The organism is Helicobacter mesocricetorum, assembly GCF_900198605.1.
Taxonomy (GTDB): Bacteria; Campylobacterota; Campylobacteria; order Campylobacterales; family Helicobacteraceae; genus Helicobacter_D; species Helicobacter_D mesocricetorum.
The window spans coordinates 1-53,284 of record NZ_FZPJ01000002.1 but is presented as its reverse complement, the minus strand read 5'-3'; the positions used below and the strand labels follow the sequence as shown (position 1 = coordinate 53,284).

At 33.0% G+C, this 53,284-nt stretch carries 56 protein-coding genes, 2 tRNA genes and 1 pseudogene; 19 read left to right on the top strand and 40 right to left on the bottom strand.

All coding sequences use genetic code 11. The features are described from left to right. Window positions 1-171: 171 nt before the first annotated feature. The 26 genes from folE to C6H18_RS00505 form a co-directional block, all read right to left on the bottom strand. Entirely contained in the window at window positions 172-711 is a 540-nt protein-coding gene (folE, locus tag C6H18_RS00630) for a GTP cyclohydrolase I FolE (protein ID WP_104721190.1), read from the bottom strand. 21 nt (window positions 712-732) lie between these two features. Beyond that, window positions 733-1,656, bottom strand: coding sequence for a zinc metalloprotease HtpX (gene htpX, locus C6H18_RS00625; protein WP_104721189.1), 924 nt, complete (start codon window positions 1,654-1,656; stop codon window positions 733-735). A 49-nt stretch (window positions 1,657-1,705) separates the two neighbouring features. Continuing rightward, window positions 1,706-2,857 (bottom strand): tRNA pseudouridine(13) synthase TruD, encoded by a 1,152-nt coding sequence (gene truD, locus C6H18_RS00620; protein WP_104721188.1) that lies wholly within the window; start codon window positions 2,855-2,857, stop codon window positions 1,706-1,708. Between the two features lie 25 nt (window positions 2,858-2,882). Further along, window positions 2,883-3,395, bottom strand: coding sequence for an FKBP-type peptidyl-prolyl cis-trans isomerase (locus tag C6H18_RS00615; RefSeq protein ID WP_104721187.1), 513 nt, complete (start codon window positions 3,393-3,395; stop codon window positions 2,883-2,885). A gap of 9 nt (window positions 3,396-3,404) precedes the next feature. Then, the gene (locus C6H18_RS09525; protein WP_199770093.1) at window positions 3,405-4,844 is read right to left on the bottom strand and encodes a hypothetical protein; all 1,440 of its coding nucleotides are present in this window, start codon (window positions 4,842-4,844) and stop codon (window positions 3,405-3,407) included. A gap of 11 nt (window positions 4,845-4,855) precedes the next feature. After that, window positions 4,856-5,386, bottom strand: a complete 531-nt coding sequence (locus C6H18_RS00605) for an OmpA family protein (protein WP_104721186.1) — start codon at window positions 5,384-5,386, stop codon at window positions 4,856-4,858. A 78-nt stretch (window positions 5,387-5,464) separates the two neighbouring features. Beyond that, a complete protein-coding gene (tolB, locus tag C6H18_RS00600; RefSeq protein ID WP_104721185.1) occupies window positions 5,465-6,745 on the bottom strand; it encodes a Tol-Pal system protein TolB in 1,281 nt (426 codons plus the stop codon). A 3-nt stretch (window positions 6,746-6,748) separates the two neighbouring features. Then, a complete protein-coding gene (locus C6H18_RS00595; protein WP_104721184.1) occupies window positions 6,749-7,492 on the bottom strand; it encodes a TonB C-terminal domain-containing protein in 744 nt (247 codons plus the stop codon). Beyond that, window positions 7,485-7,883 (bottom strand): biopolymer transporter ExbD, encoded by a 399-nt coding sequence (locus C6H18_RS00590; RefSeq protein WP_104721183.1) that lies wholly within the window; start codon window positions 7,881-7,883, stop codon window positions 7,485-7,487. Before C6H18_RS00590 ends, C6H18_RS00595 begins: the two co-directional genes overlap by 8 nt. A 12-nt stretch (window positions 7,884-7,895) precedes the next feature. Further along, a complete protein-coding gene (locus tag C6H18_RS00585; protein ID WP_104721182.1) occupies window positions 7,896-8,459 on the bottom strand; it encodes a MotA/TolQ/ExbB proton channel family protein in 564 nt (187 codons plus the stop codon). Continuing rightward, window positions 8,456-8,848, bottom strand: coding sequence for an ATP synthase F1 subunit epsilon (atpC, locus tag C6H18_RS00580; protein WP_104721181.1), 393 nt, complete (start codon window positions 8,846-8,848; stop codon window positions 8,456-8,458). Before atpC ends, C6H18_RS00585 begins: the two co-directional genes overlap by 4 nt. A gap of 10 nt (window positions 8,849-8,858) precedes the next feature. Then, window positions 8,859-10,262: a F0F1 ATP synthase subunit beta gene (atpD, locus tag C6H18_RS00575; RefSeq protein ID WP_104721195.1), complete on the bottom strand. Its 1,404-nt coding sequence runs from the start codon at window positions 10,260-10,262 to the stop codon at window positions 8,859-8,861. 24 nt (window positions 10,263-10,286) lie between these two features. After that, window positions 10,287-11,174, bottom strand: a complete 888-nt coding sequence (atpG, locus tag C6H18_RS00570; protein ID WP_104721180.1) for an ATP synthase F1 subunit gamma — start codon at window positions 11,172-11,174, stop codon at window positions 10,287-10,289. 21 nt (window positions 11,175-11,195) lie between these two features. Beyond that, on the bottom strand, window positions 11,196-12,710 hold the full coding sequence (atpA, locus tag C6H18_RS00565; RefSeq protein ID WP_104721179.1) for a F0F1 ATP synthase subunit alpha: 1,515 nt from the start codon (window positions 12,708-12,710) through the stop codon (window positions 11,196-11,198). Between the two features lie 22 nt (window positions 12,711-12,732). Continuing rightward, window positions 12,733-13,269, bottom strand: coding sequence for a F0F1 ATP synthase subunit delta (locus C6H18_RS00560; protein WP_104721178.1), 537 nt, complete (start codon window positions 13,267-13,269; stop codon window positions 12,733-12,735). Window position 13,270: 1 nt separating this feature from the next. Further along, window positions 13,271-13,780, bottom strand: a complete 510-nt coding sequence (locus C6H18_RS00555) for a F0F1 ATP synthase subunit B (RefSeq protein ID WP_104721177.1) — start codon at window positions 13,778-13,780, stop codon at window positions 13,271-13,273. A gap of 10 nt (window positions 13,781-13,790) precedes the next feature. Further along, window positions 13,791-14,216 (bottom strand): F0F1 ATP synthase subunit B family protein, encoded by a 426-nt coding sequence (locus C6H18_RS00550; RefSeq protein WP_104721176.1) that lies wholly within the window; start codon window positions 14,214-14,216, stop codon window positions 13,791-13,793. A gap of 61 nt (window positions 14,217-14,277) precedes the next feature. Further along, window positions 14,278-15,177: a ParB/RepB/Spo0J family partition protein gene (locus C6H18_RS00545; protein ID WP_104721175.1), complete on the bottom strand. Its 900-nt coding sequence runs from the start codon at window positions 15,175-15,177 to the stop codon at window positions 14,278-14,280. After that, entirely contained in the window at window positions 15,177-15,965 is a 789-nt protein-coding gene (locus tag C6H18_RS00540; protein ID WP_104721174.1) for a ParA family protein, read from the bottom strand. Before C6H18_RS00540 ends, C6H18_RS00545 begins: the two co-directional genes overlap by 1 nt. Before the next feature lie 11 nt (window positions 15,966-15,976). Beyond that, the gene (locus C6H18_RS00535) at window positions 15,977-16,609 is read right to left on the bottom strand and encodes a biotin--[acetyl-CoA-carboxylase] ligase (RefSeq protein WP_104721173.1); all 633 of its coding nucleotides are present in this window, start codon (window positions 16,607-16,609) and stop codon (window positions 15,977-15,979) included. Then, the gene (locus tag C6H18_RS00530) at window positions 16,609-17,505 is read right to left on the bottom strand and encodes a methionyl-tRNA formyltransferase (RefSeq protein ID WP_104721172.1); all 897 of its coding nucleotides are present in this window, start codon (window positions 17,503-17,505) and stop codon (window positions 16,609-16,611) included. The genes C6H18_RS00535 and C6H18_RS00530 overlap by 1 nt, the downstream gene beginning before the upstream one ends. Before the next feature lie 10 nt (window positions 17,506-17,515). Then, the gene (proB, locus tag C6H18_RS00525; RefSeq protein WP_104721171.1) at window positions 17,516-18,298 is read right to left on the bottom strand and encodes a glutamate 5-kinase; all 783 of its coding nucleotides are present in this window, start codon (window positions 18,296-18,298) and stop codon (window positions 17,516-17,518) included. Continuing rightward, the gene (gene obgE / locus C6H18_RS00520) at window positions 18,298-19,365 is read right to left on the bottom strand and encodes a GTPase ObgE (RefSeq protein ID WP_104721170.1); all 1,068 of its coding nucleotides are present in this window, start codon (window positions 19,363-19,365) and stop codon (window positions 18,298-18,300) included. The genes proB and obgE overlap by 1 nt, the downstream gene beginning before the upstream one ends. Window positions 19,366-19,419: 54 nt before the next feature. After that, entirely contained in the window at window positions 19,420-19,677 is a 258-nt protein-coding gene (rpmA, locus tag C6H18_RS00515) for a 50S ribosomal protein L27 (protein ID WP_104721169.1), read from the bottom strand. Between the two features lie 23 nt (window positions 19,678-19,700). Further along, window positions 19,701-20,015, bottom strand: a complete 315-nt coding sequence (gene rplU / locus C6H18_RS00510) for a 50S ribosomal protein L21 (RefSeq protein WP_199770095.1) — start codon at window positions 20,013-20,015, stop codon at window positions 19,701-19,703. 160 nt (window positions 20,016-20,175) lie between these two features. Beyond that, the gene (locus C6H18_RS00505) at window positions 20,176-20,547 is read right to left on the bottom strand and encodes a RidA family protein (RefSeq protein WP_104721167.1); all 372 of its coding nucleotides are present in this window, start codon (window positions 20,545-20,547) and stop codon (window positions 20,176-20,178) included. A gap of 84 nt (window positions 20,548-20,631) precedes the next feature. On the opposite strand from C6H18_RS00505, the gene C6H18_RS00500 reads away from it, so the two are divergent. Genes C6H18_RS00500 through mog form a run of 5 tightly spaced genes read left to right on the top strand, consistent with a single transcriptional unit; the run spans window position 20,632 to window position 22,721 of the window. Next, window positions 20,632-21,012: a hypothetical protein gene (locus tag C6H18_RS00500; protein ID WP_104721166.1), complete on the top strand. Its 381-nt coding sequence runs from the start codon at window positions 20,632-20,634 to the stop codon at window positions 21,010-21,012. Between the two features lie 20 nt (window positions 21,013-21,032). Next, window positions 21,033-21,254, top strand: coding sequence for a MoaD/ThiS family protein (locus C6H18_RS00495; protein ID WP_104721165.1), 222 nt, complete (start codon window positions 21,033-21,035; stop codon window positions 21,252-21,254). Beyond that, complete coding sequence (locus tag C6H18_RS00490; RefSeq protein ID WP_104721164.1) at window positions 21,254-21,709, top strand: molybdopterin synthase catalytic subunit; 456 nt, start codon at window positions 21,254-21,256, stop codon at window positions 21,707-21,709. Before C6H18_RS00495 ends, C6H18_RS00490 begins: the two co-directional genes overlap by 1 nt. Beyond that, window positions 21,706-22,191, top strand: coding sequence for a molybdopterin-guanine dinucleotide biosynthesis protein B (gene mobB, locus C6H18_RS00485; RefSeq protein WP_104721163.1), 486 nt, complete (start codon window positions 21,706-21,708; stop codon window positions 22,189-22,191). The genes C6H18_RS00490 and mobB overlap by 4 nt, the downstream gene beginning before the upstream one ends. Further along, a complete protein-coding gene (gene mog / locus C6H18_RS00480; protein ID WP_104721162.1) occupies window positions 22,191-22,721 on the top strand; it encodes a molybdopterin adenylyltransferase in 531 nt (176 codons plus the stop codon). The genes mobB and mog overlap by 1 nt, the downstream gene beginning before the upstream one ends. A gap of 144 nt (window positions 22,722-22,865) precedes the next feature. On the opposite strand, the gene sppA is transcribed toward mog, so the two are convergent. Further along, window positions 22,866-23,735, bottom strand: coding sequence for a signal peptide peptidase SppA (gene sppA, locus C6H18_RS00475; protein WP_233704008.1), 870 nt, complete (start codon window positions 23,733-23,735; stop codon window positions 22,866-22,868). A gap of 216 nt (window positions 23,736-23,951) precedes the next feature. On the opposite strand from sppA, the gene lepA reads away from it, so the two are divergent. Continuing rightward, complete coding sequence (gene lepA / locus C6H18_RS00470) at window positions 23,952-25,754, top strand: translation elongation factor 4 (RefSeq protein WP_104721161.1); 1,803 nt, start codon at window positions 23,952-23,954, stop codon at window positions 25,752-25,754. A gap of 383 nt (window positions 25,755-26,137) precedes the next feature. Here lepA and alaS read toward each other — a convergent pair whose 3' ends face one another. The 4 genes from alaS to glmM form a co-directional block, all read right to left on the bottom strand. Continuing rightward, entirely contained in the window at window positions 26,138-28,696 is a 2,559-nt protein-coding gene (gene alaS, locus C6H18_RS00465) for an alanine--tRNA ligase (RefSeq protein WP_104721160.1), read from the bottom strand. Window positions 28,697-28,801: 105 nt separating this feature from the next. Then, window positions 28,802-28,877: transfer RNA gene (locus tag C6H18_RS00460), tRNA-Val, on the bottom strand. A 36-nt stretch (window positions 28,878-28,913) separates the two neighbouring features. Beyond that, window positions 28,914-29,369 carry a signal peptidase II gene (lspA, locus tag C6H18_RS00455; RefSeq protein ID WP_104721159.1) on the bottom strand — a complete coding sequence of 152 codons (456 nt, stop codon included), beginning with the start codon at window positions 29,367-29,369 and terminating at the stop codon, window positions 28,914-28,916. Beyond that, entirely contained in the window at window positions 29,366-30,706 is a 1,341-nt protein-coding gene (gene glmM / locus C6H18_RS00450) for a phosphoglucosamine mutase (RefSeq protein ID WP_104721158.1), read from the bottom strand. The genes lspA and glmM overlap by 4 nt, the downstream gene beginning before the upstream one ends. Before the next feature lie 98 nt (window positions 30,707-30,804). On the opposite strand from glmM, the gene rpsT reads away from it, so the two are divergent. From rpsT to C6H18_RS00435, 3 genes are all read left to right on the top strand, one after another. After that, complete coding sequence (rpsT, locus tag C6H18_RS00445; RefSeq protein WP_104721157.1) at window positions 30,805-31,080, top strand: 30S ribosomal protein S20; 276 nt, start codon at window positions 30,805-30,807, stop codon at window positions 31,078-31,080. A gap of 16 nt (window positions 31,081-31,096) precedes the next feature. After that, window positions 31,097-32,167, top strand: coding sequence for a peptide chain release factor 1 (prfA, locus tag C6H18_RS00440; protein WP_104721156.1), 1,071 nt, complete (start codon window positions 31,097-31,099; stop codon window positions 32,165-32,167). Between the two features lie 45 nt (window positions 32,168-32,212). After that, window positions 32,213-32,303, top strand: a tRNA-Ser gene (locus C6H18_RS00435). Between the two features lie 123 nt (window positions 32,304-32,426). On the opposite strand, the gene C6H18_RS00430 is transcribed toward C6H18_RS00435, so the two are convergent. Both C6H18_RS00430 and fliW read right to left on the bottom strand, forming a co-directional pair. Beyond that, window positions 32,427-34,448 (bottom strand): ATP-dependent helicase, encoded by a 2,022-nt coding sequence (locus tag C6H18_RS00430; RefSeq protein WP_104721155.1) that lies wholly within the window; start codon window positions 34,446-34,448, stop codon window positions 32,427-32,429. Between the two features lie 5 nt (window positions 34,449-34,453). Continuing rightward, window positions 34,454-34,849 (bottom strand): flagellar assembly protein FliW, encoded by a 396-nt coding sequence (gene fliW / locus C6H18_RS00425; RefSeq protein WP_233704007.1) that lies wholly within the window; start codon window positions 34,847-34,849, stop codon window positions 34,454-34,456. Between the two features lie 110 nt (window positions 34,850-34,959). Here fliW and C6H18_RS00420 point away from each other — a divergent pair, with 110 nt between their 5' ends. Next, entirely contained in the window at window positions 34,960-37,602 is a 2,643-nt protein-coding gene (locus C6H18_RS00420) for a valine--tRNA ligase (protein ID WP_104721154.1), read from the top strand. On the opposite strand, the gene C6H18_RS00415 is transcribed toward C6H18_RS00420, so the two are convergent. Beyond that, a complete protein-coding gene (locus C6H18_RS00415; RefSeq protein ID WP_104721153.1) occupies window positions 37,599-38,663 on the bottom strand; it encodes an AI-2E family transporter in 1,065 nt (354 codons plus the stop codon). The genes C6H18_RS00420 and C6H18_RS00415 overlap by 4 nt on opposite strands. A gap of 2 nt (window positions 38,664-38,665) precedes the next feature. Beyond that, the gene (gene ccoG, locus C6H18_RS00410) at window positions 38,666-40,039 is read right to left on the bottom strand and encodes a cytochrome c oxidase accessory protein CcoG (RefSeq protein WP_104721152.1); all 1,374 of its coding nucleotides are present in this window, start codon (window positions 40,037-40,039) and stop codon (window positions 38,666-38,668) included. A gap of 137 nt (window positions 40,040-40,176) precedes the next feature. On the opposite strand from ccoG, the gene rpsU reads away from it, so the two are divergent. Continuing rightward, window positions 40,177-40,389, top strand: a complete 213-nt coding sequence (rpsU, locus tag C6H18_RS00405) for a 30S ribosomal protein S21 (RefSeq protein ID WP_006803152.1) — start codon at window positions 40,177-40,179, stop codon at window positions 40,387-40,389. Between the two features lie 21 nt (window positions 40,390-40,410). Here the strand turns inward: rpsU and C6H18_RS00400 are convergent, their stop codons facing one another. The 3 genes from C6H18_RS00400 to hemL are packed head-to-tail and all read right to left on the bottom strand — an operon-like array spanning window position 40,411 to window position 42,506. After that, window positions 40,411-40,908: a hypothetical protein gene (locus C6H18_RS00400; protein WP_104721151.1), complete on the bottom strand. Its 498-nt coding sequence runs from the start codon at window positions 40,906-40,908 to the stop codon at window positions 40,411-40,413. Next, entirely contained in the window at window positions 40,895-41,206 is a 312-nt protein-coding gene (locus C6H18_RS00395; protein WP_104721150.1) for an AtpZ/AtpI family protein, read from the bottom strand. The genes C6H18_RS00400 and C6H18_RS00395 overlap by 14 nt, the downstream gene beginning before the upstream one ends. After that, a complete protein-coding gene (gene hemL, locus C6H18_RS00390) occupies window positions 41,196-42,506 on the bottom strand; it encodes a glutamate-1-semialdehyde 2,1-aminomutase (protein WP_199770094.1) in 1,311 nt (436 codons plus the stop codon). The genes C6H18_RS00395 and hemL overlap by 11 nt, the downstream gene beginning before the upstream one ends. Before the next feature lie 138 nt (window positions 42,507-42,644). Between hemL and C6H18_RS00385 the strand changes: the two genes are divergently transcribed. Next, window positions 42,645-43,574 carry a ribose-phosphate pyrophosphokinase gene (locus C6H18_RS00385; protein WP_104721148.1) on the top strand — a complete coding sequence of 310 codons (930 nt, stop codon included), beginning with the start codon at window positions 42,645-42,647 and terminating at the stop codon, window positions 43,572-43,574. Continuing rightward, on the top strand, window positions 43,546-44,115 hold the full coding sequence (locus C6H18_RS00380; protein ID WP_199770091.1) for a peptidylprolyl isomerase: 570 nt from the start codon (window positions 43,546-43,548) through the stop codon (window positions 44,113-44,115). The genes C6H18_RS00385 and C6H18_RS00380 overlap by 29 nt, the downstream gene beginning before the upstream one ends. 102 nt (window positions 44,116-44,217) lie before the next feature. Here C6H18_RS00380 and C6H18_RS00375 read toward each other — a convergent pair whose 3' ends face one another. Then, window positions 44,218-45,561, bottom strand: coding sequence for a hypothetical protein (locus C6H18_RS00375; protein ID WP_104721147.1), 1,344 nt, complete (start codon window positions 45,559-45,561; stop codon window positions 44,218-44,220). A 154-nt stretch (window positions 45,562-45,715) separates the two neighbouring features. On the opposite strand from C6H18_RS00375, the gene C6H18_RS00370 reads away from it, so the two are divergent. Genes C6H18_RS00370 through C6H18_RS00360 form a run of 3 tightly spaced genes read left to right on the top strand, consistent with a single transcriptional unit; the run spans window position 45,716 to window position 48,262 of the window. After that, window positions 45,716-46,351 (top strand): uracil-DNA glycosylase family protein, encoded by a 636-nt coding sequence (locus C6H18_RS00370; protein WP_104721146.1) that lies wholly within the window; start codon window positions 45,716-45,718, stop codon window positions 46,349-46,351. After that, window positions 46,348-47,580: a hypothetical protein gene (locus tag C6H18_RS00365; protein WP_104721145.1), complete on the top strand. Its 1,233-nt coding sequence runs from the start codon at window positions 46,348-46,350 to the stop codon at window positions 47,578-47,580. Before C6H18_RS00370 ends, C6H18_RS00365 begins: the two co-directional genes overlap by 4 nt. Beyond that, entirely contained in the window at window positions 47,570-48,262 is a 693-nt protein-coding gene (locus tag C6H18_RS00360) for a YgjP-like metallopeptidase domain-containing protein (RefSeq protein WP_233704006.1), read from the top strand. The genes C6H18_RS00365 and C6H18_RS00360 overlap by 11 nt, the downstream gene beginning before the upstream one ends. Here the strand turns inward: C6H18_RS00360 and C6H18_RS00355 are convergent. Then, the gene (locus tag C6H18_RS00355) at window positions 48,259-49,167 is read right to left on the bottom strand and encodes a LysR family transcriptional regulator (protein WP_104721144.1); all 909 of its coding nucleotides are present in this window, start codon (window positions 49,165-49,167) and stop codon (window positions 48,259-48,261) included. The two genes, C6H18_RS00360 and C6H18_RS00355, sit on opposite strands and share 4 nt — an antisense overlap. 150 nt (window positions 49,168-49,317) lie before the next feature. On the opposite strand from C6H18_RS00355, the gene C6H18_RS00350 reads away from it, so the two are divergent. The 3 genes and pseudogenes from C6H18_RS00350 to C6H18_RS00340 all read left to right on the top strand — a co-directional run. Next, on the top strand, window positions 49,318-51,408 hold the full coding sequence (locus C6H18_RS00350; protein WP_104721143.1) for an ATP-dependent helicase: 2,091 nt from the start codon (window positions 49,318-49,320) through the stop codon (window positions 51,406-51,408). Window positions 51,409-51,491: 83 nt separating this feature from the next. Continuing rightward, complete coding sequence (locus C6H18_RS00345; RefSeq protein WP_158654845.1) at window positions 51,492-51,947, top strand: ankyrin repeat domain-containing protein; 456 nt, start codon at window positions 51,492-51,494, stop codon at window positions 51,945-51,947. Between the two features lie 394 nt (window positions 51,948-52,341). Beyond that, a pseudogene (locus C6H18_RS00340) lies at window positions 52,342-53,284 on the top strand (hypothetical protein); the annotation flags it as partial.

Genomic DNA, 53,284 nt, shown 5'->3' with positions numbered 1-53,284 from the left:
CTCTCCTTTTTGCCCCCCCCGCCCGGGTATAAAGTATGGTATTGGTTATTTAATGGAATATATTTCATAAGCTATGCCTCCCTTAATTTGGATTAATTACTATATAAAGCCTCACTTAAAAGTCTGCTAGACTATCTAAATTCTCCTAAAATAAAAATTAATTATTTTAATTTAACGAATATGCCCCATAAATTCTTCTCTTGTTCTAATATCTTTTTTAAAAAGACCCCTAATAGCACTTGTTACCATTATGCTATTTTGTTTTTCTACTCCACGCATTATCATACACATATGCTGTGCCTCCGCTACTACCATAACTCCTTTAGGTTGTAGCACTTCCATTAATGTATCCGCTATTTGCGTTGTCATCTTTTCTTGGATTTGTAATCGCCTTGAATACACTTCAACTAATCGTGCTAACTTTGAGATTCCTACCACTCTTGAATTGGGAATATAACCAATGGAGATTTTGCCAAAAAATGGTAATAAATGATGCTCACATACCGAATAAAACTCTATTGCTTTTAAAATCACCATTTCATTACAAGCCCCATCACTAAAAACGGTGCCTAAAATCTCTTTAGGATCACTTTTGTATCCACTATATAAATGCTTCCAACTTTCAATAACTCGACTAGGAGTATCTAATAATCCCTCTCTTGCTCTGTCTTCTCCAATATAATCAAAAAACTTTTTAATACTCTCTTCCATATCTTACCTGCCCTATTTTATCTACCTATTCATTAAAGCCTTAATCCGATTTTCAATACTTGGGTGTGTGCTAAATATTTCTTTAGTATCAAAAATATAAAGTGCCGCTCTAGTTGGGTTATTATCACTTGCGCTAAAATCTGATTGCGCATAATGATTGCTAATCTTTTGCAAGGCTTTAATCATAGGCTTACTATCGCCCATTAAATAAGCTGCTCCAGAATCTGCCATATATTCTCTACTTCTGCTTAAAAACATCTGCAAAACTATGGTTAAAAGGGGCAAAATAAATTGTAAAGCTATCAATATAACTCTTGCAATATTTGCTCCTCTCTCTCTTGAGCCACCCAAAAACATATAAACTCCATAATTCACAACTAAAAGCATAATATTGCTTAAAACCCCCACCATTAGTGTAAGCCGAATATCTCCGTGCCGAATATGGCTTAACTCGTGTGCTATCACCGCCTTTAACTCCTCTCTTTGGAGGTTTTTAACAAGTGTGGTGGTGAGTGCTATTAGTGCATTATCTTCCCTCCAACCACTTGCAAAAGCGTTCATAAATGGGGCTTCCATTAAATATAATTTGGGTCTATAATGCAATCTTGCTTCTTGGACTAATTCATCTAAGATTCTGCTTAATTCTCTCTCTTGATTACTTAGCTCATAACCATATTGGATTTCTTTATATTCATTACCACTTAATAAAATCCCTTTGAAATTATTAATAACCACTAAAACAATTCCACTTGCTACGAATAAAAGACAAAGGGTAACCACAGGGAATTGCTGGAAAGTTATTAGGACATAAAAGCCAAATGCAAGTGAGGGGGCATTTATACGAACAATATCTACAAGCAATCCAATAAAGACAAAAATAGCAATATATAGCACAATAACGCATTGGGTTTTAAAATGATTTTCTGCAATTACTCTTTCAAACATACTTCTCCTTCAGACATACTTCCTGCGAATATATTTATTCCAAATATATTTATTCCAAATATTTTTCTTCCCTCGCTTCTACTTGCATAACCTCATTATGAGCGATTTCTCGTAAAAGATTTGTCGCATAAGCACCTTTTGGTAAATAAAAGCTAAACTCCCCTTGTGCTTCTTCTTTGTTATAAACAAATTCTAAATCTTCTACAAAAATCCACGCATATCTTCTTTGTCCAACACTTGTTATTCTTTTGTCTATAAAATTTTTTTCAAAAAAACCAGCTAGATCTTGTGTCGTTTGCATTTTTACCCCCCCTAATAACCCCATAATAGAAATATCTTTGTTTAAAAAACGATACGAATCCTCATAAAGACTCGTATCGTTTGTAGTGAAATTTCTACCAAAAGGATAATGGCACATAATATCTCCGCTAAAGAGCTTAAAAAAATGGGGTTGGTTTTTGATTGTTTTGCAATATTGTTTATCTTTGAAACATTCAGGTATCTCTTGCGTATGGAGATAAGCCACCAACACTTCTTTGAAATCTTCTTCAAGCTTTAATAAATGGGATAAATCAATCCTTAAAGAAAGCCATTGGTTAAAAAGAAAGCTTTGATAAGCTCCTATAAAAAAGTTTTTTAGCTTTTTGTTACGCATTTTTTTCTTTCCCTCCACGATAGACTCCCCTAATAAATAATTATCCAAGTCTCTACCAAATCGTTGATAGCTAAAATAATTGGGGATTCCATAAGTTTTTATTTGTGAAATCACTTCGGAGATTTTCGTGCTATTGAGTGGATTTAGTTTTTTTATGCGAATGAAAAATCTATTCCCTTTAAGGTGTCCGATTTTGATTTTATTTGAGTGTTTAGTTGTTTCTAAAATTTTAATGCGATTATCAAAAAAAGATTCTAGTCTTTTTTCATAAAGGCTAGGTAAGCTAATATGCTGGATTGCCAAGGAATCTTTATCCTTAAGTCCGGCATAGCCTATTTCGCTTTCTTTGATACCCAAATGGGAGGAAAAAACTTTTAACATTTCAAAGGTTGTAATATTTTTTTTGCGCAATTTAAGAATCAAATGCCCACCGCTTCCGCTAAAGGGATAAAGCGGAATCTCTTCTACGACAAAATCTCTTGGGGTTTGTTTAAAATAAAAATCAATAGCAGAGTGGGTATAGGCATAAGAAAAAGAAAGGCTCATTTTCTTATCAAACTTTTACTAAAGATTAATGACAGCCACATCCTCCACCGCCACAACATCCTCCACCGCCATTATGATTAGCGTGCAATCCATAACTTAATTCTTTTTCTGTGGCTTCTCTAGCATCTAATAAGGTTACTGCGAAACTCAAAGTTTTACCCGCTAAAGGATGATTGTAATCAACAATCACTACATCATCATTAAAATCTTTAACAATTACCTGAACTGTTTGTCCATTATCCCCTTGCCCAAAGAGAGTCATTCCCGCTTGTAAATCAATCCCTACAAATTGCTCTCTTGGAACTTCTTGGACATAATCTGAAATGTATTCGCCATAAGCATCAACAGGCGCAATAACAATTTCTTGCTTATCGCCTACGGACATTTTAGCAACCGCATTCTCTAATCCTTTAATCACTTCACCTTTACCCATAATAAATTCTAAAGGTTGTCCTCCTATATTAGAATCTAAAATATTCTCTGTGCCATCTTCTTTGACTTGGTATTCAATACTTACAACTTGGTTATTACTAATCATAAACTTCTCCTATAAATTTGATAGAATCTTTTTGGATTCTTCTGCTTCTTTTGCTTCTGGATAAAGCTGTATTAATGTCTCCAAAAAACGTTTTGCATTTTGTTTTTCTTTAATATTAATAAAAGATTTTGCACTATTTAGCATTAGATTTGGCATATAATCTGCTTTATCATAACGCGTCGCACTTACTTTATAATAATAAATAGCGTCTTGATAGTGTTTTTGAGCAAATGCAATTTCTCCTAATAGGTAATTACCCCTTGCTGGTTTATAATGTCCTTTAACTGCAAATTGCAAGTATTCATTAGCTAATTCATATTTCTTAGCTTTTAAATACTCTTCTCCCTCTTTGAACACTAATGCAAGTTCTTTATTTTTAAGCTCTTCTAAAATTTTTTCTCTTTGGGTATCTTGTGTGTCTTTTTTTTCTTTGGGGGATTCTTTTTTGTCTTTTGCCACTAATTTAGAATCATCTTGCATTTTAGGTGCTTTATCAGCATTTGCATTTTTATTATCATCTTGGCTGTTATCTTGTTTGCTATTTAAAGCTATGGTATTTTCTAAATCTTGCTTAGAATCAACACTTGCGATACTTTCGTTGTTTTTGTTCTGTTTTTTGTCTTGTTTTTCGCTTTGTTTTTCGTTTTGTTTATTGCTTTGTTTATCATTTTGAGGAGTTTGTTTATCTGTCTTTTGTGTGGGATTAAAGTCTTTTGTATTGTTTGAGGCTATTGGGTTCTCTTGCTTAGGGTTTTCCTTATTTTCCTTATTTTCCTTATTTTCGCTTTGTTTTTCACTTTGTTTCTCATTTTGAGAGGCTTGTTTGTTAGGACCGGTGTCTTTTGGATTATTGTTTGAAGCTATTAGGTTCTCTTGCTTAAGATTTTCCTTATTTTCGCCATTTTTGCTTTGTTTGTTGTTTTCTTTATCGTTTTGAGGGGCTTGTTTGTCTGTCTTTTGTGTGGGATTAGAGTCTTTTATATTGTTTGAGGTTATTGAGTTTTCTTGCTTAGATGTTTCTTTTGACATTAAATCGTGCATTTCATTTTTTAAGCCCTGAATCTCTTCTTTAAGGTAAGCATTATTTTTGGCTAATAATTCACTCAAAGCGGTAATACTTTTTTTAAGATTCTCAATATTTTCGTTTTGTAGTGCAAAATTTGTATCAACATGGTTGCGTATATCTGTCATCACTGTGTTATTTTCGCTTTGCATTGTATTGATTTTATTAGCAACATCTTGTATTCTCTGTATTTGCCCATCAAAAACACTTTTTAAGCCTTCTTGTGATTCATCAAGGGAATCTATCTTGGCAGAAAGATTAAAAAGTTTTTCATTTATCAATTTTGTTTCACTCTTTTCACTAGCAGAACCACCAGAGTTAAAAGCTGATGGCTCTTGTGAAAGAGCAATACTAAAAATAATGCCTATAAGAAAAATTTTTCGCAATTTATTAAACCTTATGGCAACATTTTAAAAGTTACTTTTCTATTCTCTGCCCAACACTCTCTAGTTTTTGAAGTGCAAGTCGGCTTACTCTCTCCATAACTTACAAGGATTGTTTTATCTTGACTGACACCTTTGGCTACAAGGGAATCCCTAACCGCTACCGCTCTTTTTAAACCTAAAGCATAGTTATATTCATCAGTTCCCCACTCATCGGTGTTACCTTCAATCCTTACAGATAATGTGCCAACTGCAGGGGATAGCAAAATATCTACATTATTATCCACTACCTTTTGCATATCTGGACGAATAGTAAATTGATCAAAATTAAAAAAAACATTTCCTAAATTACTATCTACATAATTTACCCTCTCTTCTAAGGTTGCGAAACTATCTTTACCCGCTACATAGCCCTTGCCATTATTTACACCTTGCCCATACGAACCACTATTATTTGATGAACTTGATTGCACACTTGCTTTTTGACTACAACCAGCTATTAACAAAACAGCCACTAATGAACTTAAAACTAAAAGTCTTTTCATTATCTTTCTCCCTAATTGTTTTTGATTTAAATCTGCGGATTATAACACATTATTCAATAAAATGCTACAAAACTTCTCTTACCAATCCATAGATTGAATCACACTATCTCGCAAAGGAAACAATAAAGTTTTATTATAATTTAAACGTATAATTCCTAATGCACTTTGATTAGCTTCGTGTTTAATATACATAATGGTTTCTCCATCTCGCGAAAAACGCGGTAGTTGATTCACTCCATTGGCGGTTAAACGTCTGATGAAATCACTTTTAGTAGAAACTAAATAGAGATTAAAGGTATTAGGATTAAAAGCCTCATTACTTTCACGGCTTGAATAAACAATATAATCCCCAAAAGCATTAGCGGCATTATTGTTTCTGCCGTGAAACACCATTTGCTCTATCTTCCCTGCTGTTTCTCCTGCAACTGGCATAGCAAATACATTAGGATACCCTAATCTATCAGAAATAAACATCACTCTTTTTTCTTCTTCGATAAAATTTGCACTTACATCAATACCCCTATAATTTGACAATTTCTTTAATTGTGCTGTTGGAATATCGTATAAAAAAACATCCGCTTGTTCGCTAGGAGCCATTGTTAAAAGTATTTTTTGAGCATCTTTACTCACATCGGAAGCCACCAACATACCCTCACTTGTCAAAATCTTAGTATTTTCTCCGGTTTGCAAGTCGTATTTAAAAAGTGTGGGTCTATCTAAATACTTTGTATAATAAAAAGCACTTTGCTCTTCATTAGCCCATTTTGGGAAGACATTTAAACCCCCTGTGATAACCTTAGTTTTATGTGTCAATGTATAATCTGCTAATAAAATCTCACTTTCTCCGGGCTTTGTATAATGCGCTAATACAACCATTCTCTCTAACCAGCTTACATCGGGAGCTTGGGTGTATTGATTAATATCCACTGCCATTTTATGCACCAAAAAAGGATAAGAATCAGGTTTTTTAGTGCTATATTCTTTATTAAGGGCTACATTTCCAGAATTAATATCATAAAGCTGCAAATTAACTTTTAATCCTCCATCTTTTAATGTTTCTGTATAGATTCTTGCGATTAAGTCAATTTTTTGAGAGCGGTATTCATCAAAATTAAAAACCATTCCATTTGTAATAATTTGTTTCTCTTCTTGAATGGTAAAATGCCCAATGACTTTTAAATCAGCAACAAGCATTTTAAAGATTTTTAAACCATATTCTTTCTGATAATAATCTGTTCCTATAGTCTGCACTAAAATATTAGGAAGTCTTCCAAATTTTTTTACCACTTCTAAAGTTGCATCAACATTAGCATAAATTAATTGGCTGCAAAAAATAAGAACAATGTATAGTCCTCTCATATTTCATACCTCTGTTTTAAAAGTTACAATAATATTTGTTTGATTTCCGCCCTCATATCTTGGAAATTTTTGTGTCAGCATTATATCTAAAAACTCTTGTAAAGCTGTATCAAATTCCAGATCTCCAGAAAACTTTACAATGGAATAAGAAAATTTTCCTACACTATCAATACTAATTTGCACTTCTGCTTCATATTGATTCTTATTCCATATAGGATTCCAATTTTTATACAAAATTTCTTGCACTTTTGCATAAAACTCATCATACTCTCCTTTAGGGGGAGCAAAACTCATTGTTTTTTTGACTTCTAAATTGGCTAGTATTTTTTCTAATTCGCTATTGAGATTATCTTCTTTTTGGATACTCTCACGAGATTGCTTTTTTTTAGCGATTTTATCATCTTGACTTTGGGGTTTTAATACCTCTTTTTTAAGCGGTTGTTTAGTCTCCACTTGTTGGAATAAATCATTAATTCCCAGTCCAACATTAGGAGTTTTAGAAGTATTTTTATCTTCTATGGGAATATCTTTAACTTTAGGTTCGGCTTTCTTAATACTTACTTTTGTTTCTATTTTTGGTTTTTGTTCTTCAAGGAAATCTATATGAAATGCTGTTTCTTTAAAAGCTGTATATTTTGCTATTGGTTTGCTAGAATCATTAAAATGCGTAATAAAAAAAAGAATAAGACAAACATAGCCAACAATAGCTATGCCACCGCTTATAAGAAATAAAGTAAATTTACCCATCAGTTACTAATGAAACCCTATTAAAACCTGTTTGTTTGGCTATTTTTAAAATATAAATAACATCATCATATTTCAAATCTTTGTCCGCCCTAATATATACTTGGGTGTTTTTATCATAGGCATTAGCAAAAATATTGAAACCATCAGGAAAGCTATCAAAAGTAAAAACATCGCTATTAAGGTAAATATTTCTTTTTAAATCAATACGAATTTCAATCTTTGAATCTTCTGCGATTTTTGAAGTCTTAGAGCCTTGAGGTAAAACAATCTCTTCTTGATAAGTAATAACAGGTGCAGTTACCATTAAAATTGTCAAAAGCACGAGCATAATATCCACTAAAGGCGTAATATTAAGCTCTGGATTCTCATCCCAGTTAAACTTTTTCAAAATAACTCCAAAGTTTTATTCTTTTGATGCGATTAAAACATTAATTTGTAATTGCAAATAAGTATTTAGTTCAAAAACCTTTCTTTTTAAAAAAAGGTTAAAAGAATAAGCGGGAATAGCTGTCAAAATACCTGCCGCAGTAGCTACTAATGCTTTTGAAATAATAGGAGCAATCGCATCTAAAGTTGCTTTAGAAGTAGCACCTAATTTTGAAAAAGCTTCTAAGATTTCAATAACCGTCCCAAACAAACCAATAAAAGGAGCAGTAGAAGCAACAATGGCTAAAAATGTCAAACCCAAAGTAGCATCTTTCATAGCTTTATCAAGAGAGTATTGCAAAACAGATTCTGTTATTTTCTTATCAATATTATTTAAATTAGAATAAAGTAAGGAACTTCTTGATAAAGCATTCTTGCCATTTAATAGTCCCTCTAAACATTGCTGTTCATTTGCAAGTGTCAAATATAAAGAAATATAGCGATAAAAAAATATCCAAATTACTAAAATAAAATAAAAAGACAACCAAGTAAGCACCACTATAGTTACAATGCCATACTCTTGCAAAAATGAAAATATCATAATATGCTCTTAGCATTATTTTCAATATGTGAAACAACCATTGAAAGAGCTATTTTATTGTCCGTAGATTCTTCAAGAAGTTTTTTAGCATCAGAGATAGCTCTAGCTATTTCACTTTCGTTGCTTCCATTAATATCTACCGCACCATCTACAAGCACATCAACGCTTTGCTCATCAACTCTTACATAGCCCCAATTAATAGCAACCATCTCTTTTTTGTCATCTAATCTTTGCACCTCTACAACACCCGCCCTTAATGTCGTAACTATGCCAACATGTCCGGGTAGAACACCAAACTCTCCCTCACTTCCGGGAAGGGTAACAGACTTCACATCATTAGAAAAAATCTTCCCCTCTGGAGTAACAATATCTAATTTTAAGGTTTCCATTTAAGGCTCCTTAGGAATTTGCCTTCATTTTCTCTGCTTTTTCAAGAACCTCATTAATATTTCCTACCATATAAAAGGCATTTTCTGGAATATTGTCGTATTTACCCTCTAAAATCCCTCTAAAACCTTCTAAGGTTTCTTGCAAAGTTACATATTTGCCGGGGCTACCCGTAAAGACTTCTGCTACGAAAAAGGGCTGTGAAAGAAATTTTTCTATTTTCCTTGCTCTTTCAACAACCTTTTTATCTTCTTCTGAAAGCTCATCCATACCCAAAATAGCAATAATATCTTGTAAATCTTTATATTTTTGCAAAACCTGTTGCACACTAGTTGCAATCTTATAGTGCTCTTCACCCACTACTTGAGGATCTAAGATTCTTGAAGTTGAATCAAGCGGATCAACAGCTGGATAAATCCCTTTTTCAGCAATCTTTCTATTTAAAACTGTTGTAGCATCAAGATGAGCAAAAACAGAAGCTGGTGCTGGGTCTGTTAAGTCATCAGCTGGAACATAAACCGCTTGAACAGAAGTAATAGAACCTTTTTTAGTAGAGGTAATTCTCTCTTGTAATTTTCCCATTTCACTTGCTAAGGTAGGTTGATAACCAACCGCTGAAGGAATCCTTCCTAATAATGCAGACATTTCAGCACCTGATTGGGCATATCTAAAAATATTATCAATAAACATTAAAACATCTAAACCTTTCTCATCTCGAAAGTATTCCGCCATTGTCAAACCTGTAAATGCGATTCTATTTCTAGCACCTGGTGGTTCATTCATCTGCCCATAACATAGAGCAACTTTATCTAATACTCCAGATTCTTTCATTTCGTGATACAAGTCATTCCCCTCACGAGTCCTCTCACCAACACCAGCAAAAACAGAATAACCACTATGTTTAAATGCAACATTATGAATAAGTTCCATAATAACAACGGTTTTACCAACACCTGCACCACCAAACAATCCAACTTTACCACCTTTTGAATAGGGAGCTAGTAAATCTACTACCTTGATTCCCGTTTCAAACATTTCTGTTTTTGTGCTTTGGTTCTCAAAGCTTGGAGTGCTTCTATGAATAGACCATTTTTCAACTTCCTTTAAATCCTCTCCGCCATCAATAACATCCCCAATTACATTAAAAATCCTACCCAAAACTTGCTCCCCCACAGGAACAGAAATAGGGCTTCCTTTTGCAACTACTCTCTCTCCTCTTGTCAATCCCTCTGTCATATCCATAGCAATTGCACGGATTCTATTATCTCCTATATGCGCTGCTACTTCTAAAATCAATTTATGGTTTTGACCATCTATATCAAAATTAATCTCTAATGCTTCGTTAATTGAGGGAAGATAAGATTCAAAATCTACATCTACAACAGGTCCCATAACTTGAATTATTTTTCCTACCATATTTTCTGACATTTATCACACTCCTTATTTCATCGACTCAACGCCGGTATTAATTTCTACCAACTCTGTTGTAATAGCTTCTTGTCTTGCTTTATTATAAGCAATTGTTAAACTTTTTGCTAATTCGCCCGCATTACTCGTTGCCGCATCCATTGCTTGCATCCTTGCGCTATGTTCAGCTGCTAAAGAATCCACCAATGCAAAATACATACTAAATTCTACATATTTGTTAGCTAATTGATTTAATATTTCATTTTCTTGTTCATTGGGCTCTACTTCTAAAATTGAACTACATACTTGGGGTAATTCGATAGCTTCAATGGGTAATAATTGCGAAACTTTCATTTCTTGAGAAATCATATTTTTAAACCCATTATGAATCAAAATAATTTTTGAAGTTACACCATTTAAATAATCTTCAACAGCTTTATTGATAAACTCAGCTGCTTTAGCATAATCTGGGGAAGCACTTAAGCCAACCACACTATCTAATACTTCAATTTCATTAAATCTATAATATTCAACAGCTTTTTTACCAATCACGCGTAAGCGGACTTTCATGTCTTTAAGCTTATGCTCTGCTATAAGTCGATTAACCTCTTTAATGGTATTAATATTAAACCCTCCACATAACCCTTTATCTGCAGTAACAAGAACAATATCTACAAGATTTAAATTCTTATTTTCAAGAAAGAAATAGGGATTATCAACCGCACTATTGCCATTAGATACTTTAGCTTTAATTTCTGCAAGAACTTCTACAATTTTATTAGCATATACTTTTGAGCGTCTAGCCATCTCATCAGCTTTTTTAAGCTTAGAAGTAGATACAAGCTTCATAGCGCGTGTAGTTTTCTGTGTATTAAGAACACTTGAAATCTGTTTTCTAATATCTTTTAGATTATTTCCCATATAGGCTCCTATACTATGCCATTATGCTGTAAAACTGGCTTTAAATTCTTCTAAAGCTTTACAAAGGGTTTCTTCAATATCCTTATCAAGCATTTTTTTAGAACGTATATCTTCAAAAATTTGTGGATATTTTGCTTCTAAGAATGGATACAAATCTGCTTCAAATTTTGTAATATTTGAAACCGCAACATCATCCATATAACCTCTAGCACCTGCAAAAATAATAACAACTTGTCGTTCAATAGGTAATGGAGAATAAGGAGGTTGCTTCAATACTTCAACCATTCTTTGACCTCTATCAAGTTGTTTTCGGCTTGTTTCATCAAGATCTGAAGCAAATTGTGCAAAAGCTTGAAGCTCTCTAAACTGAGCCAAATCTAATCTCAAAGTCCCAGAAACTTGCTTTGTCGCCTTAATTTGTGCTGCACCCCCAACGCGAGATACCGATAAACCAACATTAATAGCAGGACGAATTCCAGAATTGAAAAGATCTGTTTCAAGAAAAATTTGACCATCGGTAATAGATATAACATTTGTTGGAATGTAAGCAGCGACATCTCCCGCTTGTGTTTCAATGATAGGTAGAGCTGTCAATGATCCAGCACCTAATTCGTCATTAACTTTTGCGGCACGTTCTAATAGTCTTGAATGAAGATAAAAAACATCTCCGGGAAACGCCTCCCTGCCAGGAGGACGTCTAAGAATCAAGGACATTTCACGATAAGCCACAGCGTGCTTACTTAAATCATCATAAACAATTAAAGCGTGCCTACCATTGTCCCTAAAATATTCACCCATAGTTACACCTGCATAGGGAGCTAAATATTGCATAGCAGCAGAATCAGAAGCAGGTGCATTAACAATAATAGTGTATTCCATAGCCCCGTGCTCTTCTAATTTTCTTACAACCTGTGCTACAGTGGATTCTTTTTGCCCAATTGCAACATAAATACAAACAACATCTTGACCTTTTTGGTTAATGATAGTATCAATAGCCACTGTTGTCTTCCCTGTTTGTCTATCACCAATTATTAATTCTCTCTGCCCTCTACCAATAGGAACAAGCGCATCAATAGCTTTTAGACCTGTTTGCAAAGGCTCATGCACGGATTTTCTAGCCATAATACCAGGAGCTTTTTCTTCCATAAAACGATATTCTTTAATTTCAATAGCACCTTTTCCATCTATAGGCTCACCCAAAGCATTTAAAACGCGTCCCATTAATCCATCACCAACAGGAACACGCAAAAGTTTATTAAGCCTTTTTACTGAAGTGCCTTCCTTGATTTCTTTACCAGCTCCTAAGACAACAACACCTACACTTCCTTCTTCTAGGCTTGAAGCTAAACCTTTGTCGCCCGTATCAAATTCAACCATCTCATAAGACATTGCATTTTTAAGTCCATAAACTTTAGCAACTCCATCTGCATAAGCAACTACTTTTCCTACTTCTGCAATATCCAAATTTAATTCAAAATTATCTATCCTTTCTTTGATAATTGAACTAATTTCATCGGCTTGTAATTTCGCTACCACTACTACTCCTTAAATAATAAAATTAAAATGCTCTTAATATATGATTCTTCAAATCATTGATAAATTTATCTTGAGAAAAAGAAATTTCAATCCCCAAATCTTCAACGACCAACTTAATACCAACTTCTTGAACAATTTTTTGCTCTAAAAGTAAATTAACTCCAAGTTTCTTACTAAACTTGCTTTCAAAATCCCTCACTCTAGATTCGCCATAATCTTCATTAACCATAAGAAAAGCAATATATTCCTTTTTTAAAGATGCTACATAAGAAGATGTTTCCTTGTATAATTCTGGAAATAAATCTAATCGATTATGTTCTGCCAAGATTTTAATAAAATTTATTATCTTTACACTAATTTTATTCTCTAAAACATCTTGAATAATAAAATCAACTTTTTTTTCTGTAACAATATAAGGAGATTTAATAATTTCCTGAAACTTAATAATATCGTAAGCATTGGCAAGTTTTGCAAATATATTAATAGCCTCATTCAATTCTTCCTGTGTTGCAACTTTATAAAATGCTTTAACATATCGTTTTGCAATTAATTCTTTCATCTTATACTGCCTTTTTTAAGAGAGATTGAGCTAACACTTCTTTACTTAAAGCAATAGAATCTTTATAAAGCACTTCTTCTAAAACTTCATTGATAACGGATTTTTCAATTCTTCTTCGCTCAAAAGCCATACTTTCATTAAATTGTTTTACCAAACCTTCAAGTTCTATTCTTGTAGTTTCTTCAATTTTTTGTGCGATAACATAAGTTTCTTTATGTGCAGTTTCTATAATCTCACTCGCAACTCTTTTTGCTTCCTCTAAATCCTTAAGAGTCTTTTGCTTCTCCTTCTTAGAGGCTTGAAGTTTTTCTTGAATCTTTGCTAAAGAACTTGCTATCTCTTCTCTCCTATCTGCAAAAATTGCTTTAATTTTATCTGCGGCAAAATAATAAATCAAAGCAAAAAAGATTACAAAATTAATAGTTCTCTCAATAATATCTATTTCTCCTGTCCCACTAGCGGCTAAAAGCATATAAGGAATAACTGCCAATAAAATAAAGATTTTTTTCACTTATTTCTCCTTATAGTTTCTCAAGCTTAGCCTGTAAATTTTGCTTAAAGACTGGTATTTGCAACGATAATGAAGTCCTCAAAAGTTCTTTTTCATTTTGCAAATTTACAACAAAATCATTATATTTTCGCTCTAACTCTTCTCTCTTTTGTGCAATCTTTATCTCTGCATTTTTTTTAGCACTCTCATGGGCTTTATTCTTAATAATAGCGGCTTCTTTTTTAGCATTTTTCAATATCTCTTCTATCTCATCTTGCAATGCTTTAACATCTGTCATATTCTCTTGGATACCCTCACTATCTCTCCTAATAGAATCCTCTCTAGTATCCATAAAATGAAGCAATGGTTTATATAAGATATCATTTAACAAATACACCAAGATAAGAAAAATGCCGAATACTAGTGCCATTACCCACAAATCTGGGATAATAGTCATTTGAACTCCTTTCTTTAATTTAGATATATTTTATTGTATCACGAATCTTTCTAAGTTTTTCTTAAAACCTTTCATTTAGTAAAATATTCTTAAACCTTTTTACCTCCTCATCGTTACTAAATTCTACAATTAATTTATTTTTAATAAAATTCGCTGAAATTTTATTGGAATGTAGAATTACACAAATATTTTCTAACTGCTTCATTAGTGTTTTATTATTTGTATTTGTAGGTTGTAGAGTATTATTTTTTGAAACAGAATTACTTTTATTATCTTTTATATTTTTAACAATTTTCTCTGTTTGATGCACACTTAATTTTTGTCCAACAATAGAATTAGCCACCATTATTTGTTGCTTTGCAGGTAATGTTACAAGAATCTTAGCGTGTCCTTGTGAAATCTTATTTTCTAAAACATACTTTTGAACCTCTTTATCAAGTTCTAAAAGCCTTAAAGTATTGGTAATTTGCGCTCTTGATTTTGAGAGACGTTTAGCGACTTCCTCGTGCGTAATTCCATAATATTCAATTAACTCCTTATAAGAACGGGCTAAATCAATAGGATTTAAATCTTCTCTTTGGATATTTTCAATCAAAGCAAGTTCTCTTAATTTTTCTTCTTGAACTTCAACAATAATTGCTTTAATACTAGTTTTTCCTGCAATTTTACTAGCCCTAAGACGTCTCTCTCCTGCAATTAAATAATAAGAATCAGATTCTTTAATGTTTTCATAAACTAAAACTGGCTGCAATAGCCCATATTGATTAATAGAATCAGCTAACTCCTGCAAACTTTTATTATCAAAATTTTTTCGTGGTTGTAATGGATTAGGTTTAATACTATCAATATCAATTTCAACAACCAAACCCGAGTTATCATTTAAGTCTTTTTGGTAAGCCTCTTCTACCTCACCTAAAATCGCACTTAATCCTCTCCCCAATCCTACAGACTTTTTAGCCATTAAGCCCTCTTTAAAATGGCTTTTGCAAGGTTTTGATAGGCTATATTGCCCTGTGAGCGAATATCGTATAATATTACAGGCTTCCCAAAACTTGGAGATTCCGCTAATTTAATATTTCTAGGAATCACGATTGTATTTTGAGTATCGCTAATCTTAATAAGTTGCTCATCAAAATGTTGCAATAAATCTGCAAAAACCTGCCTTGAAAGATTATTTTGGGAGCTATACATTGTTGGCAATAAGCCTTTAATAGCCAAATTTGGATTAATCTCTTTACGCAAAAGTTTGATAGTATTTAAAAGTTGCGCTAACCCCTCTAAAGCAAAAAATTCACATTGAATAGGAATAATAACAGAATGCGAAGCACTAAGTGCATTAATCGTTAAGGGACCAAGTGCTGGGGGTGAATCAATGATGATATAATCATATACACCAAGAACATCTTCAATTTTCTTTTTTAATATCAACTCTCTACCGCTTCTTTTTTGGTTATAAAATTCCTTTTCAATACCTACTAAACCAATGTTTGATGGCGCAAGGTGCAAAGTAGTAATAGATGTCTTTTGAATAATTTGAGAAAGCTGTTTAGTCCCTATTAAAACATGATAGATATTAAACTCTATACTATTACGATGAAACCCTAAGCTTGTGGTTGCATTAGCCTGTGGATCGGCATCAATAAGCAAAACTTTTTTTTCCTCCACCGCCAATGAAGCTGCTAAATTTACAGCTGTTGTTGTTTTACCAACTCCACCTTTTTGATTAGCAATACAAATAACTTCACACATCCTTCACTCCGCTATCGCAAACTATAAATTCTCTGCCCATCAAGCAATATTGAACCATCTTCAAAAAGACTTGCATTTTTAAGAGATAGAATCTTTCCTTTATGGTGAAAATTAAAATGAAAATTATTTGGGAATTCTAACTTATATTTACTAAAAATTTGCTTCCATTTAAAAACTTCTATTTTTTCTATAAATTTCTCCAAAATCTCTTCTTGAGAAATTGGAATATCCAAAACTCCAAAATCCCTACCCTCTACTTTTAAATTCAAACCAATGCCAACTAAAATCTTATCTTCTATCAAATTACATAAAACACCACCAATTTTTTTATCTTGAATATATAAATCATTAGGCCATTTTAACCATACTTTAGAGTGATACTCTTCTAAAATACTTTTAAAAATATAACCATAGAAAATAGAAGTTGATTCTAAGGGTAAATCTTGTGGTAAAGAATCCTTATAAAGAGCAAAAGAAAAATACATTCCTTCTTTTACTGCTTCCCACGCATTACCCCTGCTTCCTATGCCTTTATTTTGATGATGTGCTACAACCATAATAGGAGGCTTTAATGAATGTTCTCTTAACTTTTCAAGCAAAAAAAGCTGGGTAGATTCTAAACATTCAAAAAATAAAATCTTCATTATTCCAATATATCCCCTTCTTTAAGCCTCCTCCCTTGTAAATACTGATACGCACTCACGATATTCTTAGAGGGTGCTTGTAAAAACTCAATCCACATACTCCCTTGTTTTGTTCCTAGTAAAACTTTTTCTTTGGTGATTTTAAGAATTAAACCTGCTGGATTTTTAGAATCTACCTCCTCTAAAGTTAATCCCCTCATTTTTAAACCATTTTTTAAAAATATTCCTGGCCAACTCTCATAAGCAAGAGATTTTAAAACAATTTCTTGGGCATTATCTAATGCAACTTCCCCAAATTCTTTTTTAATCTTTTTACAAAAGCTACTTTCACACTCTCTTTGTTTCAAAGGCACGATGCAATCTTTTCTTTCTAAAAACTCTAAAATTAGCTCTGCTGCTAATTGCGATAATTGTTCAAACAATTCTACAGCATTTTGTTGTGTATTTTTTATAACCTTTACCCCTAAAACATCCCCACAATCCAAACCTTCTTCCATTTTCATTACACTTACACCAAAATATCTCTCATTTTCTAAAATACTTGCTTGAATAGGACTTGCCCCCCTAAATTTAGGCAAAATTGAACCGTGAAGATTAATACAAGGTGCTATATTTAAAACTTCTTTTGAAAGTATCTTTCCAAAAGCCGCTACAATAATTATATCACAAGGAATACTTTGGAGATATTTTATGGTATCCTCATTAAGGTCTTGAAAGATTGGAATATCTAACTCTTTATTAAGGATTAAGGCTTTAGTAGGAGGCATTTTAAGCTGCATAGAGCGACCGGATTTTTTATCACTTTGACAAACTAATGCCTGAATATTATGATATTTTAACAAAGATTCTAAAATAACTGCCGCATAAGTTGGTGTCCCCATAAAAATGATATTCATTTGACTATCCTCACGCAGTTTCTGGAATAAAGAGTGTCCCTTGCGTATGTTTTTGCTCCAATAAAAACTCCCTTAAAACTTCAAGTTTTTTTCCACTTGATAAAAACATACTGCGCTTATTTTTTAATAAAAAATCCGCCGCTTTAAGTTTAGTAACAATCCCACCTGTTGCAAAATCATCATTAGGGGTAGGATTGGTTTCCAAATCTTCTTTAGGGATAGAATGGACAATTTTACGCATTTTCGCATTAGGATTAATTTGTGGATTGTCCTCATAATAACCCTCTACATCACTTAAAATTGCCAACATTGAAGCATTAAAATAATGCGTTACTTTAGCAGAAAGCTGATCATTATCTCCAAAACCCAAAAAAGCCAATTCTCCAGTAGCAGTTACATCATTTTCATTAATAATAGGCAAAATCTTATTTTTTAACAATACCTCAATAACATTTCTAGCATTTTGCGTCCGCTTCCTTGAATCAAATTCATAATTAGAAATTAAAAGTTGTGCGCTAGTAATTTGATACTGCCTTAGGGATTCTGCATAAATTTTCATCAATAAAGGCTGACCAATAGCCGCTAATGCCTGTTTGTTCTCCACAATATCTTTATTAAGGTTTAAGGAAGTAAAACCTGATGCAACAGCCCCAGAAGATACCAAAATAATTTCATAATACCCCATTAATTCTGCTATTAGCTGACTTAGAGCGTGTATTTGAGTTAGATTAATCTTTTGATCTTTAACCAAAACAGCACTCCCTACCTTTAAAACAATCCTATTTTTTAACATCAATCCTCCTTTATGTTTTGGTATAAAAAAAACTTTAATATCTCTAAATTTTTTGCACTAATGCTAGAAACCCCAATAGCAAATAAAGGTTCATCACCCTTAATAGTTCTGCCAAAAGAATCTTTTTCTTGCTTAAGCCAACAAAAAGGTTTTTCTTCTTTAAAAAGAAATCCAAAAGTTCTTAAAAACTCCTCCAATATTTCAATATTTTCATTGGCATCTATTTTTGAAAACATAATTCCATAAGGTTTGCTTGATAAATCTTCACTAAAGATTCTTAATTCCTCCCTTAAAATCCTAAATTGTTCCACCAATGAACGATGATTGGCAACATCAAGCACAAAAAGTAAAAATCTCGTTCTTTCAATATGTTGTAAAAACTTAATGCCAAGCCCTTTGCCATCACTAGCACCACTAATAATTCCCGGAATATCCGCCATAACAAAAGATTGGTATTCATCAATACTTACAATCCCCAAAGAAGGGATTAAGGTCGTAAATTCATAATTTGCAATTTCTGGCTTTGCATTAGATAGCACCGATATAAGGGTAGATTTACCAACATTAGGAAAACCAACCAATCCTACATCAGCAATTAGCTTTAATTCTAATCTCACTTTTTTTTCAATGCCTGACAAACCTAGCTGTGCATAAGTAGGACGTTGATTGGTAGAACTTTTAAAATGAACATTACCAAGCCCTCCTTTGCCTCCTTTGAGGAATAAAACCAATTCCCCTTCTTCTACCAAATCAAGCAATAAAATATTATTTTGCACATCAAAAACCTGAGTCCCGGGCGGAACTACGATAATTAAATCATCACCCTTTTTTCCATATCTATTACACCCCATTCCCGGCTTACCATTATGTGCTTTAAAAACCTTATGTCCTCTAAAATGTGAAAGAGTGTTGGTGTTTCTATCAACTTTAAAATAAACATCACCACCCTTTCCTCCATCTCCTCCATCTGGACCGCCATTAATAACAAATTTCTCTTTGCGAAAAGAGACAGCACCGGCTCCGCCTTTTCCAGAAGATACAAGAATCTCAACGCTATCAATAAACATAAAAATCCTAAAAGATTTATTAAGAAGAAACCCCTTAAAGGGGCTTAAAGAAGCTTAAGAAGCAGGATAAATAGAAACTTTTTTACGATTTCTATCTTTTCTTTCAAAAGAAACGATACCATCAATTAAAGCAAAAATGGTATGATCTTTTCCAATTCCAACATTATTACCGGGATGCACTTTTGTCCCTCTTTGGCGAATGATAATATTTCCCGCACGAACAAACTCTCCACCAAACTTTTTAACACCTAGGCGACGTCCAGCTGAATCGCGATTATTCTGAGTACTTCCTTGACCTTTCTTATGTGCCATTACAACTCCTTAATTGTAGCAATCTATGCAGTAATTTTAATAACACGAACGCGTGTAAAATCTCTCCTAAAACCTCTTTTGGTTTTACTATCCTTTCTACGACGTTTCTTAAAAGTGATAACTTTCTTGCCTCTACCCTCATTAATAACTTCAAGCTCTACTTGAGCACCTGCAACATAAGGTGTCCCAATTGTTATGTTATTTTCTTCACAAAGGGCTAAGACTTCTTTCACTTCAACTTTTGACTTTGGCTCAAGGTTTAAGCAATCAAGCAATATAACATCGCCTTCACTTACCTTGTATTGTTTGCCTCCATTCTGAATGATTGCATACATTATACAATTCCTTATGATTTGAAATTTTGAAGTTTCATTATTATTTAAGACAATAAAACCCCAAATTGTAACAGAATCTTTTTTAAATAATATTTAAGCATAGCCTTAACAACACTTAATTCTTGATTTTAAATGTATTTTTATATTTTAAATTTTAAGCTTTTTATTTTAAGGCGATACATTCAATTTCAACCAAAGCATCTTTAGGCAATGTTTTAACCGCAACAGTACTCCTTGCAGGTTTATGTTCGCCAAAAAACTCCTCATAAATTTCATTAACTTTAGCAAAATATTCCATATCACTTAAAAAAATTGTTGTCTTAACAACCTTATTTAAACCACTATTTGCCTCCCTTAAAACCGCTTGTAAATTATTTAAAACCTGCCTAGTTTGTTTCTCAATACCTACTACTAAATCTCCCTTTGGTGTAAGACCAATTTGTCCAGAAGTAAAAACCATTCCATTGACGCAAATTGCTTGTGAATAAGGACCTATGGCTTGTGGGGCATCTTTTGTAGAAACAATTTCTAACATTTTTTCTCCTTTACTTTATTCTTTAAATAGTATAAAATTATAACAATACATAACTAAAAAAGCTCTTCTCAACAAAGGAAAATTATGAAGCTTTTCTTTAAAGTCATTCCAACAAATGCTTTCTTCCTCTTTATGGTTTTTATTCCATTAAATGCAGAAAATTTCTTAGAAATTTCTTCTAACAAACCTACCCAAACCTTAGTCTTAATGCTTTCACAAAATGATCAGAACTTCATAGAAGAGATGCAAAAATACCCTAAAAATACTGCATTTTTTATTGATGGAAGAACAGAAAAAATTATTTCTACAAATAACCCCCCTAAACTCCCAATAATACAAGAAATACCAAAAGCTACTCCAACTACTCCACAAAAAGACAAAGCTTTGCCAAAAGCAAAAAAACTTCAAAAGCTAAACCAAATACCCTACCAAATGCAAGAAGAAAGAATTCAGCTTTTACGATAATTTAAAACCAAGGATTTATAATGATAGAAATCGAATTTTTAGGACCACTAGGAAATAAGGTGTTACAAAGTAATGCAAAAGATTTCTATGATCTCAAACAAGAATTACAGCAGATTCCAGAAATACGCATTTGGCTTGAAGATTGTGCGATTGCGCTTAATAATGAAATAGTTACCTCTTTAGACACTCCTTTAAAATCTGGGGATAGAATCCTACTCTTACCTCCAGTATGCGGTGGATAATGCAAACAAAAATAATAGGATTAGAACTCTTTGATGGGGCTTTAGATACCAAAGTAATTTATGCAAATTGGTATGATTTTGCTAGTAGCAATAATCTTGGAGCCAATAGTATCTTTACAGGAATTGTCCGTGCAGAAAATGGATATGAAGGTTTAAGTTTTGATATTTATGAACCCCTTTTAGAAGAATGGTTTTTGCGTTGGAGTGAAAATGCCTCCCAAAAAGGAGTCTTTTTAAAAATGGCACATTCTAAGGGAGATGTTTTAAATCATCAAAGCTCTTATATGGCGGGAGTTTTTAGCCAAAAACGGCGTGCTTGTTTGGATATTTTCGAAAGCTTTATTGAAGACTTTAAGCACAAAGCCCCTATTTGGAAATATGACATTAAAAACAACCAAAGATTTTATGCTAAAGAAAGAAGTCATAAACTTCCATTTAGCGGAATACTATCGTGAGAATCCTTGTTTTTAGCGGAAATTCCAATAGTGGCAAAACCACGCTTATTGAAAAACTCTCCCTTTTCTTACAACCCAATAAAAAGGTTAGCATCATTAAACACGACCCAAAGGATAAAGCCATCTTTGATACAGCAGGAAAGGATTCTGATAGATTCTATAAAAGTGGAGCAAATATAGCAATTTTAAGCCCCACACAGACAACTTTGCGTTTTCATACTCCTTTAAATATCACAGAAATTATTAAATACTTTCAAGGCTCTGATTATCTCTTCATCGAAGGACTTAAAGAGCTTCCATTCCCAAAAATAACAATCGCTAGAGAAAGTTTAGATGAACGTTTCTTTGCTTTTAGCAGTGCTTTAGCTATTGATGAGAGCATTAAAGATTATTCAAAAATCCCTAAAAATATCGATATTTTAAACTTAAACAATATACAAGAAATACTCCATTGGATTAATACAAACATAAAGGATACATAATGAAAGAAGCAAAAATTGGGATTCTAACACTATCTGATAGAGCAAGTGCTGGAATCTATGAAGATATTTCAGGAAATGCCATTATTGCAACCTTGCAAGAATACCTCCTTTCTCCTTGGAAAAGCATCTATAAAGTCATAGCCGATGAACAAAAAGAAATTGAAAAATATCTCATAGAGTTTGCAGATAAAGAAGAATGCGATTTAATCATTACCACAGGTGGAACAGGACCAGCAAAGAGAGATGTAACGCCAGAGGCTACAGAAGCCGTATGCCAAAAAATCCTTCCGGGTTTTGGTGAGCTTATGCGACAAACTAGCTTACAATATGTCCCAACTGCAATCCTCTCAAGACAAACTGCAGGAATTAGAAACAAAACTCTCATTCTTAACCTACCAGGTAAGCCAAAATCTATTAGAGAGTGCTTAGACGCTGTATTTCCTGCTATTCCTTATTGTTTGGACTTAATAGGAGGAAGTTATTTGCAAACTAACGAATCCGTCATCAAAGCTTTTCGCCCTAAAAGCTAAAAATTATTTCATAAATAAAATTAAGAGGAAACCATCCTCCCCTCACAAATCCCTACAAATTTAGCCAACACCGGCATTGAATCAATACAACAAAAACCAAAGGGTTAGTTATACATCAACACTCAATATTACACTCACATTAATTTATCTTAAAATAAGATTAAAGATTCTATAAGCCGCCCCTTCAATGCCTAATGCGATATTATCACCAAGTAATTTTTGTAGGTATAATTCAAATTTATCCTTTTGCAACCAATGAGGCTCTTCAATCCCTGCAAGCGTATAAAGTTTATTTTGTGCCTCATAAATACTTCCTATCTCATCAATTAATCCAAGCTTTAAAGCATTAGCAGCACTTAAGATTCTACCTTGCGCAAAATACTCTTGATTATTTATATCTAACCCTCTAGCTTGCACCACATCATTGACAAACATTTTGTATTGTTCTTGAATTAATCCCTCCAACATCTCTTCTTCTAAAGAATTCCAAGGACGCATAAAAGTCCCCGCTTCTTTATAATCTCCTGCTTTTAAACTTTGAGATTTAATGCCTAATTTTTGAGCTAACTCACTAATATCCACACCATTTAAAATTACTCCAATAGAACCCAACAAAGCACCTTTGTTAGCAATAATAAAATTTGCCCACATTCCCGCTAAATAGCTACCACTTGCCATAGAATCTTGCGCATAAGCAACAATGGGCTTAATTTTACTTACCCTTTTAATCGCCTCTGAAATCTCTACACTAGGAGCTACTCCACCACCAGGAGAATTAATAACAAGCAAAATACCTTTAATATTTGGATTTTGTTCTAATTGATAAAACTCTTCTAAAAAACTCTCACTTTGCATAATAGGACCCACTAAATCAATCCTTGCTACATTAGCCTCATCATTCTCCTCTCCACCACCGGAAAAAAAGATTAAAAAAACAATCAATAAAAATACCAAAGCCTTAAAATACTTCATAATAAAGTCAAAAGGTGCTAATAAAATCTTCAAAAAACTCAAACGCTTTCCTTATGCAAAAAAAATAAGACTAAAATTATAACCAAAATTCTTAGCAATCCTTACCTTACTTCCATAATCTTACCCTAATAATTCTTAGCCTTAATCCCCACAAAACCACACAATCCTATGCGTATTTACACGCCTTAAGACTTAACATTCTATAAGCTTTTTTATGTTTAGATTCATAATATACTTTTGACATTAAGGTTAATTTTAATGAATAATCCTCTACACTTTATTCGTAATTTTTCGATTATTGCCCATATTGATCACGGAAAATCCACCTTAGCAGATTGCCTCATACAAGCTTGTGGGGCAATTACAGAACGTGAAATGAGTTCCCAAATAATGGATACTATGGATATTGAAAAAGAAAGAGGAATCACCATAAAAGCACAAAGCGTGAGATTAAATTACAACTATGAAGGACAATCTTATATCTTAAACCTTATTGATACCCCCGGACATGTAGATTTTAGCTATGAAGTTTCGCGCTCCCTTGCTTCCTGTGAAGGGGCTTTATTAGTCGTTGATGCTAGTCAAGGTGTAGAAGCCCAAACCATTGCTAATGTCTATATCGCATTAGATAATAATCTTGAAATTATCCCTGTGTTAAACAAAATTGACCTTCCAGCAGCAACACCAGAACGTGTAAAATCAGAAATTGAACAAACCATTGGTTTAGATTGTTCTAACGCTTTAGAGGTTAGTGCTAAAGCAAATATTGGTATTAAAGATTTATTGGATTCCATTATTAGGCTTATTCCACCGCCTCAAGGGAAAATTGATGCACCCACTAAAGCTCTCATTTATGATTCGTGGTTTGATAATTACTTAGGGGCTTTAGCCCTTATACGCGTAATAGATGGTAGCATTAAAAAGGGGCAAAATATTTATATTATGGGAAGCAAAAAGAATCATCAAGTCTTAGATTTACTCTATCCCCATCCCATAAAAGGACAAAAAACAAAAGAAATAAAAACCGGAGAAATTGGCATTGTAGTTTTGGGATTAAAAAATGTAACAGACATTGCCGTTGGAGATACCATTACAGACTTTAACAACAAAACCCAAGAAGCCATCGCAGGTTTTGAACCTGCAAAGCCCTTTGTTTTTGCAGGAATTTATCCTATTGATACCAATAAATTTGAAGATTTACGTGATGCTTTAGATAAACTCAAACTTAATGATTCAAGTTTGACTTATGAGCCTGAAACTTCTGTGGCATTAGGATTTGGATTCCGCATAGGATTCTTAGGACTTTTACATATGGAAGTTATTAAAGAAAGGCTAGAGAGAGAATTTGGGTTAGATTTAATTGCTACTGCACCCACTGTCGTCTATGAAATTACCCAAACTGATGGAACTATTCTTCAAATCCAAAATCCCAGCCAATTACCTCCCGAACAAAAAATTGCTAAAATCAAAGAACCTTATGTAAAATCTACTATCATAGTCCCTAGCGAATTTTTAGGCAATATCATTACCCTACTCAACAAAAGAAGGGGTATCCAAAAAAAAATGGAATACCTACAAGAAACAAGGGTATTATTAGAATATTGGATTCCAACCAATGAAATCGTTATGGATTTTTATGATAAACTAAAATCCTGCACCAAAGGTTATGCAAGTTTTGATTATGAGCCTATTCACTATCAAGAAGGAGACTTAGTTAAGCTTGATATTAGGGTGGCTAATGAAGTTATTGATGCCTTAAGCATTATTGTCCCTAAAAGCAAAGCTTACGAAAAAGGCAAAGAGCTAATAGAAGCAATGAAAGAAATTATCCCTAGACAGCTTTTTGAAGTAGCCATTCAAGCAAGTATAGGCAATAAAATCATCGCAAGAGAAACCATTAAATCTGTGGGCAAAAATGTAACAGCAAAATGTTATGGAGGAGATATTACAAGAAAGAGAAAATTATTAGAGAAACAAAAAGAGGGCAAAAAAAGGATGAAAGCCATTGGAAAGGTATCTCTTCCACAAGAAGCTTTTTTGGCAGTGCTTAAAATTGATTAAAGAAAGCAAACTTCAATCGTTAAATTCTCATACATTCTTGCACTCTTTCATAAAAATAACAACTCCTCTTTAACCACCAATGCCACTGCACTTAATTCCTAAAATCTATCCTTTTATTGGGCTTAATCTTTTAAAAACCTTTTATAATCTAAATGCACTAACTCCAACCCCTCATTATATACATCACCACTTCATACAATGCTCTAAACTAAATCATAACTTTTTCTTAGCTTATGATAATTATCTAATAATGCCACCACTACCTTTTGGATTGTCTTACCCTTTAACCCTAGATTGTATATTCTTATCTTAAGCCTTACTCTTTAATCTCATAAGTCCCTAACACTTTCTATAAAACTAATTACTTCTTTATCTAAACTTCCTTACAAACAGCTCTGCACAAAATCTCTTGCCTCTACCAAAGATTCTTCAATTTTTTCTAAATCTTTTCCTCCAGCAGTAGCAAAATCATCTCTACCTCCACCATTGCCACCCATTCTATTAGCAACCTTTTTAACCCACTCTCCAGCTTTAATAGGGGCATTTTTAACACCAGCAGCGATTTTACCTTGCTTATTAATAAGCAAAATCGCAACTTTATCGTATTTATTTTTTGCTTCATCAATGGTGGCTTTAATATCCTCTAAATCCACCCTAGCAATAATAAGCGAAACCCCTTTTAGATTCTCTACATTAAAAGATTGTAAGCTTTTAGGCTTTTGCTGAATGTTTTTTAAAGCTTTTATCTGCTCTTTTAGTTTTTCAATCCCTACTAATAAATCTTGTGTTTTTAACGCTTCTTTTGCTTGGAATACTTGCTCTAATGCGCCTTTAGCATAATTATAAGCAGCTCTTCCACATACTGCTTCAATTCGTCTAACTCCACTACTTACTCCACTCTCTTTTACGATATAAAAACTCCCTATATTTGCAGTATTTTCTACATGAATCCCCCCACAAAGCTCAATAGAATCCCCAAAAGTAATCACCCTCACTCTCTCCCCATATTTCTCACCAAATAAAGCCATAGCTCCCTTACTTTTAGCCTCATTAAGACTCAATTCTTCCATAACCTGTGGATTAGATTCTAAAATTTTTTGATTAACGATAAATTCAATCTGTTCTAATTCTTCAGAGCTTAAAGCCTTAGGGTGAGAAAAATCAAAACGCAAACGATTGGGTTCTACCAAACTCCCAGCTTGTGCGATATGAGTCCCTAAAACATCTCTTAAAGCCTTATGCAACAAATGGGTTGCGCTATGATGCTTCATAATCTCCAATCTTGAATCATCAACTTTTATAATAACTTTATCTCCCACACTTAAAAACTCTAAAACCTCAATTTGTGAGATATTTAAGCCAAAATATTTTTTCGTATCCAACACCTTTGCTAAAAGTTCATTATTGAGATTTAAAATCTCTCCCTTATCTCCAATAGGTCCTCCACTTTCTGGATAAAGCGGGGTTTTATCAAACATTATATAGCCTCTATTTTTTAAACTCTCAACCTGCTTAAAATCCTCATTAAGCAAAGCAAGAATCTTCGCTTCAGACTTTGAAGTTTCATAGCCTATAAAAGTATTTTCTCCAAAGTCTTCCAAAAGACTTTTAAAATCTCCCTCTTTTAAACTATCTCCACTCCCCTTCCAATGAGCTTTTGCTTGTTCTTTTTGTTTTTGCATACAAACTTCAAAGCTATCCATATCTACACTCAACCCCTCTTCTCTTAGCATATCCTGTGTTAAATCCAAAGGAAATCCATAGGTATCATAAAGCCTAAAAGCTACTTCCCCGCTAAAGAGCTGATGAGTTTTTTCATTTTTGATTTTCTTTAATTCTTTACCAAAAAGACTCATACCATTTTCAAGCGTTTCAAAAAATCTCTCTTCCTCCGCTTTACATTGGGATTTTAACACCTCTTGTTTCTCTTGTAAATAAGTATAATGCTCCCCCATATACTCACAAACCACTCCTAAGACTTTATATAAAAAAGCTTCCTTAATCCCCAATAAATACCCGTGCCTAACTGCCCTACGCAAGATTCTACGCAAAACATAGCCTCTACCCTCTTTGTCAAAATTTACTCCTTGTGCTAAAAGAAAAGCTATTGCTCTTGAATGATCCGCAATTACCCTAAAACTTGCTCCACTCTCATAAACATATTTCCTCTTGGCTATCTCTTCTACTTTGGCAATTAAAGGCATAAAAATCGAAGAATCAAAATTACTCCTTTTGCCCTCTAAAAGTACCATAACGCGTTCTAAACCCATTCCTGTATCGATACTTGGCTTAGGAAGAGGTTTTAAATTCCCCTCTTTATCCCTCTCATATTGCATAAAAACAAGATTCCAAATCTCTAAAAACCTATCCCCATCTCCCCCAAAATAATCCTCCTCTCCTTTAAAATACTCCTCCCCTTGATCGACAAAAATTTCACTACAAGGTCCGCAAGGTCCGGTATCTCCCATTTGCCAAAAATTATCTTTATCCCCCATTCTCTTAATACGATTAGGGTTAATATGCGCACACCATAGTTCGTATGCCTCATCATCACTTTCGTGGATAGTTACATATAATACTTCTTTGCTAAACCCTAAAACTTCTGTAACAAACTCCCACGCATAAGCAATCGCTTCTTTCTTAAAATATCCCCCAAAGCTAAAATTTCCAAGCATTTCAAAAAGCGTGTGATGCCTTGAAGTATAGCCCACATTTTCTAAGTCATTATGTTTCCCACCAGCACGGATACACAACTGCGAACTTGTAGCAATATTAGGGGTAGGAATTGGCACTTTTCCTGTAAAAATATCTTTAAATTGCACCATCCCTGCATTAGTAAAAAGCAAACTTGCATCATCAGGCACTAATGGCATAGATTCATAAACTTTATGCCCCTTACTTTTAAAAAACTCTAAATACAAAGATCGAACATCTTTTTTCATACAAAAACCTCTAAATCAAAATAGAGGGATTTTACTTATTTTCTATTAAAAAATGGCTTTATTTATCAAAAACTAGAATTTAAAGGAGATTATAAAAAGTTTTTATGGTGGCCACGACTGGACTTGAACCAGCGACCACTACCATGTCAAGGTAGTGCTCTACCAACTGAGCTACGCGACCTTGCCAAAACACAAAGATACAAAGGCAGGAATTGTATCAATTTCCTCTTTTAGGTTTTCTTAAAAAACTCTGCAAAAGTATCCAAACAACCCCACAATTAATCATCACATCAGCAAAATTAAAAATCGCAAATTCAAAAAGATAATGCCAAAAAATATAATCCACCACCCCTAAATGCAAGAATCTATCAAAAACATTAGAAATCCCTGCACCAAATATCATACCCAAAGGAACACTATATTCCTTAAAAAACTCTTTATTTTTATACAAATAAAAAAAGATTCCTAGAATCAAAAGTATCTGCAAATACTTTAACCACTCTTGCAAAAACGCAAACATAGAAAAAGCAACCCCTTTATTATAAACAAGCACTAAAGATATAATACCCCCCTCATAGCCAAAACCACTTAATACAAAAAACCATTTAATGGATTGATCAAGGATAAAAATAAGAACTAATGCGACTATAAAGAATAAATAGGCTTTTCTCACGAATAAATCTTTCCCCTAAAATATTCTTCACACTCTTGCATAGTGTTTTCCAAAAGTTTTAAATCCTTTCCTTCTAATAAAATCCTAAGTTTATTCTCCGTTCCACTATAACGAATTAAATGTCGAATCTTTTTAGAAGTAATCCTCTCAAGAAAAGCTTCATACCCCTCTAAAGTCTCTAAATTTGGCTTAGAATTAATATTTAAGTTTCTTAAAATTTGAGGATAGAGTTCAAAACAATCCAAAATTTGCGAGGCAGGTTTATCAAACCTCAAAACATATGCCATTGTTTGCAAAGCACTCACTAGTCCATCTCCAGTTTTAGCAAAATCACTAAAAATAATATGCCCACTTTGCTCTGCACCAAAATTTAAATGATGATCCAACATACTCTCAAGCACATATTTATCTCCGACATTAGAGCGTATAAGCTTAATATTATGTTCCTTTAAAAACTCCTCTAGGGCATAATTACTCATAATGGTTGCAACAATGGTATTATGCTTCAAAGTTTGATTTTCTTTAGAAGCAAGGGCTAAAACCCCAATAAGTTTATCTCCATTCACAACATTACCTCTTTCATCCACCACAACAAGCCTATCTGCATCGCCATCTAGCGCAAAACCAATATCAGCCCTAACCCTCCGCACCTCTTCTTGCAAACTCAAAGGCTGGGTAGCTCCGCAGTTCTCATTAATATTAAAACCATTAGGCTCATCATTAATCACAAAAACTTCAGCACCTAATTCATTAAAAATTGTCGGGGCTACCTTATAGGCAGCTCCATTAGCACAATCAATAACAACTCTAACGCCGTGCAAAGACAAATCTTTAGGAAAGGAATTTTTAATATGCACGATATAACGTCCTACCACATCATCAATCCTCTTAGAAGAACCTATCTCTTTACCCCTTTTTTGAGAATCTTCAAGTAAAGCCTCATCCGCATAAATCTTTTCGATAATTTTTTCGTCTTTTTCATCAAGCTTATAACCACTCTTACCAAAAAACTTAATTCCATTATCCGCATAAAGATTATGACTAGCACTTACCATAATGCCACCATCACAACGCATATCTTCCGTTAAATATGCAATAGCAGGTGTTGGCATAGGACCTATTTGTATCACTTCATATCCCACAGAAGTAAGCCCACTAACAAGAGCATTTTCAAGCATATATCCGCTACGTCTAGTATCTTTACCAACTAAAATCTTATTAGTCTTAGAGTGCTCCCGATAATAAATCCCAGCAGCGATACCTAATTTCAATGCACAAAAAACATTTAATTTAGCTCCAGCCATACCTCTTACGCCATCTGTTCCAAAAAGATCCATTGCTACACCTCTTTAAACAATACTTTATTTTATTTGCTTTTAATAAAAACTAAAATAGAATTCTAGCTTAAATTTTTTAATAAAAGGATTAACATCTTATGGCAAATCATAAATCAGCACAAAAACGTATCCGACAAACCAAAAAAAGAACCGAAAGAAACCGATACTATAAAACAAGAATCAAAAATATGACAAGAAATTTGCACGAAGCATTAGATGCAAAAGATATTTCTAAAGCACAAGAAATATTTAAACAAATCAATCAATCATTCCATAGCTACGCCAGTAAAGGAATCTTAACAAAAAATACTGCTGCAAGAAAAGTTAGCCGACTTAATTCTTTAGTAAAAAAATTCGCTCTAGCAAACGCCTAATTTTAGGTAATTGCTAATGTTAGCCACAAAATTAAAGCCTTTTATTGAGCGTTATCAAGAAATTAGCACTCTATTATTACAACCAGAAATTCTCAATAATATCCAAAAAATTACCGAATTAAGCAAAGAACAAAGTAACCTAGAAACATTAGTGCAAAAAGCAAAACAATATTTAAAAAATATTCAAACCATACAAGAAAATAAAATCCTGTTAGAAGACAAAGAATTAAGTGAGTTAGCTAAAGAAGAAATTAAAGAAGCAGAGACACAAAACCAAACCTTAGAGCAAGAAATCAAAATTTTACTCCTCCCTAAAGATCCCAATGATGATAAAAACATTTATCTTGAACTTCGGGCAGGGACAGGAGGCGATGAGGCAGGGATTTTTGTCGGGGATTTATTTAAAACCTATGTGCGTTATGCGGATTTGAAGGGTTGGAAAGTCGAAATTATAAGCTCTAGTGAAAATAATGTTGGAGGCTATAAAGAAATCATTGCCCTCATTAAAGGGCAAGGTGCTTATTCAAAGTTTAAATTCGAAGGTGGGACCCATAGAGTCCAAAGAGTCCCAGAGACAGAATCGCAAGGGAGAATTCATACTTCAGCCATCACAGTAGCCATTATGCCAGAAGTTGATGATGTAGAAGTTACTATCAACCCCAATGATTTAAGGATTGAAGTCTTTAGAGCAGGAGGACACGGCGGACAAAGTGTTAATACCACAGATTCTGCAGTGCGTATAACCCATATCCCAACAGGTATTAGCGTCTCTATGCAAGATGAGAAATCTCAACATAAAAATAAAGACAAAGCATTAAAAATCCTCAAAGCTAGAATCTATGAATCAGAATTACAAACACAAATGGAACAAAATGCAGAAGCAAGGAAACTACAAGTAGGAAGCGGTGATAGAAGTGAGCGAATCCGCACCTATAACTATCCACAAAACCGCTTAAGTGATCACAGGGTAGGATTAACACTTTATAGCCTAGAAGAGATTATGCTAAGTGGAAACCTTGATTTAGTTATTGACCCTATTGTGGCTTATTTCCAAGCACAGGCTTTGCAAGTAAGCGGATTAGCTTAAGTATTATTTTACATTATTATCGCTATAATCCCTATTCGTTTTTAAGGACAGATGGGTGAGTTGGCTTAAACCACATCCCTGCTAAGGATGCGTAGTCGCAAGATTACCGAGAGTTCGAATCTCTCTCTGTCCGCCACTTACAACTTCTATGATACCTTTTATAGAACCAATAAGACCTCAAACTAGATTAGAATATTAGCCATACCCCACAAAAGATATTTATCACCTATTAGTCTTAATCAAAAGCCATTTTACCAATTTAGGTTTGATGATTTAACAAACCCGCTTCATAAAGAAAAAGAGAGCCTTGATAATCAATATTTTTCATTTTATCTCTCTTCGCATAGCTTAAATAGAGATTCTCCTTAGCTCTTGTTACAGCTACATAAAACAATCTTCTTTCTTCCTCTAAACTACCACCTTGCGCCATAAGCTTTTTATTAGGGAATCTACCCTCCATTAAATCAATAACATAGACTTCAGCAAATTCTAATCCTTTACTAGCGTGAATACTTAACAAATTCACTCCCTCCCCCTCACTCATCTCACTAGAGCCAAGCACCATAGCGTTTAAAAATCTTCCTATCTCATTATAATGGCTAGATAAATCCCTTAAGACCGAAATTCTCCTTTCAATCCTAAGTAAAGATTCTTCGTATTTTGCTTGATGGATATTCCCTTCTTTGGTAATAGCTCTTTCTCTAGCAAGTTTTTGTGTAACGATTTTAAAAATAGAAAGTTGTGGAATCTTTGAAAGAAGATAATAAGGTTTGTCATTAACATTAAATACACTAAAAAAACAAAATAAGGCATTTAAAAACTCTGCACCATCCTTATTAATCTTTGAGTATCCTAAAAGAGGATTATTTTCAAAACCTTTCTCCAAGCCATTAAACCTTAGATTTTTATTCATATAAAAATCATCAAATAACCCTAATTGCAGGTTTTGCTCCCTTTTTGCGAAAGGTTCTTGGATGGTTTTATCAGGTTTTAATAACCCATCAATAGGATTCCCATTCCCTAATAATATTAAGGCTTCATAAATATCTTTTGCAGAGGCATTGCCAATACCCTTTACATAACTTAAGATATGGATAAAAGCCATCATATCTTTAGGATTATAGAGCAAAGAAAGAAGATTTAGCACAAAAACAACTTCTTTAGTGTCAAAAAAACTAACGCCTCCTTTGCGTTTAGTAGGAATTCCTATCTCTCTTAAACTCGCTTCTATGCCATCAGCACTTGAGTTGTTTCTAAAAATAATCGCAATATCCCCAAAAGGACGATTAGAAAGCTTGATTTTATTAGCAATTCCTTGATATTGCAAAAACAATTCTTCAAAGATTAATAAACTTGGCATCCCAAAATTTTCCCTCTTCACAACTTCTAAGGTCTTAGGATAGATTCTAGGATTTTTTTCAATTACTCTATTGGCAAGGTTTAAAATCGGGGCGGTAGAACGATAATTTTTAGTTAAGCTAAAGATTCTTCCATTTACATAATGCTCTTTAAAACCCCCAATAATACTAATATCTGCCCCATTAAAAGCATAAATACTTTGGTCATAATCCCCTACACAAAAAATTGATGGGGGATTAAAGGCTTTAAGAATAGAATCTTGCAAAGGATTGGTATCTTGGTATTCATCGACTAGGATTTCTTTATAAGTTAGTTTGTTCTTTCTAATCATTTCCCTATAATAAAGCAACAAATCATTATAATCCACATAATGATATTCTTTTTTTAATTCCCTAAACTCCTCCCATACATCTAAATAAATCTCCACATATTGTAGTTGCTCTTGATTACGTTTTACCATCCATTCTTTAAAATCATTATTAATAGTAGAATTCTGGTAAAGAGAAAAAATATCATAAAGATAATTTGCGCTATAAGGGGCTACATCAGAGGCATTAGTAAATATGCGTTTATCATAGAGACTTTTAAAAAGAACTTTAAGTTCTCTTGGTTGTTTAAGGATAATAGAATGGTGGTTTCTCAAATAACGATAAGCCACAGCGTGAAAAGTTCCCGCCTCAATCCTCTTTACAATGCTATCATCAAACTTCATCAAAAGTCTTGCAAGCATCTCTTGGGCGGCTTTATTGGTAAAAGTTAATAACAAAATCTCACTAGGCTGAACACCTTGTTGCAACAAATAAGAGATTCTACCGACGATTGTCGAAGTCTTGCCTGTTCCAGCAGATGCAATCACTAAATTATATCCACTAGGGGCTAAAGAGGCTTCTTTTTGTTGTAAATTAAGCTTTGATAAAGGCACAATTCCTATTCTTTAATATAATCTTTAATAGACTCAGCAACATCAAAAAAGGGATATTCTTTTTTATTTAAAACCACCTGTGCTAGAGTATTATTATCACAATTTAAAATAATAGGTGCTAAGAAATTCACCCTAATTCCATTCTCCTTCTCCCTAACAAAAACACAAAAAACCTTGACATTAGAGCTTGCTTTGATTTCTAGTAAGGTTTGAATACTCGCAGAAACTTCAAAAGAATATTCGCGTATTTTATAAGGATTTACCAAAAGCAATTCAACTTCCTTTTTATCCATAGACAAAAAAGCTAATGCCCCATCATCTACCTCTGCAAACTCCACTTCATCAACATCTTCAAAGCCTAAAATAGGGGATTTTACAATAAACCTTTGACTCTTCATCATTACTTTTTCCTCAAACTTTAAAATATTCTCTCATTTTACCATTTAATTTTTTGGTAAAATTCAAATTTCAAAAAGATCTAGCAAAAAGCATTCCATTTAAAAGGTTTTCTATGCAAGAAAAAACAAGCTCTACCACTTATAACCCAAAAGAAATTGAAGAATCTTATTACCAAATTTGGGAACAATCAGGATATTTTGAAATTAATGGCAATCAAGCCATACAAAGAGAGGGTAAGACATTTTGCATTATGCTACCACCCCCTAATGTAACAGGCAGTCTTCATATAGGACACGCACTTAATCATACACTCATAGATATTATGGTTCGCTTTAAGAGAATGGATGGGTTTAAAACACTCTGGCAGCCCGGGCTTGACCACGCAGGAATTGCTACACAAAATGTAGTAGAAAAACAACTCTTAGCACAAGGCATTAAAAAAGAAGTTTTGGGAAGAGAAACCTTTGTTAAGAAGGTATGGGAATGGAAAGAGCAAAGCGGAGGATTAATCCTCAAACAAATGCGAAAATTAGGGGTATCTCCCGCTTGGAGTAGAACCCGCTTTACAATGGATGAGGGATTGCAAAAAGCTGTTAGAGAATCTTTTGTAAAACTCTATAACGAGGGTTTAATCATTCAAGGAAAATATCTTGTCAATTGGTGCACACACGATGGGGCCTTATCAGATATTGAAGTAGAATATAAAGAAAATGAAGGGAAGCTCTATTATTTACGATATTTTTTCAAAGATAGCCAAGATTATATTGTAGTAGCCACAACACGACCCGAGACTTATTTTGGAGATACTGCAATAATGGTAAATCCCAAAGATTCTCGCTTTAGAGAGCTTATTGGCAAAAGTGTAATGCTACCTTTAACCAATAAAGAAATTCCTATTATTGGGGATTCTTATGTAGATATGGAATTTGGCACAGGTTGTGTGAAAGTAACTCCAGCTCACGATAATAATGACTATGAAGTTGGTAAAAGGCATAATTTAGAGCAAATTGTAGTGTTTGACAAAAAAGGCATTCTCAATGAATCTGCAGGTGAATTTGCAGGATTAGAGAGATTAGAGGCAAGAGAAATTATTGTAGAAAAACTCCAAAAACTTGGTTTTATTGAAAAAATCGAATCCCATAAAAATCAAGTGGGGCATTGCTATCGTTGCGGGAATGTAGTAGAACCCTATATTTCTAAGCAATGGTTTTTAAAAAAAGAGATTGCCCAAAAAGCCATCGAAAAAATCAATGCCGATGCTAGTAGGTTTTTTCCTCCGCAATGGAAAAATAATTATAATGCTTGGATGAGGGAACTACGAGATTGGTGCATTTCTAGACAACTCTGGTGGGGACATCAAATACCTGTTTTTTATTGCAATACCTGCAAGGCACAATGGGCTGATACTAAAGATTCAAAAAATTGCCCCAAATGCAAAAGCTTAGATATTTATCAAGATCCTGATGTGCTTGATACTTGGTTTAGCTCTGCTTTATGGCCTTTTTCTACATTGGGTTTTGGTAATGAAGAATGGGGCAAAAATAGCCTATGGTTCGAAGAAGATTTAAAAGCCTTTTATCCAAATTCACTTTTAATTACAGGCTTTGATATTCTATTTTTTTGGGTAGCAAGAATGCTAATCTTAGGGGAACACTGTCTATCAAAACTCCCTTTTCCAGATATTTATCTCCACGCTCTTGTCCGTGATGAAAAAGGACAAAAGATGAGTAAAAGCAAAGGAAATGTTATTGATCCACTAGATCTTATTGAAAATTATAGTGCCGATGTTTTGCGTTTCACTCTAGCGATACTCTGTGTGCAAGGAAGAGACATCAAACTCTCTAGCAACCAATTAGAAATTAGCAAAAATTTTACGAATAAACTTTATAATGCAACAAACTTTTTACTGCTTAATGCAAAATCCTTTCCAAATCTTAGAGAAATTGGCACACTCAAAACAGCACTAGGACAATACTTAGGAGAACTCCTAAGCCAAACCATTGAAGAAACAAGGAATCACTTAGAGTCTTATCGTTTCAATGATGGAGCTAATACGCTTTATCGGTTTTTATGGGGTAATTTCTGTGATTGGGGGATTGAGCTTAGCAAGGTTGATAAAGATTCTATTCAAGAAATGGGTGCAATCTTTAAAGAATCCCTTTTATTGCTACATCCTTATATGCCTTTTTTAAGCGAATATCTATGGCATAAACTAGATAATAGCACTTTAGAAAATAATTCTATTATGATAAAGCCCTACCCTACATTCTCCTATAAGAATGCTGATAATTTCAAAATCTTTGAACTCATTATAGAAACAATTACTTCTATTCGCCGAGCTAAAGCAACGATTAACTTCGCTAATCAAAAGATTGAAAAAGCCTATATTCGCTTAAACAATAACATTCCTGATAATTTCTTAATTCTCTTTAAAAGCTATGTCTGCAAACTTGCCAAAGTAGCAGATATTGAAATTACCAATCAAAAGATTCCACATTGTATTGTAGATATTACAGAAAGGTTAGAAAGCTATATTCCTACTAATAGCATTGATCTAGCTCCCATTATTGAAAGATTGCAAAAACAGCAAGAAAAGACACAAAAAGAAATTCACAAATTAGAAGGAATGCTAAATAATCAAAAATTTCTAGCCAATGCACCTAAAAATATCTTATTAGATAATCAAAATTTACTCTTAGAGCAACAAGAAAAATTTAAAAAAATCCAATCAGAGCTAAAAAACCTTTTGGGTTAGCTCTTTTGATAAATATTCTGATAAACCCTCAATAAAGCAATAAACAAAGCAGTAATAGCAGGTCCTAAGACGATCCCCCAAAATCCAAAAGTAGTAATTCCCGCAAAGATAGCAAAAAAGATTAAAATTTCATTGATTTTAACAGGTGTTTTAATCAATACACGGTTGATAAAAGCTATCAAAAAAGGCTTTATGATATTATCTGCTAAAGTTGCTATGATTAAAATGGAATACAAAATAATTACAATAGCATTCGTAATATTCCCCAAATACAACTCATACAAAACTACGGGCAACCACACCAATGTCCCACCAATAACGGGTATTAAGGATGCAAAACCATAAAATACTCCAAACAATAAGGCATTATACCCATAAAAAAACATCAAAAAACCAAAAAGTGCTCCTTGTATTACCATAGAGACAATAGAGGAATAAAATACCACGCTAATTACTCCACTTACTTCATCATACAAAGATTCGACTTGTTTTTTTTCAAGAGGAATGAGGTTTAATAAATACTTCCCTAAAACATTACTATAATAATAAGAGAAAAATAAAAAGAGGATAATAAAAAAAGTATCACTCAAGAAAAATAGACTATTTTTTCCTGCTTGTGCAAAAATAGATAATCCCTTTTTGGCAATCTCTGCCCAATTAATAGTATCTACTTTTAAAATCCATTGATTAAGTTCTTTAAGCACAAAATCTGGTAAATATTCGTAAAGATTATGGCTTAGCACTATCCATTGATCTTTTATATAAGTGATAAAATTTTGCAATTTTAACAAATCCAAATTAGTAGCTAACTCTGCTAAATTTATCATTACATAAATAATGGGCATAAAACAACCAATAAGTAAAGACAAAGTTACAATAAGAGAAGAAAAAATATTGGATTTTAATTTTATAAAAATTGCTCGATAAATCCCTTGTGTAGCCAAAAATAGCAAAAAAGCAATTAAAAGATTCATCAAAAAGGGGGAATAGAGCTTTAGTAACGCCAAAACACTTAAAATAAGAGCAATAAGGAAGAAATAATTTTCTTTATTATTTGTCATTCCTAAAACCCCTTAGAGGGTGGATAAATAAATACACTCTCTCTAAAAATTTCAATAGACTCTTTAGAATCTAAGGTATAAGCTTTAATTTTTATAGGTATATGGGTATCCTTTTGCATATCTTGTGCAAGATTTTCATCGGTATAAAGCACTACAATTTGTTTAAACTTCTCTCCAGCTTTAATCATAAAAGGCTTGGAAGGGCGTTTAATTTTGATAGCGGGATTATCTTCAACTTCAAAATAAAACCGATAAGCTTCCCGTTGAGTGTTTTGAAATAAAAAAATATAAGAATTCTCGACACGATGATTATCTCTAATCGTATAAAGCTCATTGCGGTTAATGTTTAAAAGCATATCCTCCTTAGTAGAACTCATAAATAAAAGCCCAACAAAAGTGATTCCTAAAGCCACTCCATAAGCAATAGTTTTAAAACGGATATAATTCACTTTATTACGCATATCAATAGCTCGTGGGCTAGTCCAAGAAATCAAAGTCTCCTTGCCAAGCTTACCCATAACTTTTGTGCAAGCATCTGAACATTCTAAACAATTAATACATTCTAATTGCATACCTTTACGAATATCAATATGAGTAGGACAAATCCTTACACAAGCCTCACAACCTATACATTCTGCAGATTGCTCTGGTGGCTTTTTCCATAATTTAATACCTTCTGTATTAAAGACCACTCCACCTCTTTTATAATCATACATTGTCATTATCGTATCATTATCATAAAGCACACTTTGCACACGACTATAAGGACAAATATAAATACAAAAATTTTCTTTAATAAAAACAATATCCGCAACTAAAAAAAGTGTGATTCCAAAGAGAAAAATTAATAAATACTTATGTTCTAAAGGCTCTTGGATATAAGCAAAAAAATCTACTGGGGGGACGAAATACCACATAAAATTTGACGCAGCAACTAATGATAGAATAATCCATAAAGCAATAGCAATTCCCTTTTTAAATTGGTTATATCCTAAACTCATATCGGGTTCTATCTGGCGATTTTGCATTTTTTTACGCAAATGCAAAAGTTTTGTTTCAATAAAATCACGATATAAAACCCTAAAAATAGTTTGCGGACAAGCCCAACCACACCATACTCGCCCCGCTAAATTAGTTAAGAAAAAAATCGCTAAAAACATTAAAATCAGCAAAAAAGGCATTAAATAAAATTCTTGCGTATTAAACACAATGCCAAATAAATGTAACTGCTGACGATCAAAAGAAAGTAAAAAAATTTGGTTTCCATTAATTTGTATAAAAGGGATACAAAATATTATGATTGTTGTTACAACATACATTATATAACGTCTCTTAAAGTATTGCGCAATAGCAATGTTAGATTTACTAGCAGACATATCACACTTTCCTAAAATTAAGTTTTTTAATTCTAACATATATTTAATAATTTAGCTTCGTTTTTAGCATTAAAGAATAGCTTATAAATTTTATGCTATACTCCCCTAAAAATTTTAGAAAAGGTGGTGATTTACCAATGCCGGGCATTAAAGTTAGAGAAAATGAATCTTTTGATGACGCTTATAGAAAGTTTAAAAAACAAGCCGATAGGAACTTAGTCGTAACAGAAAGCAGAGCAAGGAGATTCTTCGAACCCAAAACAGAAAAGCGTAAAAAACAAAAAATAAGCGCACGCAAAAAAATGTTAAAACGTCTTTATATGCTAAGACGTTATGAATCAAGACTCTAGTCTTGATTTTACTTCATTAATTTACATCTTCAAAAAATAAAAACCCACAATCATAATATTAGCAACTACTAGCCCACTAAAAAATCCAAGAATATCAAGATAATCTTGCTTTAATAAAATAAAAAACCCAAGCACTAAAAAAGCATAAGCTAATAGCCTAAAAGGCATAAAAAACATTTTAATCCCTACTCTATTAGAGTTTTTATCAAAATTTTTCCAAAAAGCTTTATATTCACTTTTCCCTCTCTCCTGCTTTAAAGAAAAATCACCTTCCTCTCTCCAAATTTCATCCTCTTTTACATCTTTTTCTTGATAAAACATTGCCAAAGATTCTAATTCCTCTTGCGTCGCATTAGCCATTAATTGTGAAATTTTTTTCTTTTGGGTAAAAAATACTGCAAAAACAATGCCACAAAAGGATATAAAGGCAAAAATAAAATTCCAAGCAAATCTCTGCCCCAAAAAAAGATAAATACTTAAAAATAAAATACCTACCAATAAAACACTAATTATCCTCATCTTCTTCCCATTCCTGAGGTTTTTGATAAGCATATTTAGGGTCTTTGCTTAAAGCTTCTAACTCCTTTTTTTGCATTTTATAGGCTTTATAAACATTTAAAATAGCCGCTAAAATACCCCAAACCACACCCAACCAAAACAACCAAGCATACCCAAAAAGCCACTCTAAACCATAACCTACTCCAATCCCTATTAAAACCGCAACTACCATAGAGATTCCAAGCGTAGCATTAGAATAAGCCAAGAGTGCGTCCTTATATTTTGGTGGATTTTCTAATCTTTTTTCCTCATCTTTCATAATTGGTAATCTCCAAAATCACCTCTCTTGCTCGCTCTAACACACTTTTAATTAAGCCCTCATCCATACAAGAGCAAATAAATCCACTTTCAAATTGAGAAGGTGCTAAATAAACCCCTTTTTGCAACATTCCTTGATGAAATTTTGCAAACATTTCTGTATCACTTTTTTGTGCGTCTTTAAAGTCATTCACAGGATTTTCATTAAAAAAAACTCCAAACATACTCCCTCTCACACAAGTTTGCAAGGGAACACCAAACTCTTGGGCAATATTTTTTAGCCCCTCTGTAAGCTGCAAAGCCAAAGATTCTAGCTGTTGATAAATTTTTGGATTTTGTTTTAACTTTTCTAAGGTTGCCAATCCTGCACTCATTGCAACAGGATTACCACTTAATGTTCCTGCTTGATAGACAGCTCCATTAGGTGATAACAAACTCATTATCTCTTCAATACCACCAAAAGCACCCACAGGCATTCCACCCCCAATAACTTTTCCAAAAGTTACCAAATCACCATAAACTTCATAAAAGTTTTGTGATCCATTAAGGGCAGCTCTAAATCCACTCATCACTTCATCCATAATTAAAACAATATTATGTTGGTTACAAAGCTCTCTTAAATCCTTTAAAAATTCTTGTGTAGCAGGCACTAAGCCCATATTTCCAGCTATAGGCTCTATGATGATACAAGCAACACCATTGCCATTTTTTTGACTTTCCTTGATACATAGCTCAACACTTGTTAAATCATTATAATGTGCCACTAAAGTATGCCCAATAAAATCCTTTGGCACACCAAGAGAGCTAGGATTACCAAAAGTTGCTAACCCACTTCCTGCACTAACAAGCAAAGAATCACTATGTCCGTGATAACAACCATCAAACTTAATAATATCATCTTTTTTAGTATATGCCCTAGCAAGCCTAATAGCACTCATTGTTGCTTCTGTCCCACTAGAAACAAAGCGAATTTTGTCAATCCCCTCATAAAGAGAAATTATCTCTTTAGCTAAAGCTGTCTCTAAAATAGTTGGAGCGCCAAAAGAAAGTCCTCTTTTAAGAGTATGTAAAACCGCTTCTTCTATATCTTTATCACTATGACCAAAAATTAATGTACCCCAACTTTGCACAAAATCAATATATTTATTCCCATCTTCATCTATCAAATAAGCCCCTTTTCCTTCTCTTATAAAAGGGGGAGTCCCACCAACACTCTTAAAAGCCCTTACAGGAGAATTGACACCACCTGCAATAACTTGCTTTGCCTCATTAAAATCATTAATGCTATTTAAATTATTCAAAGATTCCATATTTTTCGCCTTATTAAATACCTAATCATACACTAATTTTAAAAATCTTCACAAATAATTTTATTTTTTCACTTTTCAAAGTTTTAAAAGTCTATAATTATTTTTTTATTTCTCTTAAAAAGGCATTTTATGCAAGATTTTAAAATTTTTACAGGAAGCGCACATCCTAGCTTCTCCAAAGATGTTGCAGACAATTTAAATATGAAATTAGCAGAAGCTGAAATTAGTCGCTTTAGTGATGGAGAGATTAGTATAAGGCTCTGTGAAAGCGTTAGAGGAAAAGATGTATTTGTAATCCAACCAACTTGCGCCCCGACAAATGATAATTTAATGGAGCTTTTTATTATTATTGATGCCTTAAAAAGAAGCTCTGTGAATTGTATCAATGTAATTATGCCTTATTTTGGCTATGCAAGACAAGATAGAAAAGCAGCCCCTAGAGTTCCAATCACTGCAAAATTAGTCGCTGATTTACTCCAAAGAGCAGGTATTACAAGACTTGTTACTATGGATTTACACGCCGGTCAGATACAAGGATTCTTCGATATTCCCGTAGATAATCTTTATGGTTCTGTAATCTTCCAAGAATATATCCTTTCTAAAAATCTTCAAAATGCCATTATCGCAAGTCCCGATATAGGAGGAGTTGCAAGGGCTAGATATTTTGCTAAACTCTTAGGATTAGAAATTGTCCTTATTGATAAACGTAGAGAAAAGGCTAATGAGAGTGAAGTAATGAATGTAATTGGGAATGTAAAAGACAAAAATGTTATTTTAATTGATGATATTATTGATACAGCTGGAACAATGGTAAAAGCCGCTTCAGCCTTCAAAGAAAAAGGAGCAACTAGCGTAATTGCGCTAGGAACTCACGCTGTCTTTAGCGGTCAAGCTTATGAAAAAATTGAAAAAAGTCAAATCGATGAAGTAATTGTTACAGATACTATTCCACTTAAAATAGCCTCTCCTAAAATCAAAGTTTTAAGCGTGGCTCCTTTATTTGCAGAAGTTATTAGAAGGATTAATAAAAATGAAAGCGTCAATTCTCTTTTTATTTAAAACACTATCTATCATTATACTTTTAGGATATTTTCTTAATGCAGAAGATTCTAAAAAAATCCAAGCAGTTTTAGAAACCACAGCTGGAAAAATTACCTTAGATTTATTCCCACAAGTTGCACCTAAAGCTGTGGAAAACTTTATAACCCATATCAACAATGGATATTATAATGGGACTATTTTCCATCGCACCATTCGTAAATTTATGATTCAAGGTGGCGATCCAACAGGGACTGGAAGAGGAGGAGAATCCATTTGGGGAGAAGACTTTGAAGATGAGATTGTCCAAGGTTACGCCTTTGATAGAGCAGGAATACTTGCTATGGCAAATGCAGGGGCTAACACCAATGGTAGTCAATTTTTTATTACCACGACAAGAACTCCCCATTTAAATGGGCTACATACTATTTTTGGGGAAATTAGCGAAACCAATAAAGAAGAAAGCTTCAAGACACTAAGAAAAATAGAATACACTCCAACTAATACACAAGATAAACCACTAAAAGAACAAAAAATTATCAAAGCCTATATTGTGCGATAAATAAAAGAAAGTCTAATCCCTCAACTTTCTTTTATAAAGCACCAAAATTCCCATTATCAACAAAAATACTATAATTTCTAAGACCAAAGTTTTATAATCCAATCAACTGCTCTTTAATAAATTCCCTAAAATTACATCTGTTTTTAATAATTTCCCTCGCTCTTCATTACTTAAGGAATCTAAAAATCTCTTATCATTAGACTTTTTAACGCTATTTATCCATACGCCAACCTCATCTGGCTTGATAGATTCTAAACCTATATCTTTTTTTCCATTGGTATCAGTATTGCTTTGATTACTCCCAAGGAGATTTAAAAGAAAATCATCAAAACTAAAACCTCCTGATGAAAAATTAAAATGTTTTATGACAAAAATATCAGTAATCTCTAAGGTTTGCAAATTTTTAGTAGCAAATAACATAATTTCATTATCATTCCTCATTACCTCTTTAAGATTTAAATCCCCATCTAAATTAGCATCTTGAGCAATAGAATGATTAATAAAATCTGCTAGATTATCAATAAAGCCTACTTGTTCTAAAAACTTTTTTTGTTGTTCTTCTCCTGCTGGTATGCTCTGTGCGATAGAATAATATTGCGAATCTATAAGAGAAACAAGGCTTTTTAAATGGATTCCCTCATCCACGCTAATGTTCCCATCTCCATTGCTATCGCCACTTAAATAACCCACCTTATAAGCAGCATCATAATACCAACCTTTCACATAATCACTTGCTTTTTGCAATGAGCCAAATTTCTCATTGAGTCGTTTCATATTTTCTTCATTAAGGGGAATATGAATAGTCTTTCCACTCACTTCATCTACAAAACCCACTGCATTTTGTGGAATCTCCTCACCTTTTGCCTCCAAAGGATTATAAGCCTTTAGGACATCTTGGCTTATATTTTGGGGCTTAAGAGCATTAGTTGTTAGAAAAGATTTTTCAAAAAAAGTCCCGATAGTCTCATTTTTTTGTTCTTGATTATGTGTAGATTGTTGAATCTGTTTTTTTGCCTCTTGAATTTTCCTTGTTTTGGATTCTTCTAAAATAGCAAATTCATTTTTTAATTTTGCTTCAAGTGCAAAATTTTTAGCATTAGACAAATTATTTTTAGATACTTCTTGATTATCTCCAAAATATCCTGCAATAGATTCTGCAATAGAACTTGCTTCACTCTCTCCTGAAGAATTATGTTCTAAACTTTTCTTTAAGGATTCTACATCAATTTCTTTAGCAATATCCTCTGAAACAACACCATTTTGTTGAAGTTGCTTGATTGCTTCTTGAATTAATTGTTGCTTTTTGAAATAAGCATCTTGCGAGGCAGTTGTGCTTATTCGTCTATTCTCATCATTCCTACTAGCCCAATTTTTTTGGGTATTTTCTGAAAATGTAACTCCGCTAACATAAGAAGCATATCTACCCTTTGAATCCACAAAATACATTGGTTTCTCCTCATACTCTCCATCCCTTGATAATTTTCAACTTCCTTAATCTCATAATCAAGCAAAAAATATTCCCTTTAATAGCCTTATCTACCTTTAATCTTTTTATTTTATAATTTCTCCAATTTTATTATTTTAAAAATTTAGGATTCTTGTGCAAACACTTCACACGCTTTTAACATTAAAAAAACTCTATTTACTCCAAGCACTAGGTATGAAATATTGCAATCCTCAACCCACCATACACCCTAAGAATTCTTTTAAGATTAGCAATCCTACAACACTCCAAAAACTTATACAAGAATGCCAACTCTGCCCACAAAAATCATCTGCACCCCATATAGGGCTTTGCAATTTAGAATCCAAAATTACTTTTTTAAGTTTAACCCCTATTTTAGATACCCAACTACGTTTCGCCTCCAAAAGCTCACAAATGCTAAAAAAAATCATTGAAAATGTTTTATTGCTTTCTATAAAGGAAGTATCAATCCTCTCTCTCTTAAAATGTGAGCTACCTAAAATCTCCCAATACCAATGCTATCAATCTTGCAAAGACTATCTCCTAAAACAACTAGAATTCTCACAAAATAAGCTCATTGTATTGTTAGGGGAAGAAGTTTATCGGTTTTTTTGTGATGATAAAACCCCTTATGAAAACCTACAAGGCAAATCCTTAAAATGGGGAGATTTTCTTTTATTCCCTACTTTTTCATTAATGCAGCTTTTGAGCCAACCACAATTAAAAGTCCAAGCATACCAAGAATTTTTAACGCTTAAAGGATACTTATGAGATTATTGACAATATTACTATTAGCCCTATTGCCAAATCTAATCTTAGCTGCTGGTAAATACCCCTCCCCACTTCCCACACCAGAAACAGAAATTCTCAATATCGACATTCAATCTTGCTCCAAATCTTGCCTCAAAGAATACTTGCAAAATGGAGAGTTTTTTTCTTTCTTAGTAAATATCAATAAAAATAATACTAACGAAGAGCTATTAACTAATGCAAAAATCCTTTTAACACAATTAGATATTACCCATATCCCTTATTTTTTAGAGACCCAAAAATCTGCTTTAATCCAAATCGCTCTGCTCTTTCCTAGAAAAACCATTGGGCGATATTCAATCTCCTCAACAAATGTTATCTTAAGTTACCTCTTTAACCGCAATCAACCCTTTAATTTTGAAATCTTTGATAGCAAAAGCGAATCCTTAGAGGATTTGCAAAACACTATGGATAAAATTACTGCTAAGGGGTATAAACAAATCATAGCCCTACTAACCTATGTAGGAGCTAATAATATCAATCACTTAGAGACAAAAATACCTATTTACATCCCCAGTGTGCATTCCTCCCAAATCGCAGAACCCCTTATGCCAAATATTATCTATGGAGGGATTAGCTACGAACAACAAATAGAAAAACTCTCCGCTTTAAATCCTAACTCCACAAAAGTTGTAAGCTTTTATGATGAAGGTTATATCGGAAACCAAATGAATGAATATGTCCTAAAATACAACTTAGACACCCTTTATTCTAGTGCTTTCAATCCTGAAAGTGCTGCAAAATTCCCCAAAGAAATTAAGACCATCCAATCTCTGCTTAAAAATTCAAAAATTTTTCTCAATACTCCCATTACACATTCAAGTATCATTCTCTCACAAATTACTTATAATGATATACAGATTAACGGCATCTACTCTACGCAAATTAATTATAATCCAAGCTTTCTCTCTATTACTCAAGAAAAAGATAGGAACAATATGTATATTGCAAACTCTATTGCAAAATCTGATTCACTGCTTGTTGAAGAGACAAAATTACTGAATGCAGATTTAGAATATGATTGGATTAATTATTCCACTGCTTATGGAGTTGAATATTTTTACCTACAAAACATTCCTAATGCTAAAGCCTATTTCAAAGAAACCATAAAAAACAATCAAGTAGAATACAAAATTGATATTCTAACTCCTAAAAATAATCGATTTATACCTATCACTAATGAATATTAAAAATATTATCCCTCCCAATATTCAACTTAAAATTATAAAAAATCGGAATTACAAATATTTACGACTGCAGTTTAAAGATTTTTCTACACTCTTACTAACAGCCCCAAAACACATTAACGAACAAGAATGTTTAAATTTTCTACAAAGCCACAAAGACTGGATTATAACCCAAGTAGATTCTCAAAATAAAATAACTTACAATCTCTTAAAAGAAAAAATCTTCCTTTTTGGGGAATGGATTGACTTTAGAGATACTTCTATCCAAAATCTCTGGCAAGACTTTATAACCGCTAAAACTCCCTCTTTAGCCATCAAAACTAATCTACAAACATTTTACCAAAAAGAACTCCACACTTATATCCAATCCTCACTCTCTCATTGGTGTTCCTTAATGAATCTCTATCCTAGTGAAATTACTTATGGAAAAAGCATTAGACAATTAGGTTGCTGTTATAGCAATTCTCACAAAATCCGCTTTAGCTTAAAACTTAGCTTAATCCCAAAAACACTCATTGATTCTGTTATCATACACGAATTAGCGCATATTAAATACCCAAATCACCAAAAAGAATTTTGGAATCTTGTTTTAACTTATGACAAAAACCCCAAAAATATCCATTTATGGCTTAAAGAAAATCACGGCTTTAATCTCTATCTTTATAAAAGAATTTTCAAAAATTAATACATAGAAACTTGAGTATTAAAGAGAATATGATGACTAATGTTTTCTATCAATGAATCGCTTCTTTTATGTTTTGCAAAAGCCAAAAACATTTTTCTTTTCAATTTTAAACCGCGTATGCTAGAAGTATAAAGCATCTTATCACTTAATTCATTGCGAATATGCAAATAAGGTAAAAAACCAATATATGCTTCCCTACTCCCTACTTTGGAAGTTAAAAAATTTTTCATCTCATAAAGACTATCAAACTCTAATGAAATATTTAATTTATAGCCTTTAAGAGCCAACTTATCTAAATATTTTTTTACAATCTTTGCAGTGTGCGTCTTATTTTTTAAACCAATCCATTGATACAAACACAAATCTTCTTTTTTAAGGATACTTAGCAAAGGCTTGTTACAAACTAAAACCAACTCATCCTCAAGCCATTCCCTATAAACAATACCCTTTTTAAAAACACGGGATTCTACAATAGCTAATTCACATTTTTTATCCTGCAAATCACTAATAGCCTCCGTAGAAGTCGCTACATAATATTCAATATTAGGATAGATATTGTCTTTTATTTCCATAAAACATTGAGGCAAAAGAAAATTTCCAACCGTGTAAGAACAAGCAATTTTTATCGTCTCACAACGTTTAATCACCATTACCATATCTCTTTGGTAATCTTGCAAAGTCTTATTAAGCTTTAATAAAACGCAAAAAAGGCTTTCACCATCTTTTGTAAGTAAGACGCCACGTTTCTTACGATAAATCATCTTTGTATTAAAATAAGATTCGATAATCTTAATATGCCGAGTAACCGCTGGTTGTGAGATCCCTATTTTCATAGAAGCTTTTGAGACGCTTTTTTCTTGAGCTACAATCATAAAAGTTTGTAATTTCTCAAAATCTCTTAACATCAAAATACCCCCCCCCCCGAACTCAAAAAATTTATTTATAGCTAAGATATTTTGTAGTTTAGCATAAAAGTATTATTATTAGAATATAAACACTTTATTGTTATAATTTATTTAGATTTATTTGTAACTTTTTCCATTTTAAGGCTACCTATGCAAAAAAAACTTTTACAGCAACTCAATCCCTCCCAACAAAAAGCTGTTAAGACAACAGAAGGTGCATTGCTTATCTTAGCTGGAGCTGGAAGCGGAAAAACAAAGACTATCACAACAAGACTTGCATATTTAATTGATGAAATTGGGATTCCACCTAGCAATACACTTACTCTAACTTTCACCAATAAAGCTGCCTCTGAAATGCAAAAAAGAGCTTTAGATATGATAGAAAATACCACTTCACACCCACCATTACTTTGCACTTTTCATAAATTTGGATTATTGTTTTTAAAATTCCATATTCACTACCTAGAGCGCAAAAATAACTTCACACTCACAGATAAGGAAGACACAAAAAAAATCCTCAAAACATTCAATAATGACCTCTTCCCTATGCCTTTATTACTAAGTGAAATCTCTTGCTATAAAAACTCTCAAATTAGCCCACAAGAAGCCATAGAAAATGCTTATAATCCCACTTATAAACAAATTGCAAAAATCTATTTAGATTACCAAAACTTTCTTTTGCAAAATAATAGGATTGATTTTGATGATTTACTGCTTTTGCCACTTGAAATTTTCAACAAATTTCCACAAACTGCTAAAGAAATTAGCCAAAAATACCAATATATTATGGTTGATGAATACCAAGATACCAATGAGCTTCAATATCTGCTTTTAAAACATCTCTGCTCCACACACCAAAATATTTGCGTCGTTGGAGATGACGATCAAAGCATTTATAGTTGGCGTGGTGCTAATATCCAAAACATTTTGAACTTTACACAGCATTTCGCTAATGCCCAAATGATTAAATTAGAAGAAAATTATCGCTCTAGTAAAAAAATCTTAGAAGCTGCTAATAACCTTATTTCTAAGAACAAAGAGCGTTTAGGAAAGAATCTTAAAAGCACTTTAGAAGAAGGAAAAGCCGTTGAAATTCTGCACGCTTATGATGAACTAGAAGAAGTAAAAAATCTCTGCAAAATTATTAAAGAGCTTTTAGCCAAAGGAGTAGAAGCTCAAAATATTGCCATGCTTTTTAGGCTTAATGCCCTCTCCCGCTCTTTAGAAGAAGGGTTTAATCGCGAAAAAATCCCTTATACACTAGTTGGCACGATTCGGTTTTATGAGCGAAGTGAGATTAAAGATATTCTAAGCTATTTTCAAGTTCTTATTAATATCCACGATGACTTTTCCTTAATGAGAATTATCAATAAACCTAAAAGAGGAATTGGCAAAACCACCATAGACAAACTAAAATCTCTTGCAGAAACTAAAAATTATAGCATTTATCAGCTCTACAAAGAAGATACAGCACTTGAAACACTCTTAAGCAAAAAAACCCTAACAAGCCTAAAAGACTTCTTTGATACTTTAGAATTCTTACAAAATTGCCTTAAAGATTCACCCCAAGATTTTCTTGATGTTTTTGAAACCAAAATAGGATTTTGCGAATCTTTTAATAAAAGCAATGAAGAAGTCGATAGAATAAGCAATATTCAAGAATTTTATGGAATTTATAGGGAATACCATAAACATAATCCCCTAATGGAATTGGAAGATTTTTTAAATGAACTTGCCTTAAAAAGCGATCAAGAAGATGTAGAAATGCGGCAACAATCCAAAGGCGTCAAAGGAATAAATTGTATGAGTGTGCATTCTAGCAAGGGCTTAGAATTCGATTATGTCTTTATCATTGGGCTTGAAGAAGGATTCTTCCCGATGATTAAAGAAGATAGTATTTTAGAAGAAGAGCGAAGATTAGGTTATGTTGCCTTTACAAGGGCAAAAAAGGAACTTTATTTAAGCTATGTGGATTCAAGATTTTATAAAGGTAATCGTGCCAATATTTTGCCTTCTCGATTTTTAGAGGAATGTGGAGCCATTCTTCCTAAAGCTCCAAAACACTCCTCAAAATACCTAGAAAATGATAATAACTTCAAAAAAGGCGATTGTATCTTCCATAAAATTTTTGGTGCAGGAAGAATCTTAGAAGTTACCAAAAGCGGTAAAGAAACCAAACTAACAATAAACTTTGGGGGTTCTATACGCAATATCTTAAGTAACTATGTCCAAAAAGCATAACCTAAAAACCCATTCTCAAATCATTTTTCTTTATGAACGCTTTTATAGTATTATTGATATAATCCCAACCCAAAATAAGGACTATTATGGAATTAACACCCCAAGAAAAAGAAAAATTAGAAGAACTTTGCGCAATGTCTTTTGATATGGCAAGAAACAACGACTACACATCCCTAGAAACGCTTTTAAAAAACGGATTAAATCCCAATCTCACAAACCATAAAGGTGATTCTTTATTAATGCTTGCCTGCTATTATAATAGTGTAGAATGCGTTAAATTACTCCTGCAATACAAGGCTGAAGTTGATAAAACTAACGATAAAAACTTAACACCACTCTCTGGAGTATGCTTTAAAGGATATGTAGAAGTTGCAAAATTATTACTTGAAAATGGGGCAAACCCGGATTTAAAAAACCCTATGGGAATGACTCCTTATGATTTTGCTATTTTATTTCGTAGAAAAGAGATTATCAAACTTCTAAAAAAATATTCCAACAAAAAAATAAGTTTTTTCAAAAAAATATGGATAAGCTTTTAAGGCATAAATTACACAATTTTAAAAGATTATCTATTTAAATGAAGTTTCTTGAGAGTCTTAGTTTAATTTGTTTTTTTGGATTAGTTAGCTTCTTAAGTTTCTTAAGATTCCTTAAATTTATTTTTATATTTATTTAAGTAAAATGCCACTCATCAAACAAGAAGACACACTTATTGTTAATTTCTTAAAACAACAAAATACCAAATAAAGGACATTCTAATGAAACCAACTAATCTAGTAATAAATGGGGGGGGGGGGGCAAAATAGATTAAATCCCTCTAGTTTAGAGAATCTCTCTTCTTTAAGAAGCCCTACTCTTTTATCCACTTCTTCTTTCTTTTTAAGTTTAAGTTTAATAAGTTTTTTCAATACTTCTTTAAATGCAGATAATTGGATGCACACTGGAACTATTACTATTAATAATAATGGAACAATAGATAATGTAGCTAGTGCTGGTGTTACAGGTAAGCTTAGTGCCACAGATAATAAAACCTATAATGATTTAATCATTAATGAGGGAGTTACCCTTATTAATACAGGAAATGGAAACACCATAACTTTACAAAAAGGAAGTGTAGGCAGTATCGTTAATAAAGGAATTATTAAAAGAGATACTCATAGTAGTAGCATTGCTATTGAAAATAAGGCTACACTGACTTCTTTTAATAATACAGGAACGATACAAGCTACTGGTCGTGCAATAGGTGTGTATATTAATGATTCTACGATAAATAATATTACTAATACAGGGACTATTAAGAATGAGGGTGACCATATTGGGATTAATATTTCAGCAGGAAGCAAGATTAATAGTTTTAAAAATAAGGGGGTGATTGAAACAGCTGGTAACCAACATGGTATCTATTTAAACAATAGCACCATTGAATCTTTTACCAATAAAGGAACGATAAAAGGGAATCGTTCTGGTATATTGGTAACATACAGCTCACGTATTAAAACCCTTATCAATGAAGGTTCTATAATCTCTACTAGTCCATCAACTGCATATGCAGCTGTCGATTTAGCGCGTAATGCAACCATTGAAAACATCATCAATAGAGGCACTATAATAGGGGAAGCTTATGGTATCGCCTCAGCTTCTGGAAGATTTGAAAAACTAACCATGGAAAATGGAGCAGTAGTGCATGGTGAGAAGTATGCTGGCATTTATGTTCCACCAAGTCATATACTAGGAGAACTTGAAATTACCGGTCAAGGAACGAAAATAAGTGGGGGAGAAAATGGTATTTTCTTAAGCCCAAATGCAAAGACCCAAAAAATCACTATTTCTGATAATGCGATGATAACAGGAGGCTTAAGTGGAATTGAACTTGGAA

What these genes read in the sequence shown, in the direction of transcription:
- atpC (WP_104721181.1), bottom strand. Translation starts at nt 8,848, where the DNA reads ATGGAAACCTTAAAATTAGATATTGTTACTCCAGAGGGGAAGATTTTT.
- C6H18_RS00615 (WP_104721187.1), bottom strand. Translation starts at nt 3,395, where the DNA reads ATGATTAGTAATAACCAAGTTGTAAGTATTGAATACCAAGTCAAAGAA.
- C6H18_RS00355 (WP_104721144.1), bottom strand. Translation starts at nt 49,167, where the DNA reads ATGTTAAGAGATTTTGAGAAATTACAAACTTTTATGATTGTAGCTCAA.
- C6H18_RS00545 (WP_104721175.1), bottom strand. Translation starts at nt 15,177, where the DNA reads ATGGCTAAAAAGTCTGTAGGATTGGGGAGAGGATTAAGTGCGATTTTA.
- C6H18_RS00595 (WP_104721184.1), bottom strand. Translation starts at nt 7,492, where the DNA reads ATGGGTAAATTTACTTTATTTCTTATAAGCGGTGGCATAGCTATTGTT.
- C6H18_RS00385 (WP_104721148.1), top strand. Translation starts at nt 42,645, where the DNA reads ATGCAAGATTTTAAAATTTTTACAGGAAGCGCACATCCTAGCTTCTCC.
- rpsT (WP_104721157.1), top strand. Translation starts at nt 30,805, where the DNA reads ATGGCAAATCATAAATCAGCACAAAAACGTATCCGACAAACCAAAAAA.
- C6H18_RS00420 (WP_104721154.1), top strand. Translation starts at nt 34,960, where the DNA reads ATGCAAGAAAAAACAAGCTCTACCACTTATAACCCAAAAGAAATTGAA.
- prfA (WP_104721156.1), top strand. Translation starts at nt 31,097, where the DNA reads ATGTTAGCCACAAAATTAAAGCCTTTTATTGAGCGTTATCAAGAAATT.
- rpmA (WP_104721169.1), bottom strand. Translation starts at nt 19,677, where the DNA reads ATGGCACATAAGAAAGGTCAAGGAAGTACTCAGAATAATCGCGATTCA.
- htpX (WP_104721189.1), bottom strand. Translation starts at nt 1,656, where the DNA reads ATGTTTGAAAGAGTAATTGCAGAAAATCATTTTAAAACCCAATGCGTT.
- C6H18_RS00365 (WP_104721145.1), top strand. Translation starts at nt 46,348, where the DNA reads ATGAGATTATTGACAATATTACTATTAGCCCTATTGCCAAATCTAATC.
- C6H18_RS00560 (WP_104721178.1), bottom strand. Translation starts at nt 13,269, where the DNA reads ATGAAAGAATTAATTGCAAAACGATATGTTAAAGCATTTTATAAAGTT.
- tolB (WP_104721185.1), bottom strand. Translation starts at nt 6,745, where the DNA reads ATGAGAGGACTATACATTGTTCTTATTTTTTGCAGCCAATTAATTTAT.
- proB (WP_104721171.1), bottom strand. Translation starts at nt 18,298, where the DNA reads ATGTTAAAAAATAGGATTGTTTTAAAGGTAGGGAGTGCTGTTTTGGTT.
- C6H18_RS00500 (WP_104721166.1), top strand. Translation starts at nt 20,632, where the DNA reads ATGAAGCTTTTCTTTAAAGTCATTCCAACAAATGCTTTCTTCCTCTTT.
- C6H18_RS00535 (WP_104721173.1), bottom strand. Translation starts at nt 16,609, where the DNA reads ATGAAGATTTTATTTTTTGAATGTTTAGAATCTACCCAGCTTTTTTTG.
- alaS (WP_104721160.1), bottom strand. Translation starts at nt 28,696, where the DNA reads ATGAAAAAAGATGTTCGATCTTTGTATTTAGAGTTTTTTAAAAGTAAG.
- C6H18_RS00490 (WP_104721164.1), top strand. Translation starts at nt 21,254, where the DNA reads ATGCAAACAAAAATAATAGGATTAGAACTCTTTGATGGGGCTTTAGAT.
- lepA (WP_104721161.1), top strand. Translation starts at nt 23,952, where the DNA reads ATGAATAATCCTCTACACTTTATTCGTAATTTTTCGATTATTGCCCAT.
- C6H18_RS00380 (WP_199770091.1), top strand. Translation starts at nt 43,546, where the DNA reads ATGAAAGCGTCAATTCTCTTTTTATTTAAAACACTATCTATCATTATA.
- folE (WP_104721190.1), bottom strand. Translation starts at nt 711, where the DNA reads ATGGAAGAGAGTATTAAAAAGTTTTTTGATTATATTGGAGAAGACAGA.
- C6H18_RS00585 (WP_104721182.1), bottom strand. Translation starts at nt 8,459, where the DNA reads ATGATATTTTCATTTTTGCAAGAGTATGGCATTGTAACTATAGTGGTG.
- fliW (WP_233704007.1), bottom strand. Translation starts at nt 34,849, where the DNA reads ATGATGAAGAGTCAAAGGTTTATTGTAAAATCCCCTATTTTAGGCTTT.
- obgE (WP_104721170.1), bottom strand. Translation starts at nt 19,365, where the DNA reads ATGTTTATTGATAGCGTTGAGATTCTTGTATCTTCTGGAAAAGGCGGA.
- C6H18_RS00375 (WP_104721147.1), bottom strand. Translation starts at nt 45,561, where the DNA reads ATGTATTTTGTGGATTCAAAGGGTAGATATGCTTCTTATGTTAGCGGA.
- C6H18_RS00360 (WP_233704006.1), top strand. Translation starts at nt 47,570, where the DNA reads ATGAATATTAAAAATATTATCCCTCCCAATATTCAACTTAAAATTATA.
- C6H18_RS00505 (WP_104721167.1), bottom strand. Translation starts at nt 20,547, where the DNA reads ATGTTAGAAATTGTTTCTACAAAAGATGCCCCACAAGCCATAGGTCCT.
- C6H18_RS00605 (WP_104721186.1), bottom strand. Translation starts at nt 5,386, where the DNA reads ATGAAAAGACTTTTAGTTTTAAGTTCATTAGTGGCTGTTTTGTTAATA.
- atpD (WP_104721195.1), bottom strand. Translation starts at nt 10,262, where the DNA reads ATGGTAGGAAAAATAATTCAAGTTATGGGACCTGTTGTAGATGTAGAT.
- glmM (WP_104721158.1), bottom strand. Translation starts at nt 30,706, where the DNA reads ATGGATCTTTTTGGAACAGATGGCGTAAGAGGTATGGCTGGAGCTAAA.
- atpG (WP_104721180.1), bottom strand. Translation starts at nt 11,174, where the DNA reads ATGGGAAATAATCTAAAAGATATTAGAAAACAGATTTCAAGTGTTCTT.
- C6H18_RS00530 (WP_104721172.1), bottom strand. Translation starts at nt 17,505, where the DNA reads ATGAATATCATTTTTATGGGGACACCAACTTATGCGGCAGTTATTTTA.
- C6H18_RS00350 (WP_104721143.1), top strand. Translation starts at nt 49,318, where the DNA reads ATGCAAAAAAAACTTTTACAGCAACTCAATCCCTCCCAACAAAAAGCT.
- C6H18_RS00550 (WP_104721176.1), bottom strand. Translation starts at nt 14,216, where the DNA reads ATGACTATTATCCCAGATTTGTGGGTAATGGCACTAGTATTCGGCATT.
- C6H18_RS00540 (WP_104721174.1), bottom strand. Translation starts at nt 15,965, where the DNA reads ATGTGTGAAGTTATTTGTATTGCTAATCAAAAAGGTGGAGTTGGTAAA.
- rpsU (WP_006803152.1), top strand. Translation starts at nt 40,177, where the DNA reads ATGCCGGGCATTAAAGTTAGAGAAAATGAATCTTTTGATGACGCTTAT.
- C6H18_RS00400 (WP_104721151.1), bottom strand. Translation starts at nt 40,908, where the DNA reads ATGAGGATAATTAGTGTTTTATTGGTAGGTATTTTATTTTTAAGTATT.
- C6H18_RS00415 (WP_104721153.1), bottom strand. Translation starts at nt 38,663, where the DNA reads ATGACAAATAATAAAGAAAATTATTTCTTCCTTATTGCTCTTATTTTA.
- C6H18_RS00395 (WP_104721150.1), bottom strand. Translation starts at nt 41,206, where the DNA reads ATGAAAGATGAGGAAAAAAGATTAGAAAATCCACCAAAATATAAGGAC.
- C6H18_RS00495 (WP_104721165.1), top strand. Translation starts at nt 21,033, where the DNA reads ATGATAGAAATCGAATTTTTAGGACCACTAGGAAATAAGGTGTTACAA.
- ccoG (WP_104721152.1), bottom strand. Translation starts at nt 40,039, where the DNA reads ATGTCTGCTAGTAAATCTAACATTGCTATTGCGCAATACTTTAAGAGA.
- mog (WP_104721162.1), top strand. Translation starts at nt 22,191, where the DNA reads ATGAAAGAAGCAAAAATTGGGATTCTAACACTATCTGATAGAGCAAGT.
- truD (WP_104721188.1), bottom strand. Translation starts at nt 2,857, where the DNA reads ATGAGCCTTTCTTTTTCTTATGCCTATACCCACTCTGCTATTGATTTT.